This is a genomic window from Streptomyces sp. NPDC038135 (assembly GCF_055601245.1).
This window is the reverse complement of the sequence record NZ_JBVJXS010000001.1, coordinates 465,506-520,964: the sequence shown is the minus strand read 5'-3', so window position 1 is coordinate 520,964 and position 55,459 is coordinate 465,506. Positions and strand designations below refer to the sequence as shown.

The following is a 55,459-nucleotide window of genomic DNA, read 5'->3' as shown; positions in this document are numbered from 1 at the left end:
TCATCCCCGACACCATGCCCAACGGCAACAGCGCCTGGCAGTGGAACGTCCCGGACGAGCGGCTGCGCGCCGTCGACGTGCCGATCATGGTGTTCGCGGTCGGCTTCAACGCCTTCGACGGGCAGTCGTACCGCGCCCGGCGGTTCAACGAGAGCCTGCGGCTGCTGGTGGAGAAGTCCGCCTTCTTCGGGCTGCGCAACCACGGCTCCATCGCCAGGGTCCGCTCCCTGCTCCCGTCCGAGCTGCACGACCGCGTCGTCTTCCAGCCCTGCCCGACCACGGTCATGCGCCAGTTGGTGACCGGCTGGTCGGACCCGGCGTACCGCGAGGACACCGTCCTGCTGAACGCCGCCTACGACCGCGCGGGCCTGCGCTTCGGGCACGACTACGGGCACTTCCTCGCCGAGATGGCGAAGGCCGTGCGCGCGATCGGCGCCCACACCGAGGTCCGCTGCGTCGCCCACTCCCTGGACGACGAGCGGATCGCGTTCGACCTGCGCCGCGAACACGGGATCTCGCTTCCGGTGATCCCGATGTACGACTTCGACAACGACGCCATCCGCGAGACCTATGCCAAGACGAAGCTGGTCATCGGCATGCGCGGGCACGCCGGAATGATCCCCTTCGGGGTCGGCACGCCCATCGTCAGCCTGATCTCGCACCCGAAGATGGCGTACTTCCTCAGCGACATCGAGCGCCCCGAGTGGGGTGTCTCGGTGCACGAGCGGAACCTGGGCGAGGTGCTCACCGAGCGGGCCCTCGACATCCTCGACCACCACGACCGGACCGTCGCCGACGTGCACGACCGGCAGGAGACGCTCTGGAAGGTCACCCAGGAGAACGCGGCCCGGATCCGCACGATCCTCGGCCGCTGAAACGCCGCGAAGGGCGGGCCCGGCAAGGGCCCGCCCTGAGAGGGGAGGAGAGGGGATCAGCGCCGTACGACCCGGCGCAGCCCGCGCGCCTTGCGCGCCATCCGGCGGACCGTGGCGTTGCGCGGGATGAACGCGAGCTGGGACGGCACCCCGCCGGGCAGCGCCAGCGAGGTCAGCCGCTTGCGCTTGAAGTAGCGCAGGGTCCGCTCGTCCGGGCCGCCCGCGAGATACCGCTCGGTCTCGGCGCGCAGCCCGGGCAGGATCTTCGGCTGCATCGCGAAGCCCACCGCGCGGACCAGCGCGCCCAGCGCCGCCACGTCCATCCCGGGCCGCCGCCCGTCCACCGCGGCCCGGTCGCCCAGGTCCGGCAGCAGCGCGTCGGCCACGGTCACCGGGATCCGGTTGCTGTTCTCGAACGGCGTCAGCCGCTCCAGCAGCATCCCGGTGCCGACCCGGGCCACCGGCAGGCCGTACAGCGCGGACGCGGTGAGCAGGGCGGTGGAGAAGCAGCCCACGACCAGCGCCGGACGCATCCGCTGGTACAGCACCTCGGCGAGGACCGGGGCGTCCAGCACGGTGAGGTGCACCCCGAGCCGCTCCGCCTCCTCCTCCAGGGTGCGGGTGAAGCGCGCGGGCGCGGTGGGGTGCGGCTTGAACACCACCGTGTCGTGCCCGAGTTCACGAGCGCCCCTGAGCATCCGCACATGCAGGTCCTCCTCCTGCTCGGCGGTGAGGATGCCCAGCGCGGACAGGTACTGGCCGAGCAGCAGCGCGGGCTCCTCCACCTCCGGCAGATCACCGGCCTGCGGCGCGAGTTCGGCCAGGACCTTGGTGAAGGCGGGCGTCGGCACGATCTCCGCCGGGACGCCGAACTCGGTGAGCAGCAGCGGCTCCAGGCCCGGCACCAGGTCCAGGTGGAGCACCCGGTCCACGCGGGTGCCGACCAGCGGGTCGATCTTGTTCCGGGTGGGGCCGTAGCTCATCAGGCCGTCGGCGTAGACGGTGACGGGGGCGCCGGTGAACATCTGGGCGAGCGCGAGTGACGGATTGACCTGGATCGACTCCACGGCCAGCTCGACGGGCTCGTCGCCGAGCTGCCACGCCAGGCGCAGATACCGCTCCCAGAGCGGCAGGTCCTCCGGCCGGGGCGCCCAGCCGCCGGGATGGAAGGGGAAGAACGTCTCGTTGTACGACAGCACGTCGTCGAAGCGCTCGCGCAGCCGCTCGAAGCCGGGCATCTCCTGCGGTCCCGGCGTGGTCTCGGGCGTGGCCGCGTTGTTGCAGACCAGCAGGATCCGCCGGCCGGCGGGGCGGAAGCAGCCGGAGTCCAGGGCGGCGGCCAGCGTGGCCACGCCGTACAGCGAGGACGCCTGGAAGATCTGGGTGGTCACGCGGCGGCTCCCGCGGGGACGGGGCGGCGGCGCAGCCGGCGCAGCTTGGTGGCACGCCGCAGGTCCATGGAGTCCAGCGCGTCGTCCAGCACGTCCTGCGGCATACGCCGCAGCGCGGCGGAACTCAGGGATTTCAGTTTTCTCGCCACCGCCGGCTCGAACCTTTCGATGGATCCCAGGTGATGGGAAATGATGGCGCAATACGTACGGACGGCCTTCGGCAGCAGAGCGCCGGATTCCGGGTCCTCGGCGGTCTCCGCGACGACCTGGTCGAAAGCGCGAATGAAATCGAGCTGACGGACATCACCGATCTGGGTGAGCGAGGAGGCGACCCCGCGCCGGTAGAACACCCCGAGCAGTCCGACCGCGGCGAACGACTCCGCCTCCCGGTGCAGCTTCCAGATCCACGGCCGGTCCTCGGCCGTGCGCAGCCCGTCGGTGAAGTGCAGCAGCCCCCTGTCCACCAGCCGGCGGTGGTAGACGCCCGCCCAGGCGTAGGCGTAGTCCACGGAGGTCGACCGGTCGGCGGGCAGGATCGCCGCGCGCGGATCCAGCACCACGTTCCGCCGCCCGACCGGCACCCGGTGCACGGTGCGGGCCCGCGCCGTGCACTGCACATGGTCGGTGCGCAGGAAGTCGCAGCCCAGTTCCTCGATGGCGGCGACCAGCTTCGGGTAGTAGCCGGGGGCGAGCCAGTCGTCCCCGTCCAGGAAGGTCAGGTACTCGCCGCGCGCCCGGTCGATGCCGGTGTTGCGGGCGGTCGCGAGCCCTCCGTTCCGTTCGTGCCGGACGAGGACCGCGCCCGGCAGCTCGCGCTCCGCGCGCGCGAGGATCTCTGGTGTCCCGTCGCGGGAGCAGTCGTCGACGAGAATGAATTCGAAGTCCTCACGCGCGTTCGCACCGAGGCTCCTCAGGGTGTCGGGCGCGTATTGCTGCACGTTGTAGAACGGCACGATGACGGAGAGCTTGACCACGTCACGGACGTTAGGGCGCGGCCCGCCATTCGTCTTGACCGTCGGCTTGATACCGGGTGAACGACGCGTGGCGAAGCTGTGAACCGGGTCTTTTTCCGCGCCGCTCACGGGCCGATTCGCCATTCGGCGATGTGCTGTTAACCGTTTGTTGCATTCGGGTTGGGCGGAACAACGGAATGCCTTCCTAGCGTCTTCGACGTGCCAGCAAGTGCAACGAAGTCCCTGCGGATCGCCGTCCTGGCGGACTCCGACACCCGGTGGAAGTGGGGCGCGCTCACCGCGCGACGCCTCACCCCCACCGGTGCCGACGTCCGGCTCGACGGCTACCTCCTGCGCGGACGAGCCACCCCCACCGCCCGCCAGCTCCGGGAGGTCGGCGTCCGCGCCGACTCCCTCAGCGAGGTCACCGGCGTCCAGTTCCTGCGCGCGATGAGCGACAGCGCCGAGGAACCGTACGACATCCTCGTCCTCGCCCTGGTCGGCGGCGGTGTGCAGGCGATGCTGCACGGGCTGCGCAACGCCTGGGCCTCCGGCAGGCGCCCCGTCGTCGTCACCGGCTACGTGGGCGTCGTCTACGAGAAGCTCGCCGACGGCCTGCTGCTGCGCCACGGAGCCGATCTCGTCCTCGCCAACTCGGCGCACGACGCGGACCGCTTCCGGGCCGTCTACGAAGGGGTCGGCACCGACGCCTCCGCGGTCACCGAGGTCGCGCTGCCCTTCCTCGGCGGGGAGCCCTACGCCGGCGAACACGACCCGTACACCGTGGTGTTCGCGGCCCAGCCCTCCGTACCGGACAACCGCCGGGACCGCGCCTACCTGCTGAACCGGCTCATCGAGCACGCCCGCCGGCACCCCGGCCGCGAGGTACTGCTGAAGCTGCGCTCCAAGCCCGGCGAACACACCACCCACATCGAGGAACTGCCGTACCAGAAGCTGGTCCAGGGCATGGCGCCGCCCGCCAACTTCCGCCTGGTGTACGGCCACATGGGCGAGGTGCTGGACCGCACCGACCTGCTGGTCACGGTCAGCTCCACGGCCGCCCTCGAAGCCCTGCACCGGCGCATCCCCACGGCCGTCCTGACCGACCTGGGCGTGCGCGAGGTGCTCGGCAACCACCACTTCACCGGATCCGGCTGCCTCGCCTCCTGGGACCGGCTCGACGCCGGGCACCGCCCGGCCGCCGACCCGGAGTGGCTGACCCGGCAGGGCGTCTCGGCCGACGGCTCCTACGGAACCGCCTTCGACAGCGCCCGCGAACGCATCACCAAGCTGCTGGACCGGCCGGGCGGCCTGCCGCCCCTGAACCCCTACTACACACCCGAGACCGCGCCCGGTTACCTGCCCGGCATCCTCGCCCGCCACCACCTCGGCCCCGACGGCGCCCCGCTGCCCGGCGCGCCCGCCGCCGACAAGGAGCCCGGCCCCGTCCGCCAGATCGTGCGCCGGGCCGCACGCGGCGCCTACCGCCACGGCGTGCAGCGGGTGGCCCCCGTGATCCGGCGGATGGGGGAGCTGTGAGCGGCCGGATCCCACGTCAAGGAGAGAACCCCATGCCCCACACGGACGCGGAACCAGGGGCCTCGGTGCCCCGGGTGCTCGCGGTGATCCCCGCCCGCGGCGGCTCCAAGGGCGTGCCCGCGAAGAACCTCGCCCCGGTCGGCGGCGTCCCGCTCGTCACCCGCGCGGTGCGCGAGTGCCGGGCGACCCGGCTGGTCACCGACGTCGTGGTCTCCACGGACGACCCGGCCATCGCCGCAGAGGCCCGCCAGGCCGGCGCCGAGGTCGTGCTCCGCCCCGCCGCCATAGCCGGTGACACGGCGACCTCGGAGGCCGCCGTCCTGCACGCCATGGACGCGCACGAGGCCCTGCACGGCGCCCCCGTCGACGTCGTCCTGCTGGTGCAGTGCACCAGCCCGTTCCTGGTCCGCGAGGACGTGGACGCGGTCGCCGCCGCCGTCGTCGAGAACGGCGCCGACACCGCCGTGACCGTCGCCGCCTTCCACGGCTTCGTCTGGCGGGACGCGGCCGACGACCCGATGACGGCCGGCCCCGGCCCGGGCACGGCCGTCGGCGCCTCCCTGAGCGCCGTCGACACCACGACGGTCCCCGGCACCCGGACGGCCGGCGGCGGCTACGGCGTCAACCACGACAAGTCGTTCCGCCCCCGCCGCCAGGACCGCCCCCAGGACCTGCTGGAGACCGGCGCCGCCTACGCGATGGACGCGGCCGGCTTCCGCGAGCACGGGCACCGCTTCTTCGGCCACACCGAACTGGTCCGCACCGACCCGGCCCGGGTGCTGGAGATCGACGACCCGCACGACCTGGCCCGCGCCCGCGCCCTCGCCCCGCTCTTCGACGCGGACCGGCCGAGCGCCCTGCCCGCCTACGACGACATCGACGCCGTAGTCCTCGACTTCGACGGCACCCAGACCGACGACCGGGTGCTGATCGACTCCGACGGACGGGAGTTCGTCTCCGTGCACCGCGGCGACGGACTCGGCATCGCGGCCCTCCGCCGGAGCGGCCTGAAGATGCTGATCCTGTCCACGGAACAGAACCCGGTGGTCGCCGCCCGCGCCCGGAAGCTCAAGCTCCCGGTCCTGCACGGCATCGACCGCAAGGACCTCGCCCTCAAGCAGTGGTGCGAGGAGCAGGGCATCGCGCCGGAGCGCGTGCTCTACGTCGGCAACGACGTCAACGACCTCCCGTGCTTCGCCCTCGTCGGCTGGCCCGTGGCGGTCGCGAGCGCCCACGACGTCGTACGCGGCGCCGCACGCGCGGTCACCACCGTCCCCGGCGGTGACGGCGCGATCCGAGAGATCGCCAGCTGGATCCTCGGCCCCTCTCTCGATTCCCTCCCCAAGTAAGGACATCTCCTGCCATGAGCACCAACTCCCGCATCCGCACGTTCGGTACGCGCGAGGCCGGCCCGGGCCGCCCCGTCTACATCTGCGGTGAGATCGGCATCAACCACAACGGTGAGCTGGAGAACGCCTTCAAGCTCATCGACGTGGCCGCCGAGGCCGGCTGCGACGCCGTGAAGTTCCAGAAGCGCACCCCGGAGATCTGCACCCCGCGCGACCAGTGGGACATCGAGCGCGACACCCCCTGGGGCCGGATGACCTACATCGACTACCGCCACCGGGTCGAGTTCGGCGAGGACGAGTACCGCCAGATCGACGAGTACTGCAAGGAGAAGGGGATCGACTGGTTCGCCTCCCCGTGGGACACCGAGGCCGTCGCCTTCCTGGAGAAGTTCGACGTCCCCGCCCACAAGGTGGCCTCCGCCTCCCTCACCGACGACGAGCTGCTGCGCGCCCTGCGCGCCACCGGCCGCACGGTCATCCTGTCCTCCGGCATGTCGACCCCGAAGCAGATCCGCCACGCGGTCGAGGTCCTGGGCAGCGACAACATCCTGCTCTGCCACGCCACCTCGACCTACCCGGCCAAGGCCGAGGAGCTGAACCTCCGCGTCATCAACACCCTGCAGGACGAGTACCCGAACGTCCCGATCGGCTACTCCGGCCACGAGACCGGCCTGCAGACGACCCTGGCCGCCGTCGCCCTCGGCGCCACCTTCGTCGAGCGCCACATCACCCTCGACCGCGCCATGTGGGGCTCCGACCAGGCCGCCTCCGTCGAGCCGCAGGGCCTGCAGCGCCTCGTCCGCGACATCCGCACCATCGAGGCCTCCCTCGGCGACGGCGTCAAGAAGGTCTACGACTCCGAGATGGGCCCGATGAAGAAGCTGCGCCGCGTCCCCGGCGTCGTCGCCGAGGCGGAGATCGCGGCGGCCGCGGGCGAGCCGGTCGCGGTCTGACCACCCCGATCGCCCAACGGTTTCCCTGAGACGGGACGGTCGCACGCCGATGAGCCCCCGCGCCGGTCACCCCGGCCACCCTGCCCGCACGCTCGCCTTCGTGGAGAGCCCGGTACAGCTGCTGAACGTACTGGAGTGGGCGCACCTGCACGGCCTGCAGGGCGCGCGAACGGACGGCCTGCCGTCCGTGCCCGCGCAGATACGCCGGGCACCGGCCGGCGCTCCGGCGGCGGCCGACGCGGAGCTCACCCTCGTCGTGCTGTCCCCGACCGACCCCATGACCCGGGGCCAGCTCCGCCGCATGGCGGACCTGGCCCGGGACGAGGGGTACCGGGTGCGCTGGGAGGAGGCGCGGGGCGGCACGACCGCGCCCTTCCACACCATCGGCGGCCTGGCCGGCCCGCTGCGCCGCGCCGACCGCATCGTCATGGGAGACCCCTTCTCCCGCTACGTGCAACTGCTCCTGACCATCACCCGGGCCCGCGACCTGGTCGTCGTCGACGACGGCACCGCGACCATGGAGTTCGTCGCCCAGCTCGCCCGCGGCGAACGCCTGGTCCGCTGGCACCGCAAGGGCGGCCGGCCCGGCCCCCGCGACCTGCTCTTCGCCCCGGTCTCCTCCTCGGCCCGCCGCCGCCTCACCCCGAGCGAGCACCGCCGCGTCGAGGTCTTCTCCTCCATGCCGGTGACCGAGACCCCGGACGGCGTCACGGTCACCGTCAACGACTTCGCCTGGACCCGCGCCCGCTTCGGCCCGCCGCGCATCACCGCGAGCGCCGACATGGTCGGCACCTCCCTGGTGGAGACCGGCGTGGTCGACGGCGACCGCTACCTGGCCGCCGTCCAGTCCCTGGCCAGGGCCCACGGAGCCACCCGCTACTTCGCCCACCGCCGCGAGAGCACCGACAAGCTCCACCGCCTGGCCGCGGAGACGGGCCTGGAGATCGTCCGCCCCGACCTCCCCCTGGAACTCATCGCCCGCCGGGGCCCCATCGGCCGCACCATCCTGAGCTTCCCCTCCACCGTCGTCCACACCCTCCCCCTGGCCCTGGCCGGCACCGGCGTCCGCGTCGCGGTCTGCGACATCGACCCCACCTGGCTCACCGAGACGGCCTCGCCCCGCGCACAGGGCTTCCTGTCCGGGGTCACGGGCACGGCGCGGGACGTGCACCGGCTGGCGGCGGTGGGGCCGGCCTGACGGCGGGGCGTGCTCTCCCCGCCATCGGTCCCTGTCACCGATCGATCACGGCGGGGTGAACGCCGACCGATGCGGCACTAAAATCTTCCCGTTACAACTGGTTGCGGGGGGCAACCAGAGTGCCTTTCGGCTGCCGGCGTCCCGGGGAGGGTGTGCAGCGCATGAGTCGTCGCTCCACTGGTTTCGTCGGTGCCTGGGCCGAGATGCAACGGCAGCAGCAGCGCCAACTGGAAGCGGAAGCCCGACGGCGCAGACAGCAGGAGCAGCAGGCGCGGACCTACCAGCGGCGAGCCGCCCAGAGCCACCGCGAGTACCGGCAGGCGGAGGCCCTCCGGCGTACGGAGGAGCTGGACGCACAGGTCGCCTCGCTGCGGGGACTGCTCGCCGCGGGCTGCCGGGCACCGGCCTTCCGGGCCGCCTCGCTCATGCGGCCCGAGGAGGTCCAGCCCTTCTCGCCGGGCCCGCTGGCGCAGCCGGTGCCGATGCCGGACTTCAGCCGCTACGAGACGCAGAGCGGCTGGACGACGGGCCGCCGGGCCCAGGCGCAGGCCGAAGCCCGGGCCCGCTTCGAACGCGACTGGCACGCCGCCCAGGCGGCGGAGGCGCACCGGCAGCAGCAGCTGGCGGCGTACCAGCGGCAGTACCGGCAGTGGGCCGACGCCCGGCTCGAAGAGGTCCGGAGGCACAACGCCGGCGTCGCCGCGCTGACCGAGGGGGTGGGACGCCACGATCCCGATGCCGTGATCGAGTACTTCTCCGCCGCCCTCTACGCCTCCACGGCGTGGCCGGAGGATCTCCCGCGCCAGGTGGCGGCGGCCTACGACCCGGCGGCGCGGCAGCTCGTGCTGGACTGGGAACTGCCCGCCTACGGCATCGTGCCGGAGGTCAAGGCCGTTCGGTACGTGTCCGGGACCGACCAGGACAAGGAGACGCCCCGCCCCGTGGGCCAGCGCCGTGCCCTGTACCGGGAGGTGCTCGCCCAGTGCATGCTGCTCGTACTGCACGAGCTGTTCGCCGCCGACGAGTTGGGCGCGCTCGAATCGGTCGCCCTGAACGGCTTCGTCGACGGGCACGACCCCACCACGGGCAGGCCGGGCCAGATCTTCCTCGCGACGGTCATGGCCTCCCGCTCCTCGTTCCGCGATCTGCACCTGGCACAGGTGGACGCGTGCAGTTGCCTGGCCGACGCACTGCGCGGGCAGCTCTCGGCCCGGCCGGACCAGCTCACAGCGGTACGGCCGGGCAGGCGGCCGCAGGACGTCGGGAACCGCGTGGTCGCCCACGGCGGCGACGAGGAACCCGACCTGTTCGCCATGGACCCCATCGCCTTCGAGAACCTCGTCGCGGATCTCTTCCGGGCCATGGGGATGCAGGCGGTCACCACCCAGCGTTCCAACGACGGCGGCGTCGACGTCGACGCACTGGATCCGGCGCCGATCCGCGGCGGCAAGATCGTCGTTCAGGTGAAGCGCTACCGGAACACGGTGCCGCCCACCGCCGTGCGCGACCTGTACGGAACCGTGCAGGACGTCGGTGCCAACAAGGGCGTCCTCGTGACGACCTCGAAGTTCGGCCCCGGCTCGCACACCTTCGCCAACGGCAAGCCGCTGGAACTCGTCTCCGGCCCCGAACTCGTCGACCTGCTGCACCGCCACGGGCTGACCGGGCGGCTGGGCGACGGCGGCCGGCGGACCGCCGGACAGCCGGCGTCCGACGGGCCGGACACCCGGCTGCCCGACGACTACAACGTCCTGGGCATGTCGTGGACCGGGAACGTCGCCCTGGACGTGTGCGCTCTCGTCTGCCGGGGCGGCACCGTCCTCGGCGACGATCACTTCGTCTTCTACAACAATCCCCGGACGCCGGACGGCACGGTGCGCGCCCTTCCCGCCACCGCGCCCGACAAGGCCGCGATCTGCGTCTCCTTCGACGGACTGCCGCGCGAGGCCGACCGGCTCGTTCTCGTGGCCGCCGTCGATCCGGAGGTGAACCCGGCCGCCGACCTCTCCGGCTTCACGGACGCCCGGATCAGGCTCCTCGATCCGGGGATGGCCGAGCTGGGGTGCCTGGAGGTCTCGGACGGCCGGCCGTCCGAGACCGCCCTGGTCCTCGGCTCGTTCCGCCGCAGGTCCACCGGCGACTGGGACTTCGTCCTCGGCGGCAAGGGCTACACCGGCGGCCTGGAGGAGCTCCTGCGGGACTTCGGCATCGACGTGGAGTAGCCCGACGCCGGCCCCCGCGGGCGTCAGCTCCGGGTCACCGGCGCCTGGAGTTCCGTCACCCAGTCGTCGCGGTTCTCCGGGCACTCCAGATTGACCTCGCGGGGGTAGCCGGTCGACCGGTAGCCGTTGGCGTCGATCCAGCGGGCCAGGGTCTGGGCCGTGGGGAGGACGGTGTCCATCGAGCCGCGGTGCATGACGGTCGCCGCCGTGCCGACGGGCGGCAGGTCGACGATCCGCAGCGCGCCGTCCTGGAACGGTGCGGACACCTGCACGGCGGCGTGCACGGTGATCCTGCCCTCGCCCTCCGGCGCGTCCTCGTAGTAGGCGACCCCGGGCCCGGTCGGCTTGACGCCCGCCTCGTCCAGACGGCGGAACAGCTCGTCGTACAGCGGCCCGATGACCGGGCCGATGTCCTCGGGCTGGAAACTCGCCGCGACCGCGGTCAGCTCCGCGACCCGCACGGCCGGGAGGCTCTTGATGACGACGTCGTTCTCGGGCATGTGCCCCTCGCTCTCGATGGCCCGGAGCCTCGCCTCGACCTGGACCAGCCGGTCCGCCGCGGCCGTCATGGCGGCCTCCAGCTCCGCCCGCCGCAGCCGCAGCATGGCGCGCAGTTCCTCGCTGCTCACCTTCTCGTCGAGGATCTCCCCGACCTGCTTGAGGGTGAGCCCGAGGTCCTTGAGCGCGATCACGCGGTTGAGGCGCGCCAACTGGGCGGCGGTGTAGTAGCGGTAGCCGGACGCGGGGTCGACATGGGCCGGGCGCAGCAGTCCGGTCGCGTCGTAGTGACGCAGCATCCGGACCGAGACGCGGCCGTGCCGGGCGAAGTCTCCGATGGTGAACATGACGTCTCCGAGTCGACCGCCTGACACGGCGTGAGGGTCAAGAAGCGCCGGCGTGACGCTCCTTCAGACTCCGGACGAAGGCGGCGAAGGCGCCGGGCGCGAACCCGAGGACGCCGGCCGCCGGGTCCTTGGAGTCGCGGACGGATATGCGGGCGGGGGAGTCCGCGGCCCAGCGGGCGATGCGTGCCGAGGACGCGGCGGAGCTGTTCGAGGGGGAGTGAGCGAGGGGTGCCGGTGCGGGGCAGTATGGGTTCATGAGCGTAGTGAAGATCAACGTGCTGACCGTGCCGGCCGAGCAGCGGGAGACGCTGGAGAAGCGGTTCGCGTCGCGGGCCCACGCCGTGGAGAACTCCGACGGGTTCGAGTGGTTCGAGCTGCTGCGGCCGGTCGAGGGGACCGACCAGTACCTCGTCTACACCCGCTGGCGGGACGAGGCGTCGTTCCAGGCCTGGATGGAGGGGCCGATGAAGTCGGCCCACCAGGGCGGCGGCGAGGGCGGCGAGAAGCCGAGGCCCGCCGCCTCCGGCTCCACCCTGTGGTCCTTCGACGTGGTGCAGCAGGCCGCGCCGAAGAACGCCTGATCCTCGGAGCGGATCAGGTGTCGTCGCCCGGGGGCTCCTCCCGCGGCGGCGTGCCTCTGCCGATGGTCATCGACCAGCGCACGGACGGCGGGGCCTCGACGGAGGCGACGCCGCCGTCCTCCGCGCCGCCGGTGTTCACCTGGTTGTAGACGGTGCCCGTCCGGCCGGCGCGGCAGTCCAGCGGGAAGGACACGTGCACGGGGCGGACGGCGACCCTCATGCGTCCCGTGCCCTGGCAGCGCACCGCGAGGATCAGGGCGTCGCCCTTTCTGCCCTTGCCGAAGGCGATGCTCGCGTTCCCCGTCGTCACCGCGAGGCGGCCGGCCAGGGTTTCGCCCGCGTCCAGCTCAGGGGGCCTCTGGTGGGCGTGCGTCGGGGTGCTGTGCGGTGCCGGGGCCGGCGCCGCCGGCCGGCCCTGCCCGGACGGGCGGCCGTGGGCGGAGGCGCAGCCGGTGAGCGGGACGAGCAGCAGCGTGCACGCGAGGCTCGGGCCCGCGAGGGTCCGGATGGACATGTCGGCACTCCCGGTCTGACAGCGGCCGGGTATCGGCCGACGGCTGACCGGATCATGGCAGTGCCGGAGGGCGGACCGAGGGAGTCCGGGCGTTCTCTGAGCAAGATGTGAGCTTCACCGCGGCACCGGAGCACCGGTGCCGCCCGGCCCCGGTCAACCCGATCGGTCCAGCGGCGCCCGCTCCTGCCCCGTGCGTCGGGCAGGACGGCGCGCGGGCGCGGAAGCGCAGCTCCGGGTGGGTGTCGCGGGCCGGGGGGCCATCTCGGGGAGACGTCCGACGCCGGGCTCCGCCTGGCCCGCCACCGGCCGCGCGTGCGTCCGCTCGGCGGACTGGGGGAGCGTGGGGACGGTGATGCGTGGTATGCGTGGAGAGAGGAAACAGAGGTTTTACCCACCGAAGTCCGCCGCCATGCGTCCGCCGGTCCGATTTTCTTCCCCTAACGGGCTGAACTTTTGTTGATCCGGGGTCAGTTGGCCGGTCGGGCGTCCTACCCTTCAGAGGGTGAAGCAATTGATGTCCCGAGAGTCCGAGGCCCAAGTGCCCGGGGACGTGCTCCCCGGCGTGCTCAGCGAGTCCCTGCACGCCGAACTGGTCGCCTTCCGCCGTGACCTCCATATGCACCCCGAGCTGGGCAACCAGGAGTTCCGCACGACCGCCGCGATCAAGGAGCGGCTCGAGCAGGCCGGGCTCAAGCCCCGCGTCCTCGCCACCGGAACCGGACTGCTCTGTGACATCGGGATCGCCGAGGGGCAGGAGGCGGAACGGACCGCCGTGCCGATGCTCGCCCTGCGCGCCGACATCGACGCCCTGCCCATCCCCGACACCAAGGCCGACTGCCCGTACCGGTCCACCGTGCCCGACCGGGCCCACGCCTGCGGCCACGACGTGCACACCACCGTGGTGCTCGGCGCCGGTCTGGTCCTCGCCGACCTGGCGGCCAAGGGGCTGCTGTCCCGGGCGGTGCGGCTGATCTTCCAGCCCGCCGAGGAGGTGCTGCCCGGCGGCGCGCTCGTCGCGATCGGGGACGGGGCGCTCGACAACGTCGGCCGGATCCTCGCCGTGCACTGCGACCCCAAGGTCGAGGCCGGCCGGATCGGCCTGCGGCACGGGCCCATCACCAGCGCCTGCGACCGGCTGGAGGTCGCCCTGGACGGGCCCGGCGGGCACACCGCCCGGCCGCACCTGACCACCGACCTGGTCACGGCGGCCGCCCGCGTCGCGATCGACGTGCCCGCGCTGGTCGCCCGCCGCGTCGACACCCGCGCCGGCCTCGCCGTCACCTGGGGCCGGATCGAGTCGGGCCATGCCCCGAACGTCGTACCGCAGCACGCCGAGCTGTCCGGCACCGTGCGCTGCCTCGACCTGGACGCCTGGCGGGACGCACCGGACATCGTGCACGCGGCCATCGACGAGATCGCCACGCTGCACCGCGCCAAGTCGGAGATCAACTACGTGCGGGGCGTCCCGCCGGTGGTCAACGACCGGGAGTCCGCCGAGCTGCTGCGCCGGTCGATGGTGGCCCGGCGCGGGATGGACTCGGTCGAGAGCACCGAGCAGAGCCTCGGCGGCGAGGACTTCTCCTGGTACCTGGAGAACGTGCCCGGCGCCATGGCCCGCCTGGGCGTGCGCACCCCCGGCGACCGCATGGTCCGGGATCTGCACCAGGGCGACTTCGACGCCGACGAGCACGCCATCACGGTCGGCGTGGAGATGTTCACGGCCGCCGCGCTGCTCGACGACATGTAGCCGGCCCCACGGCCCGGGCGCGGCCCCGGGGGCCCGGGCCGCCGGGGGCAACACGGTCGTAAGCCAACCGTGCACTGTGCGCAACAGGCGTGTGAGAGGCCCGGTACGTCGAGTTCAGGCGGTGTTTGCCTCGAATAGATAACGGCTTCGTGAGGGGGTGTTTTGCGACATCTACGCGCGTTACGATGCCGCGAAGCCGACGCCGTCGGGGCGTCTCGGCTTGAGCACCGATCCGGTGCTCACATCAAGCGCCGACAGGCGCTCAGGTCAGGTGAAGGAGCCTTCCCGTGCGCCGGGTAGCCAAGATTTCCGCTGCGTGTGCCGCCACCGCAGCTCTCGCCCTCACTGCCACCGCGTGTGGCAGCACCTCCTCCGACAACGACAAGTCGTCGTCCTCCTCCGGTGACGGCAAGGGCGTCAAGATCGGTCTCGCCTTCGACGTCGGCGGCCGTGGTGACCGCTCCTTCAACGACTCCGCCGCGCGCGGTGCCGACAAGGCGAAGAAGGAGTTCGGCGGCGAGATCAAGGAGCTGACCGCGAAGACCTCGGACACCGAGGCCGACCGCGAGCAGCGCCTGTCGGACATGGCCGAGGCCGGGTACAGCCCGATCATCGGTGTCGGTTACGCGTACGCCGCCTCGATGACCAAGGTCGCGGCGAAGTACCCGAAGACCAGCTTCGGCATCGTCGACTCGGTGGTGGACGCGAAGAACGTCGACAGCATCACCTTCACCGAGGAGCAGGGCTCCTACCTGGCCGGTGTCGCCGCCGCGCTGAAGACGAAGAAGGACCACGTCGGCTTCATCGGCGGCGTCGACGTCCCGCTGATCAAGAAGTTCGAGGCGGGTTACGTCCAGGGCGTCAAGGACACCAACTCGAAGATCAAGGTCGACACCCAGTACCTGAGCCACGGCTCGGACACCTCCGGCTTCGCCAGCCCCGACAAGGGCAAGGAAGCCGCGCAGGGCATGCTGGACAACGGCGCCGACGTGATCTACTCGGCGGCCGGCTCCTCCGGCAACGGCGCGATCGAGGCCGTCAACGGCGTCAAGGGCGCCTGGGCGATCGGCGTGGACTCGGACCAGTACAGCATCCCGGGTCTGGCCAAGTACAAGAACTCGATCCTGACCTCGATGGTCAAGAACGTCGACCTCGGTGTCTACGACTTCGTCAAGTCCGTGCACGGCGGCAAGCCGCTGACCGGCACCAACACCTACTCGCTGAGCAAGGACGGCGTCTCGCTGTCCACCAGCGGCGGCTTCATCGACGACATCCAGGCCAAGCTGGACGCGGCGAAGAAGAAGATCGTCGACGGCTCCGTCAAGGTCAAGACCACCCCGTGACCTGACGGGTCCCGTGGGACCCGGGCTCGGCGCGGGGGCGGCTTCCGCAGCCCCCCGCCGAGCCATAACAATGTGTCAACTCTACGCGTGTAGCATCGAGTTGCCGCGCTAGCGTCGCCGACGCCTGCCCTCCCCCCGCAGCCCCTTTCCCCGAGGAGAGTGCGCCATCAACGCGTCCAGCCCTCCCGCTGCCGTCGAACTGCGCGGCATCACCAAGCGTTTCCCCGGCGTCGTCGCCAACCGCGACATCGACATCACGGTCCGCACGGGCACCGTACACGCCCTCTGCGGTGAGAACGGCGCCGGCAAGTCGACCCTGATGAAGATCCTCTACGGCATGCAGCAGCCGGACGAGGGCACCATCGCGGTCAACGGTGAACTCGTCACCTTCAGCAACCCCGGCGACGCCATCGCCCGCGGCATCGGCATGGTGCACCAGCACTTCATGCTCGCCGACAACCTCACCGTCCTCGAGAACGTCGTCCTCGGCGCGGAGAAGCTGTACGGCATCGGCGGCAAGGCGCGCGCGAAGATCAAGGAGATCTCCGACGCGTACGGCCTGGGCGTCCGGCCCGACGTCCTGGTCGAGGCGCTCGGCGTCGCCGACCGCCAGCGCGTGGAGATCCTCAAGGTCCTCTACCGCGGCGCCCGGACCCTCATCCTGGACGAGCCGACGGCCGTGCTCGTGCCGCAGGAGGTCGACGCCCTGTTCGACAACCTCCGCGAGCTCAAGGCCGAGGGCCTCACCGTCATCTTCATCTCCCACAAGCTGGGCGAGGTGCTCTCCGTCGCCGACGAGATCACCGTCATCCGGCGCGGCACCACGGTCGGCACGGCCGAGCCGCGCAGCACCACCTCCAAGCAGCTCGCCGAGATGATGGTCGGCAGCGAGCTGCCCACGCCGGAGACGGAGGAGTCCACCGTCACGGACGTCCCCATGCTCACGGTGGACAAGGTGCACCTGTCCCAGACCGACCTGGACGGCGTCGAGCGGATCATCCTCGACGAGATCTCCTTCACCATCCACAAGGGCGAGGTCCTCGGCATCGCCGGTGTGGAGGGCAACGGCCAGTCCGAGCTGGTCGAGGCGATCATGGGCATGCGGAACCCGGACGCCGGCGTCGTCACGCTGGACGGCGAGGACATCTCCCACACCCCCACCCGCCGCCGCCGCGAGGCCGGCGTGGGCTACATCCCCGAGGACCGCCACCGCCACGGCCTCCTCCTCGAGGCGCCGCTGTGGGAGAACCGCATCCTCGGCCACGTCACGGAGAAGCCCAACTCGCGCGGCGGACTGCTCGACATCAAGGCGGCCCGCACCGACACCGAGCGCATCGTCCGCGACTACGACGTCCGCACGCCCGGCATCGAGGTGACCGCCGCCTCGCTGTCCGGCGGCAACCAGCAGAAGCTGATCGTCGGCCGCGAGATGAGCCACGCCCCCAAGCTGCTCATCGCCGCCCACCCCACCCGCGGTGTGGACGTCGGCGCGCAGGCGGCCATCTGGGACCACATCCGGCAGGCCCGGCGCGAGGGCCTGGCCGTGCTGCTGATCTCCGCCGACCTGGACGAGCTCATCGGGCTCTCCGACACCCTGCGGGTGATGTACCGGGGCCGTCTGGTCGCCGACGCCGACCCCGCGACCATCACCCCCGAGGAGCTGGGCTCCGCCATGACGGGTGCTGCCTCCGGCCACCTGGAGCACGCAGAGGACGACGCGCGATGAACAAGCTGACCTCACGGATCGACAAGGAGCGGCTGCTCCTCGGGATCGCGGCGCCGCTGCTGGCGATCGTCGCCGCGCTCGTCGTCACCACCCTGGTGATCCTCGCCACCGGCAAGAACCCGGGCGACGCCTTCAGCGACATGGTGACCTACGGCTTCGCCAGCGACAGCCAGGTCTACATCCTGAACAAGGCGACGACCTACTACCTCGCGGGTGTCGCGGTGGCCATCGGCTTCCGCATGAACCTGTTCAACATCGGCGTGGACGGACAGTACCGGCTCGCCGCGTTCATCGCGGCCGTCCTCGGCGGCGCGCTGACCGTGCCGGGCTGGATCGCCATCCCCCTGATCATCGTCTGCGCGATGGCGACCGGCGCCCTGTGGGCGGCCATCGCCGGCGTGCTGAAGGTGACCCGCGGCGTCAGCGAGGTCATCTCGACGATCATGCTGAACTCGATCGCCACCGCGATCATCGCCTACCTGCTGCAGCCCGGGAAGCTCGGCCAGCTCGACCAGGCGGGCACCCTCGTCTCCACCAAGCCGCTGCCGTCGTCCTCGTACTTCTTCAGCATCGACACCGGCCCGGCCGGCGTCCTGTGGGGCTTCATCGTCGTCGCCGTGGTCGTCGGCATCGGCTACTGGTTCGTGCTCGGCCGCACCCGGTTCGGCTTCGACCTGCGCACCGTCGGCCAGTCCGACACCGCCGCCGCCGCGAGCGGCGTCGGGGTGAAGAAGATGGTCGCCACCAGCATGATCATCTCGGGTGCGGTGGCCGGTCTGATCGGCATGCCGACCCTGCTCAACGACAGCCACCAGTTCAGCAACGACTTCCCGGCGGGCATCGGTTTCACCGGCATCGCCATCGCGCTGCTCGGCCGCAACAGCCCGATCGGCATCGCGCTCGGCGCCCTCCTGTGGGGCTTCCTGGAGCGCACCACCAACCACCTGGAGTTCCAGGGCTACGACAAGGAGATCCTCGGCGTGATCCAGGGCGTCATCGTCCTGTGCGTCGTGATCGCCTACGAGGTCGTCCGCCGCTACGGCCTCAAGCGCCAGCAGCAGCGGGTCGGCGCCGAACTCGCCGCCCAGGCCGCCGCCCCGACGATGAAGCAGGAGGTGGCGTGATGACTGCCACGATGACCGACGCGCCGCCGCCCGCGGCGCCCAAGGCGGAGAGCGCGGCCGGCAAGCGCTCGGGCCGGTCGCTCGGCCAGATCCTCATGATCGTCGCGGGTGCGCTGCTCCTCGTGGCCGCGGTCCGCGTCATCACCGGCGCCGACCAGCTCACCTCCGAAGGACAGGTCGGCGCCGCCCTCGGCCTCGCCGTGCCCATCGGCCTCGCCGGTCTGGCCGGTCTGTGGTCCGAGCGGGCCGGTGTGGTCAACATCGGCCTCGAGGGCATGATGATCCTCGGCACCTTCGGCGCCGGCTGGGTCGGCTGGCAGACCAACCCCTGGCTGGGCCTGCTGTGCGGCATCGGCTTCGGCGTCCTGGGCGGCCTGGTGCACGCCGTCGCCACCATCACCTTCGGCGTCGACCACATCGTCTCCGGTGTCGCGGTCAACCTGCTGGCGCTCGGCGCCACCCAGTACCTCGCCAAGCTGTTCTTCGCCGAGGGCAAGCCGGCGGAGGCGGGCGGCAACCCCAAGCAGTCGCCGCCCGTGGACTCGCTGCCGCACGTCACCGTGCCGGGCCTGTCCGACGGCCTGCAGACGGTCCAGAACCACCACTGGTTCCTGGTCTCCGACCTCGCGGGCATCATCGGCGGTCTGATCACCGACCTGTCGGTGGTGACGATCCTGGCCGTGCTGCTGTTCGTCGGCAGCTGGTGGCTGCTGTGGCGCACCTCGTTCGGCCTGCGGCTGCGCTCCTGCGGCGAGAACCCGGTCGCCGCCGAGTCGCTCGGCGTCAACGTCTACCAGTACAAGTACGTGGCCGTGGCCGTCTCCGGCGGTCTCGCCGGCCTCGGCGGCGCGTTCCTCGCCCTGGTCACCTCCCACACCTACTTGGAGGGCCAGACCGGCGGGCGCGGCTACATCGGCCTCGCGGCGATGATCTTCGGCAACTGGCGGCCGGGCGGTCTGGCCATGGGCGCGGGCCTGTTCGGCTACTCCGACGCGCTGCAGCTGCGCAACGGCGGCACGACCGTGCACGCCCTGCTGCTCCTGCTGGTCGTCCTGCTCGTGGTCCTGGCCGGCTGGAAGCTGTACCGCTCGGCCGTCTGGCAGGGCGCCGTCAGCCTCGTCGTCGGCGGGCTCGTCCTGGCCTGGTACCTGCTCACCGACGAGGTCCCGAGCGACTTCGTGGGCGCCACGCCGTACGTCGTGACGCTGCTGGTGCTCTCGCTCTCCGCCCAGCGGCTGCGCATGCCCAAGGCGGACGGCATGCGGTACCGGAAGGGGCAGGGCAAGTGACGGCCGCGCCGGACGCCGGCTTCGACTGGGAGCCGCTGCGCGCCGAGGCGCGGGAGGCCATGACCCACGCCTACGTCCCCTACTCGGGCTACCCGGTCGGCGTGGCCGCCCTGGTCGACGACGGGCGCACGGTCTCCGGCTGCAACGTCGAGAACGCCTCCTACGGGCTCGGCCTGTGCGCCGAGTGCGGGCTCGTCTCGCAGCTCCAGCGCACGGGCGGCGGCCGCCTCACGCACTTCACCTGCGTGGACGGCGAGGGCGCCCTGCTGGTGCCGTGCGGCCGCTGCCGCCAGCTCCTTTACGAGTTCGGCGGCCCCGGCCTGCTGCTGGACACTCCCGAGGGCGTCCTCCCGCTCTCCGAGATGCTGCCCCAGGCCTTCGGCCCGGGCCATCTCTCCAAGTAACTCCCCGTACGGCCCCCCTGAACCGAATCAGGGGGGCCGTGCACTTCGCACCTCCCGGAAGGAAGCCAGCCATGGCCATGGACGCCATCTCCGTCATCCGCACCAAGCGGGACCGCGGTGAGCTGACCGACGAGCAGATCGACTGGGTCATCGACGCGTACACCCGCGGCGAGGTCGCCGACGAGCAGATGTCGTCGCTCGCGATGGCGATCCTGCTCAACGGGATGAACCGCCGGGAGATCGCCCGCTGGACCGCGGCCATGATCGCGTCAGGCGAGCGCATGGACTTCTCCTCCCTGTCCCGTCCGACGGCCGACAAGCACTCCACCGGCGGCGTCGGCGACAAGATCACGCTCCCGCTGGCCCCGCTCGTCGCGGCCTGCGGCGCGGCCGTCCCGCAGCTCTCCGGCCGGGGCCTCGGCCACACCGGCGGCACCCTGGACAAGCTGGAGTCCGTCCCCGGCTGGCGCGCGCTGCTGTCCAACGAGGAGATGCTGAACGTCCTCGACACCACCGGCGCGGTCATCTGCGCGGCCGGCGACGGCCTGGCCCCCGCCGACAAGAAGCTCTACGCCCTGCGCGACGTGACCGGCACGGTCGAGGCGATCCCGCTGATCGCGTCCTCGATCATGTCCAAGAAGATCGCCGAGGGCACCGGCTCCCTGGTCCTGGACGTGAAGGTGGGCTCCGGCGCCTTCATGAAGACGATCGAGGACGCCCGCGAGCTGGCCTCCACGATGGTCGGCCTCGGCACGGACCACGGCGTGAGGACGGTCGCGCTGCTGACCGACATGTCCACCCCGCTCGGCCTCACCGCCGGCAACGCGCTCGAGGTCCGCGAGTCGGTCGAGGTCCTGGCCGGCGGCGGCCCGGCGGACGTGGTCGAGCTGACGGTCGCCCTGGCCCGCGAGATGCTCGACGCGGCCGGCATCAAGGACGCCGACCCGGCGAAGGCACTGGCCGACGGCTCGGCGATGGACGTGTGGCGCCGGATGATCACGGCCCAGGGCGGCGACCCGGACGCCGCGCTGCCCACGTCGAAGGAGCAGCACGTCGTCAGGGCGTCCGCGTCCGGCGTCCTGACCCGGCTGGACGCGTACGGCGTCGGCGTCGCCGCCTGGCGCCTCGGCGCGGGCCGCGCCCGCAAGGAGGACCCGGTGCAGGCGGCGGCGGGCGTGGAGATGCACGCCAAGCCGGGCGACACGGTGACCGAGGGCCAGCCGCTGCTGACCCTGCACACGGACACCCCCGAGCGCTTCGAGTACGCGCTCCAGGCGGTCGAGGGCACTTACGACATCGCGGCCCCGGGCACGGCCTTCACGGCGTCGCCGGTGGTGCTGGAGCGCATCGCCTGATCAGGGCCCGTGGCCGGAGGCCGCGGAGGCCGTGGCCCTTTCGGGCGAACGGGACCGGTGGATTGCCGCCGGTCCCGTTCGGCATGCTGGGATCGGTGACGCACCGATAGGAGACCGCCGTGAGCGCACTCACCGTCAGCCAGGACCCCGACCAGAACTGGGACGACCTCGTCCGGTACTGGGAGGAGATGGAATGGCCCGAGGGCAGCAAGGTGGAGATCATCGAGGGGATCATCACCGTGTCACCTGCTCCCGCACCCCGGCACAACGTCATCGCGGACCGGACCTTGTGGTCGCCCCGTTGCCTGAGTGCATGGAATTGGACACCCACGTCCCGGCCGCTCTGGCGGAACTGGTCGTGGAAGTGACCTCCAAGTCCAATGCGCGTCACGACCGCATCAGCAAGCCCGCGGCATACGCGTCCGCAGGCATCCCGCTGTATCTGCTCGTCGACCGCTGGGCACCCGGCGGCCCGACGGCGACGCTCTACGGAGAACCCAAGGGCGAGGTCTACCGAGTTCTCGGAGCAGTGAAGTTCGGCGATCCCATCAAGCTGCCGGAACCGTTCGGCATCACCATCGACACCGGAGAGTTCCCCGTCGACTGACACGCCCTCAGCCCAGCACCGTCGCCACCCCCACCAGCACCGGCACCGAGACCACCGTCGACAGCAGCACCGACTCGCGGGCCAGGGTCTCGGCGACCCGGTAGCGGCTGGCGTAGGTGAACAGGTTCTGGGCGGCCGGCAGGGCCGAGGTGACGACCACGTCCAGCAGGGGCGCGCCGTGCAGGCCGAAGACCCCGCGGGCCAGGGCCCAGGCCACCAGCGGCTGGCCCAGTGACTTCAGCGCCACCGACAGCAGGACCGGATGGCGGTCGAGTCCCCGGCCGGGAGCCGCGCTGCCGCGCAGGGACATGCCGAAGACCAGCAGGGCCGCCGGGACCGACATGTCGCCGATCATGCCGAGCGGCTCCATGACCGGGCCCGGGACCCGCCAGCCGGCCGCCGACACCGCCACACCGGAGAGCGACCCCACCGCGATCGGATTGCGCAGCGGCGTCAGCAGCCGCTGCCACACCGGGGCCTTCCCGCCGTTACGGCCGGTCCCGTCGTCCGTGCCGGTCAGATCCAGGACGGTCAGGGCGACGGGCGTGACGATGACGACCTGGAACAGCAGGACCGGGGCCACCAGGGACGCGTCGCCCAGCACGTAGGCGGCGATCGGGATGCCGAGGTTGCCCGAGTTGACGTACCCCGCGCACAGGGCGCCGATCGTCGTCCGGCCCACGCCCCAGTGCCGCAGCGCGCCCACCGCCACGAAGGCCGCCGACACCGCGGCCGTGCTCAGGGCCGTCACCAGCAGGCGGCTGGAGAACAGCACGGAGAGGTCGGCCCGGGCCAGCGTGTGGAACAGCAGGGCCGGTCCGGCCACCGAGAAGGCGAGCCGGGTCAGCACCTCACGGCCCGGCTCACCGAGGGTGCCGCGCCACCCGAGCACATAGCCCACCCCGATGACGACCGCGATCACCGCGAACCCGCTCAGCACCCCCGTCACGGCCCCAACCCTCCGCCGGAGCACCGCAGCGGGTCAATGTGATCTCCGTCCGGGCGTGCCCGGCGGGCGGTCCGCGATGAGTTGTGCCGCGGCCGCCGGTCTACCGCACGTGGATGCCGACACACCCGCCGTACTCGTACTGCCCGGATCCGTCACCCGTGCCGAGGTGGCCGGGCTCTGCGCCGATGTGCGGACACTGCTGGACGGCGGCGGAGCCGCGGTCGTGGTGTGCGACGTGGCCGGACTCGGACCGCCGGGGCTGCGGACCGTGGACCTGCTGGCCCGGCTGGAGCTCGCCGCCCGCCGGGCCGGCGGGCGGATACGCCTGCGCGGCCCCGACCCCGCGCTACGCGCCCTCCTCGACCTGGTCGGACTCCGCTTCCAGGTGGAGGGGCAGGCCGAAGAGCGGGAACCAGCGCGCGGTGTCGAGGAAGCAGTGGAAACCGGTGATCCGGCCGCCTGACACCTCCAGCACCTGCACCGCCCAGGGGGTGAAGCCGCCCTTCTCCTCGTCCGGCTTGTAGTGCGCGAACCCCGGCAGGCCGTTCGCCCGCACCGGCAGCAGCCGGGAGCCCGCGCAGGACGCGCCCAGGGTGGTCATGAAGCCGGTGATGTCCTGCGGGCCGCGCAGCCACAGGTCGAACGGCGGCATCGTCATGACGGCGTCCTCGTGCAGCAGCGCGGTGAGCGCCGTCATGTCGTACCCCTCGAAGGCCTTCACATAGCGTTCGAGCAGTCTCTGCTGCTCCTCGTCCAGCGGGTCGGACACCGCCCCCGCCGCGGCCTCAGTGTCCCGCTCGGCGAGCGTGGCCCGGGCCCGCTGCAGGGCGCTGTTGACGGAGGCGACCGTGGTGCCCAGCAGCTCGGCGACCTCGCTCGCCCGCCAGGCCAGCACCTCGCGCAGGATCAGCACCGCCCGCTGCTTGGGCGGAAGCTGCTGCAGGGCCGCCATGAACGCCAGCCGCACCGACTCCTTGGCGATGGCGGCCTCCGCCGGGTCCTCCACCGCAGGCAGCACGCGCGCGTCCGGCATCGGCTCCAGCCAGGTGCTGTCCGGACGGGGGGAGAGCGCCGCCCGGGCGAGCGGCGTCGAGTCGGTCAGGTCCATCGGCCGGGCCCGCTTGTTGCCCGCCGTCAGCATGTCCAGGCACACGTTCGTCGCGATCCGGTACAGCCACGAGCGCAGGGACGAGCGGCCCTCGAACTTGTCGTAGCTCCGCCAGGCCCGCACCAGCGTGTCCTGCACCGCGTCCTCGGCCTCGAAGGAGGAGCCGAGCATGCGGTAGCAGTACCCGGTCAGCTCGGTCCGGTGCTTCTCCAGTGCCGTGTCGAGGTCCGTCGTCGCCGTTCCGCTGCCCATCGTGTCCACCCCTGTGGCCGTCCCCGTGCGCACCTTCGCGCCCCAGCACTCCGGAAGCTACCGCAGCCCACTGACAATGGCGCCCGGAGCGCGGAAAAGCCCGGCCCGGTTTTTCACACAACCGGGCGGGCACCGCGGCCGGTGCCCGCCCAGTCGTACGCGCGTCGTCTCAGTGTGCCGGGACCGGCTCCCGCCGGGCCGCCACCCGGGCCGCGCGGGACCCGAGGACGGTGATGGCCACGACGCCGAGGACCGCGAGGACGCCGACGCCGACCGTGCCCGCCCAGCCGCCGGCGTGGAACGCCGTCGCGCCCACCGTGCTGCCGGCGCTGGAGCCGATGTAGTACGCGGACTGGTACAGCGCCGAGGCCTGGGCGCGGCCGTGCTGGGCCGTCCGGCTGACCGCCGAGGAGGCGACCGCGTGGCCCGCGAAGAAGCCCGCCGTGATGAGCACCAGACCCAGCAGGACCAGCGGCAGGGAGGGCACCAGCGACAGCAGCAGACCGGCCGCCGTCGTACCGCCCGCCAGGTACAGCGCGCCCCGGCGGCCGAGCCGGCCCACCAGGCGCCCGGCCGTCGACGCCGACACCGTGCCGACCAGGTACACCAGGAAGATCGAGCCGACGATGCCCTGCGGCAGGGAGAACGGCGCCTCCGTCAGCCGGTAGCCGATCACCGTGTACACGCCGCCGAAGACCGTCATGAACAACGCGCCGATCGCGTACAGCCGGCGCAGCAGCGGGTCGGCGAGGTGGCCGCGCACCGTGTCCAGCAGCACCCGGGGGCGCAGCGAGCCCGCCGAGAAGTGCCGCGGGGCGGGCAGCAGCAGCCGGAACGCCACCGCGCAGGCCACCGCGACCGCGCCGATCACTCCGACGGCGACCCGCCAGCCCCACTCCTGCGCGACCCAGCCGGTGATCACCCGGCCGCTCATCCCGCCGACGCTGTTGCCCGCGACGAACAGCCCGATCGCCGTGACCAGGGCCTTCGGCCGGACCTCCTCGGCCAGGTACGCCGTCGCCGAGGCCGGCAGACCGGCCAGCGCCGCGCCCTGCACCGCCCGCAGCACCACCAGCGTGCCGATCGACGGCGCGAAGGGCACCAGCAGGCCCACGCCCACCGCGACCGCCAGCGAGGCCGTCATCACCGTACGGCGGCCGAAGCGTTCGGAGAGGGCGCTCATCGGCAGCACGAACAGCGCCAGTCCGCCGGTCGCGGCCGCCACCGTCCAGCTCGCCTCGCTCGCCGCCACCCCGAACTCGCCGGAGATGAGCGGCAGCAGGGCCTGGGTGGAGTACAGCAGGGCGAAGGTCGCGACCCCGGCGAGGAAGAGGGCGAAGCTCATCCGGCGGTAGCCGGGGCCGCCCGGCGCCATCCGGGAGTCGGGGGCGGAGTCGGAGGAGGGGGCGGGCGTGACGGCGTCCACGGTGGCGGACGCCCCGGTACTGGCGGGAGACATGCTTCGACGCTATGCACCGCCCACTGATCCGTCCAATGCATGGAATCGCCATAATCGTTCCCGTGAAGCATGAGCAGAGGTCACAGGGTCAGCCGTCATCGTTCAGTGACATGGAAGACATGGCGCTGTTGCTCGCGCCGCGCCTCGCGTACTTCGCCGGGGTCGCCCGCACCGAGCACGTCACCCGGGCCGCGCAGGAGATGAACGTGCCTCAGTCCACGCTCTCCCGGGCCATGGTCCGGCTGGAGCAGGACCTCGGTGTCGGCCTGTTCGCCCGCCACGGCCGCACGGTTGCCCTCACCACCGCGGGCCGCACCTTCCTCGCCTCCGTGGAGCGCGCCCTCGCCGAGGTCGAGCGTGCCGCCGAGGAGGTCCGCGCCGACGCCGACCCGGCCACCGGCAAGGTCGCCTTCGGCTTCCTGCACACCATGGGCGCCGAGACCGTGCCCGGTCTGCTGCACGCCTTCCGCGCCGACCATCCGCGCGTCCGCTTCAGCCTCTTCCAGAACTACGGGGAGGCGATGCTGGAGCGGCTGCGCGCGGGCGGACTGGACCTCTGCCTGACCTCCCCGGTGCCGGACGCCCCCGACCTGGTCGCCCGCCGCCTGGACGAGCAGAAGCTGCGCCTGGTCGTACCGGCCGACCACCGCCTGGCCGGCCGGCGCCGCATCCGGCTGGCCGAGGCGGCCGAGGAGACCTTCGTCACCCTGGAGCCGGGCTACGGCCTGCGCCGCATCACCGACGACCTGTGCCGCGAGGCCGGCTTCAAGCCCCGCATCGCCTTCGAGGGCGAGGAGGCGGAGACCCTGCGGGGCCTGGTGGCGGCCGGCCTCGGGGTCGCCCTGCTGCCGCCCCCGACGGTGCCCCGCCCGGGAGTGGTGGAACTGACGGTCACGGCGCCGCGGGCGGTCCGCGAGATCGGCGTCGCCTGGCTGGCCGACCGCCCGGACACCCCACCGGTCGCGGCCTTCAAGAAGTTCCTGCTCTCCAGAAGGGGGAGCCTGCTGCCCTAGGCCGTGTCCGCGAAGTCGCGTCTGCGTCGCGACGCCCGGCACGCACTCTCGCTGCACCGGCCGAAAGCCCGAGTACACCCAGTACGAGGGCATCCGGCCGGCACCCCGAGAGCACGCACCGGACGCCGCGACGCCCGCCCTGCGGGCGAACGACGCGACTTCGCGGACACGACCTAGGGCGTGTCCGGGGATCTGCGGGGCGTCCGGTGACCTCCGGGGCCTCCGGCTTCACCGCCGCAGCGACTTGCCGAACCCCGCCGCCAGGGGCATGCGCAGTCCGATCGGCGGCGGTGCGGCCAGTGCGTCCTCCACCGGGCGGGACACCGGGTGGCCGAACAGCGCGCCCATGACGAAGTCCACGGCGAGGGAGCGCACTTCGTCGCGGTACTGGTGCAACGTGTGGCCGTCGGTGTGCACCTCGAACCGGCACACGTCCCGGTTGGCCTTCTTCGCCCGCTCCGCCAGGCGGAACGACAGCTCCGGGTCGGTGCGTTCGTCGTTCGTGCCGTGCACGATCAGCACCCGGCGCCCCACGAGCTGCTTCACCGGCTCCGCGGGCGCGGCCACGTCCTCCTCGGGCAGCCAGGGAGCGAGCGCGACGACGGAGTTCACCGCCTCGTGGCCGCCCGCCCGCAGCGCGGCCCGGCCGCCCATGTCCAGGCCCACCAGACACACCGGCACGTCCCCGTACCGGCGCACGACCTCGTCGGCGGCCCACTCGGCGTCCGCCGCCAGATGCGCCTCGGCGCCGTTCCAGCCGCGGTACCGGTAGTGCACGGCGTGCACGGCCAGCCCCTCCTCCCGGCCCGCCCGGGCGAACCGGCGGCCCAGGGAGCGGACGAAGGCCGTCGCCCATACGGGGGACGGCCTGCGGTCGGAGATCTCCTCCCCGCCGGGGAGCAGCAGCACCGCTCCGCTCACCGCCGTCGGCTCCGGCCCGACCGCCTTTCCCAGTCCGGCCGTTCGGACCGGCGTCGCTTGCTGTCCCATGACAGAACAGTGTCAGAAGCGGTGGTGTACGAAACCCGTCCGGGCGGTCACCGTTGCGTATCGGCGGAAAACCTGCTGTGTCTCCTCGCGTACCGGGGGCGCTCTACGCGCGTAGGAGTTAGAGTGCGGAAATGACGAGCCAGACTGCACCGACTGGGACCGTCCCGGCCCACGTTCCGACGCCGGACCAGATCCGACGGGCGCCCAAGGTTCTGCTGCACGACCATCTCGACGGCGGGCTGCGCCCCGGCACCGTCGTCGAACTCGCCCAGGAGACCGGGTACTCCCAACTGCCCGAGACCGACCCCGACAAGCTGGGCCTCTGGTTCCGCGAGGCCGCCGACTCCGGTTCGCTGGAGCGGTACCTGGAGACCTTCTCGCACACCGTCGGCGTGATGCAGACCCGGGACGCGCTGGTCCGGGTCGCCCGGGAGTGCGCGGAGGACCTGGCCGAGGACGGGGTCGTCTACGCCGAGGTGCGCTACGCGCCCGAGCAGCACCTCGCGGCCGGGCTGAGCCTCGAAGAGGTCGTCGAGGCGGTCAACGAGGGCTTCCGGCAGGGGGAGCGGCTGGCCAGGGAGGATGGCCACCGCATCCGGGTCGGCGCCCTGCTGACCGCCATGCGGCACGCCGCCCGTGCCCTGGAGATCGCCGAACTCGCCAACCGCTACCGCGACATGGGCGTCGTCGGCTTCGACATCGCGGGCGCGGAGGCCGGCTACCCGCCCACCCGGCACCTCGACGCCTTCGAGTACCTGAAGCGGGAGAACAACCACTTCACCATCCACGCCGGCGAGGCCTTCGGACTGCCCTCCATCTGGCAGGCGCTGCAGTGGTGCGGCGCCGACCGGCTCGGGCACGGGGTGCGGATCATCGACGACATCGAGGTCCTGGCGGACGGCTCGGTGCGGCTCGGCCGGCTGGCCTCCTACGTCCGTGACAAGCGCATCCCGCTGGAACTGTGCCCCAGCTCCAACCTGCAGACCGGGGCCGCGTCCTCCTACGCCGAGCACCCGATCGGGCTGCTGCGGCGGCTGCACTTCAGGGCGACGGTGAACACGGACAACCGGCTGATGTCGCACACCAGCATGAGCCGGGAATTCGAGCACCTCGTCGAGGCGTTCGGCTACACGCTCGACGACCTCCAGTGGTTCTCCGTCAATGCGATGAAATCAGCGTTCATTCCTTTCGATGAACGACTGGCGATGATCAATGACGTGATCAAGCCCGGATATGCAGAGCTGAAGTCCGAATGGCTGTTCCAGCAGACCGCCTCCACCAGTGCTTCTTCCGGTTCGGAAGGCTGACGGCGGGCAAATCGGCCGCCGAAATGCGAACGGCTCTTCACAAGCCGTACGCATTTCGGTGTTTGCGGCGGGCTGCGCGTGCTGTCTACGGTCGTGGGACCGCTCAGATCATTTGCGATCACCCGTCTCCGTATTCAAGGACGCACTTAACATGAAGCAGTCTGCTGCCAAGACCCTCGGTGTCGCCGCCCTCGGCGCCGCTTTCGCGGCCGTCGGTGCGGGCGCCGCCGAGGCGGCCCCGGCCGCTCCGGTCGCCCCGCAGGCCCTGGACTCCGTCGCCACCGCGCTGCCGGCCCAGAACGTCGGCCAGGCGCTCGCCCAGGAGCAGGGCGCTCTCGGCGCCGGGGGCACCACCGCGCAGCCGGTCGTCGGGAACGTCGTCGCCGGCGGGCCGACCGCGCCGCTCGCCGGGCTGCTCGGCGGACTGCCGCTCCAGAGCATGCCCACGCAGGGCGTCGCGGTGAACGGCCTGCCGCTCGGCTGACACCCGCCGTACGACGGCGTCGGCGCGCCCCTGAACCTTCCCGGGGCGCGCCGACGGCGTTCGCGTGCGCGGGCGGTCCCGCACAGGGGGCTCACCAGGCGGCGGTGCGGGCCTTGTCCTCGGCCGGGAGCAGGATCCACAGCGCGATGTAGAGCAGGAACTGCGGGCCGGGCAGCAGGCAGGACACCAGGAAGACGACCCGCATCGTCGTCGCCGAGGTGCCGAAGCGCCGGGCCAGCGCGGCGCACACTCCGCCGATCACGCGGCCGTGGGTGGGGCGGGCGAGGCTGGACATCTGCGGCTCCTTCATGGACGTCGGACGAGGCGATCCGGTCGGCTGCCTCAACGATGTCAACGGTACGGAGACGAAGGGGGCGAAGCGTCGCTCTACGGGGCGATCCCGACCCTGGGAATCGTCGGGGTACGACCCTGAGCCACGTCCTCCTGGACGGTGACCTGCCCACTCGCGCCGGTCGCCCGCCCGGCCCGGCGGCGCAGCAGGGCCCGGCCGGCCGGGACCACGGCCAGGTGGGCCAGGGCCACGCCCACGGTGTTCAGCAGCAGCGAGTCGACGTCCACGACCCGGCCGGGCACGCCGGTCTGCAGCAGGGCGATGCCGGTCGAGACCAGGGCGCCCGCGGCGGTCGTACGGACCAGGGAGGCGAGCGGCGACACGGCGAGCCTGCCGTGGGCCGCGGGCAGCAGCACACCCAGCGGGGCGAGCAGGGCCAGGCCCTCGGCGAGGCGTCCGGCCGCCCGCGTCCCGCCCAGCGCTAGATCCGCCCGGATGCCGGCCAGCGGACGCAGATTGGCGGGCATCACCCAGGGCACGTCCAGCGGCCGCAGCATCAGCCAGGCGACGAGCCCGAGATGGGCGGCGAGGAGGACACCCCCCGCCACACGGATTCGGATCGCGGCGCTGCCGCCGATGGAGCCTTGACGCTGCACGCCCCCCAAGACGCACCCCTGTGCACAATCGGTTCCGCAGCGGTCACGCGGACGTGCCTGAGGCGTCCGCACACCCGGGGGCCGCCCGCGTCTCAGCCCGCGGTGACCTCGCTTGACGGCGGGTCCGCGCTGCCCGGGCGGGTGCGGACGGTGTCGGTGCACTCGTAGCGGCGCAGCGGGGCCGGGGCCGGGCCGCCCAGGATCACCGAGCCGTCGCCCTCCGTCGCCGCCGAGTCGGACAGCGTGCACACGATCTGGGCGAGGGCGAAGGAGGTGAGCCGGGCCGGGGTGGCGCTCAGCCTGAGCGTGTCCTCCGGGTCCTTGCGCCCGTTCCCGGCGACGCCCAGGCCGCCCGGCACGTACGTGGTGTAGCCCGCCGCCTTCTCCGCGGCCGAGGGCGACGCGGCGAGCTGGTCCAGCAGGCCCTGGGCCACGATGACCCGGCGCTTCGCGTCCGGGGTGCCCTCGGGCACGCGCACGGTGCGGTCGACGGCGACCAGAGAGGACCCGCAGAGCAGGAACACCTGCACCGGAACGCCGTGCGCGGACTGGGTCGTCGCGTCGGGCGCGGACAGCGAGCACGGCACCCGGGAGGGCGCCGCGCCGAAGTCCGTCGGCACCTCGGTGGGCCGGATCCCGCACCCGGCGAGCACCGTGGTCAGGAGGGAGGCCGCGAGCAGACGCCGTACGGTCCGGGCCGTCGACGCGGTCCGTGCGGTCCGTGCGGTCATGATCCCTCCTTCCCGGTGCTGTTCCCGGCCTTGTCGTCCTCGGTGCTGTCGTCGTCCTCCGCCGTCAGGCGGGAGGCGTCCCGTGGCAGCCGCAGTGTGAACACCGCGCCGCCCTCCGGCGAGTTGGCGGCGGTGATGCCGCCGCCGTGGATGTGGGCGTTCTCCATGGCGATGGACAGGCCCAGGCCGCTGCCCTCGGAGCGCGGCCGGGAGGCGCTGGCCTTGTAGAAGCGGTCGAAGACGTGCGGCAGGACGTCCTCGGGGATGCCCGGCCCGTGGTCGCGCACCGCGATGACGAGGTCGTCGCCGTCGATCCGCACCGACACCCGGACCGGCGAGCCGCCGTGCTTGAGGGCGTTGCCGATCAGGTTGGCCAGTATGACGTCCAGGCGGCGCGGGTCCAGCCGGGCGTGGCGTCCGCGCTCGGCGTCCAGCTCGACCGCGTCCAGCCAGGCGCGGGCGTCGATGCAGGCGGTGATCTGGTCGGCGATGTCCACGTCGTCCAGGACCAGCCGGGCGGTGCCCGCGTCGAAGCGGGTCACCTCCATCAGGTTCTCGACCAGGTCGTTCAGCCGCCGGGTCTCGCTGACCACCAGCCGCACCGCGGGCTCGATCATCGGGTCGATGCTCCCGGCGTCCGCGTCCAGCTCCTCCTCCAGCACCTCCGTCACGGCGGTGATGGCGGTCAGCGGGGTCCGCAGCTCATGGCTCATGTCCGCCACGAAGCGGCGCGAGGCCTCGTCCCGGGCGGCCATGTCGGCGACCCGTTTCTCCAGCGCTTCGGCCGCGTTGTTGAAGGTCCGCGACAGGTCGGCCAGTTCGTCGGTGCCGGACACGCTGAGCCGGGTGTCCAGCCGGCCCTCGCCGAGCCGCCGGGCGGCCACCCCGAGCCGGTGCACCGGCTTGAGCACGGTCGTGGCGGCGGCCTGCGCGAGCAGCGCGGAGCCGATCAGGGCCAGGCCGGTCGCGATCCCCAGCGACCAGGCCAGCGAGTTCAGGTCCTTGGCCTCCGGCTCCAGCGACTTGGCCAGGTAGCCCGTCGGCCCGCCGCCGGCCAGCCGTGCCCCGGCCACCAGGTACGGCGTGCCGTGGTCGTCGACCCGCTGCCAGTACAGGTGGTACGGCGCCTTGTTGCCGTCGGCCACCTTCTGCCGCTTGTTCACCGCCTTGCGCAGTGACGCCGGCACGTCCTCCAGCGAGAAGCCGTTGATCCCGCCCGAGGTGCCGTACACCGTCTTGCCGCGCGCGTCCTCGGCGACCAGCAGCACGCTGAAGCGCTGGCTGCTGTTGGCCATCTGGCCCGCCGCGCGCTGCAGTTCGTCCTGCGTGGGGCGCGCGGGCAGCGCGCCCGCCCGGTTCTGCATCTCCTGCTGGAAGTCGCGCAGCACCGCGTCCTGCGCGCGCGTCAGCACGGCCTCCCGGTTCAGCCAGTACGCGATGCCCGAAGCCGACACCGCGGCGGTGAGCGCGACCAGCGCGAAGACCACGACCAGCCGCAGCCTGAGGCTGGTGAACCGCAGCCGCGACACACTTCCCCTGCGCCCCGCGGCCCAGCCGCGCGGCCCCCCTTGCGTGTCGGTCACTGAGGAGTGTCCAGGCGGTAGCCGACACCACGGACGGTGCGGATCAGGGTCGGGGAGGACGGCACGTCCTCCACCTTGGCGCGCAGCCGCTGCACACACGCGTCCACCAGACGCGAGTCGCCCAGGTAGTCGTGCTCCCAGACCAGCCGCAGCAACTGCTGCCGGGAGAGCGCCTGGCCGGGCCGCCGGCTCAGCTCCAGCAGCAGCCGCAGCTCGGTCGGCGTGAGCTGCAGGTCCTCGCCGTTCTTGGTCACGGTCATCGCGGAGCGGTCGATGACGAGGCTGCCGAAGGTCGCCGAGTCGCTCGACTCGCGCTCCCCGCGCCGCAGCACGGCCCGGATCCGGGCGTCCAGCACCCGGCCCTGGACGGGCTTCACCACGTAGTCGTCGGCGCCGGACTCCAGTCCGACCACCACGTCGATGTCATCGCTGCGGGCGGTCAGCAGGATGATCGGAAGCTGGTCGGTGCGCCGGATGCGCCGGCACACCTCGAACCCGTCGATGCCGGGCAGCATCACGTCCAGCACGATCAGATCCGGCCGCTGCTCGCGCAGCAGCTTCAGACCGTCCTCACCGCTGGCAGCGGTCGCCACCCGGTGTCCCTGGCGCGTCAGGGAGAGCTCCAGGGCCGTGCGGATGGCGTCGTCGTCCTCGATCAGCAACAGGGAAGGCACGGGCTCATTCTGGCCCATGGACGGGGTGCGGATCGACCGGTGGGACGGAGATCGCGGTGCGCGGTGCCCCGCGGACCGTTCCGGCGTGCCCGGCGGGACCGTACCGCTCCCTCCCGCGCGGCCCCGCTGACACGCCCCGGCCAGACCCCTGTGACAGGTCTGTGACAGTCGGCGGACACGGCCATGAAGGTCACTCGGCAAGCTACTCGGCACAGGCAAGGAAGCAGGACCGAGCAGGCCGGGGCACCGGAAGTCCACGACGGGGAGCGCGAGATGAACACGCTGCACAGCATCAGCACCAGCGCAGTGGTCACGCGTCTGCACGACGTGCACCGGGGTTCCGAGAAGGCCGGTGCCGACGGGGGCCCCTCCCGCGCGAGCGGATTCGAGCGTGGGGGAGGACGGGGGTGCGCTCGCGGCACCGGGCGTCAGCACACCGGTTACATGACGGTGGTCGACGCCCGCACGGGGGAGACGCACGGGGGACCGGCGTACGGGGAGGAACCGGGGGAGCGTCGCTCGCTGACCGAGGCGGAGTTCACCGCCTACGTCCAGGAGCGCCGCGCCTCCCTGTACGCCACCGCCTACCACCTGACCGGCGACCGCTTCGAGGCCGAGGACCTGCTGCAGAGCGCGCTGTTCTCGACGTACCGGGCGTGGGAGCGGATCAGCGACAAGGCGGCGGTCGGCGGCTACCTGCGCCGCACGATGACCAACCTGCACATCAGCGCCTGGCGGCGCCGCAAGCTCAACGAGTACCCGACCGAGGAACTGCCGGAGACGCCCGGCGACACGGACGCGATGCGCGGCACCGAACTGCGCGCGGTCCTGTGGCAGGCGCTGGCCCGGCTACCCGAACTCCAGCGCACCATGCTGGTCCTGCGCTACTACGAGGGCCGCACGGACCCGGAGATCGCGGAGATCCTCGGCATCAGCGTCGGCACGGTGAAGTCCAGCATCTGGCGCTCCCTGCGCCGGCTGCGCGAGGACGAGGTCCTCAGCTTCGGCCGTGACGAGGAGAACGCCTTCGGCGAGCTGGTCGCCTGAGGTCAGGGGGGAGCAACGGGGGAACGGGGGACCACTGGGGGGTGGAACCCACGGGGGAGCACGGGGGAGCGAAAAGGAGCGGGACTGGCGGGCCTCGGCCCGTCCAGTCCCGCCTCGCGTTGTGCGCGCCGCGCGTCCCCGGCTACGCCGGCGTCCGTTACGCCACCGTCCGCTGCGGCGCCGGCCGGCCGGCCGCCGCCATCCGGTCCAGCGCCTCGTCCCGGTCGCAGGGGTGGGCGCCCAGGGAGACCTGCCGGGCCACGATCGACCGCTCGGTGCGCATCAGCCGCCAGCCCCGCCGCAGCAGGAACGGCACCGACTTGCGGCTCTCCCTGAGGTCCCGCAGGAAGCGCCGGCGGAAGGTGGTGACCGAACCCCGGCTCAGGCACAGCGCGTCTGCCAGCACGCCCTGCTCCCGGCAGCGCCGCACGATCTCGGCGGCGAAGATGCCCTCCGCGATGAACAGCGGCGCGGACCCGATGCTCAGCGTCTGCTCGCCGGTACGGGCGCTCAGCGAGATGTCGTACACCGGCACCGGCGTCGCTCCCGTGGCGCACAGCCGGGCGATGGCCTCGACCGCGGCGTCCGCGTCCCACGACCTGGGGTGGTCCCAGTCGACGTCCGAACTCCCGTCCACCAGCGGCAGGGTCGGGTCGCCCGCCTCCTTGTAGAAGTCGTCGAGGCGCAGCACGGGGAGCCCGGAACGGGCGGCGACGAGGGACTTGCCCGAACCCGAGGGGCCGCAGAGCAGCACGACGCGGGCGGGGGACGGCGGATGAAGGCTCACAGAACACCAGTTTGACGCATGGCGGCGCTCCTGCCGACCCCGCGGGTCGGCTTTGGAGCGCGCGTCACATCTCAACTACCCTACGTGCTGATCTGTTTACCCTGCGCACCAGAAGGCGGCATCGGCGATGGCCCGACACACTTCCTCCCAGCACCCCACCGTGCAGCGCGCCCTGATCGCCCTCGCGGCCGCCGGAGCGGCGCTGGGAGCGGGCGCGGCGTCCGCGCACGCGGACGGCGGGGCCCGGACCGCCGACGCGCCCGCCGCGCTCGGGGACCTCGACCCGGCCGCGGGTCTGACGTCCCTCACCGGCACGGTCGGCTACGCCACCGGCCCCGTCTCCGGCCTCAAGCCCAACCCGCTCGCGGGCACCGGCGTCGACCCGCTGGACAACGGCGTCGGCACCCAGATCGCCGACTTCAAGCCGGTCAGCTCCCGCGACCTGACCCATCCGGTCGCCGAGGCGGACTCGTTCGGCAGCCTGCCGGTGGTGGGGCAGGTCATGAACCCGCAAGCCTGACCGGCGCCGGCCGGCCCGAGCCCCGGTCACGACGAAGAGCCGCGCCACCCCCGGACGGAGGGGTGACGCGGCTCGCTCGTGCGGGCGCGGGACGGCTCAGTACGCCGAGCCGGACGCGCCCAGGGAGCCCGTCGGGTGCCAGACCGTCTTGGTCTCCAGGAACGCCGTCATACGGTCGGTGCCCGGCGTCGCGAAGTAATCCACAGCCTGTGGACGCAGGACGCGCTTCAGGTTGTCCGCCGCCGCGATCTCCAGCTCCTTCGCCAGCGCCTCGTCGGCGCCCGCGAGGTCGATCGCGTTGACGTCCTGGTGCGCGGCGAGCGGCGCGGCGATCTCCGCCGTACGGCCCGACAGGATGTTGACGACACCGCCGGGGACGTCGGAGGTGGCCAGCACCTCGCCCAGGGACAGGGCGGGCAGCGGGGCCTTCTCGGAGGCGATCACGACCGCCGTGTTGCCGGTGGCGATCACCGGGGCCACGACCGAGACCAGCCCGAGGAACGACGACTCCTGCGGGGCCAGGACGGCGACCACGCCGGTCGGCTCCGGGGAGGAGAGGTTGAAGAACGGGCCCGCGACCGGGTTGGCGCCGCCCACCACCTGGGCGATCTTGTCGGTCCAGCCGGCGTACCAGACCCAGCGGTCGATCGCGGCGTCCACGACCGCGGCCGCCTTGGACTTCGACAGGCCCTCGGCGTCCGCGACCTCCCGGACGAACTGCTCCCGGCGGCCCTCCAGCATCTCCGCGACGCGGTAGAGGACCTGGCCGCGGTTGTAGGCGGTCGCGGCGGCCCAGCCGCCGAACGCCTTGCGCGCGGCGACCACCGCGTCACGGGCGTCCTTGCGGGAGGACTGCGGAGCGTTGGCCGACCAGTTGCCCTTCGAGTCCGTCACCTCGTACACCCGGCCGCTCTCGGAACGCGGGAACTTCCCGCCGACGTACAGCTTGTAGGTCTTGAAGACGCTCAGACGGTTCTGCTCAGACATCGAGGTACGCCTCCAGGCCGTGGCGGCCGCCCTCGCGGCCGAAGCCCGACTCCTTGAAGCCGCCGAACGGCGAGGTCGGGTCGAACTTGTTGAACGTGTTGGACCAGACGACACCGGCGCGCAGCTTGCCCGCCACGGCCAGGATCCGGGAGCCCTTCTCGGTCCAGATGCCCGCCGACAGGCCGTACGCGGTGTTGTTGGCCTTGGCGACGGCCTCGTCGGGCGTGCGGAAGGTGAGCACCGACAGCACCGGGCCGAAGATCTCGTCGCGGGCGATGGTGTGCGCCTGGGTGACGTTCGTGAAGAGCGTCGGTGCGAACCAGTAGCCGGAGCCGGGCAGTTCGCAGGCCGGGGACCAGCGCTCGGCGCCCTCCGCCTCGCCCTGCTCGGCGAGCGCGGTGATCCGGGCGAGCTGCTCGGCGGAGTTGATCGCGCCGATGTCGGTGTTCTTGTCGAGCGGGTCGCCGAGCCGCAGGGTGGACAGCCGGCGCTTGAGGGAGTCGAGCAGCTCGTCGTGGATCGACTCCTGGACCAGCAGCCGGGAGCCCGCGCAGCAGACCTGGCCCTGGTTGAAGAAGATGCCGTTCACGATGCCCTCGACGGCCTGGTCGATCGGCGCGTCGTCGAAGACGATGTTGGCGCCCTTGCCGCCCAGTTCCAGGGTGAGCTTCTTGCGGGTGCCGGCGACGGTCCGGGCGATCTCCTTGCCGACGTTCGTCGACCCGGTGAACGCGACCTTGTTCACGTCCGGGTGCGCGACCAGCGCGGCGCCCGTGTCGCCGTAGCCCGGGAGGATGTTGACGACGCCCTTGGGCAGGCCCGCCTGGCGGCAGATGTCCGCGAAGAACAGGGCCGACAGCGGGGTGGTCTCGGCCGGCTTCAGCACGACCGTGTTGCCGGTCGCCAGCGCCGGGGCGATCTTCCACGCCAGCATCAGCAGCGGGAAGTTCCACGGGATCACCTGGCCGGCGACGCCGAGGGGCTTCGGGTCCGTGCCGAACCCGGCGTGGCCAAGCTTGTCGGCCCAGCCCGCGTAGTAGAAGAAGTGGGCCGCGACCAGCGGGAGGTCCGCGTCCCGGGTCTCCTTGATCGGCTTGCCGTTGTCCAGCGTCTCCAGGACCGCGAGCTCGCGGCTGCGCTCCTGGATGATGCGCGCGATGCGGAACAGGTACTTGGCGCGCTCGGAGCCGGGCAGCGCCGACCACTTCTCGAAGGCCTTGCGGGCGGCCTTCACGGCGCGGTCGACGTCCTCGGCGCCGGCCTGCGCGACCTCGGAGAGCACCTCCTCCGTCGACGGCGAGACCGTCTTGAAGACCTTGCCGGCGGCGGCCTCGGTGAACTCGCCGTCGATGAACAGGCCGTAGGAGGGGGCGATGTCGACGACCGCGCGGGACTCGGGCGCCGGTGCGTACTCGAATGCGGATGCCATGGTGATCAGTCCACCGTCACGTAGTCGGGGCCGGAGTAGCGGCCGGTGGCCAGCTTCTGACGCTGCATCAGCAGGTCGTTCAGGAGCGAGGAGGCGCCGAAGCGGAACCAGTGGTTGTCCAGCCAGTCCTCGCCCGCGGTCTCGTTGACCAGGACCAGGAACTTGATGGCGTCCTTGGTGGTGCGGATGCCGCCGGCCGGCTTCACGCCGACCTGGACCCCGGTCTGGGCGCGGAAGTCGCGGACGGCCTCCAGCATGAGCAGGGTGTTGGCGGGCGTGGCGTTCACCGCCACCTTGCCGGTCGACGTCTTGATGAAGTCGGCGCCCGCCATCATGCCCAGCCAGCTCGCCCGGCGGATGTTGTCGTACGTCGACAGCTCGCCGGTCTCGAAGATGACCTTGAGCCGGGCGCTCGTGCCGCAGGCCTCCTTCACGGCGACGATCTCGTCGTGCACCTTGAGGTAGTCGCCCGCGAGGAAGGCGCCGCGGTCGATGACCATGTCGATCTCGTCGGCGCCCGCGGCGACGGCGTCCCGGACGTCGGCCAGCTTCACCCCGAGGGCGGCCCGGCCGGCCGGGAAGGCGGTGGCGACCGAGGCGACCTTCACGCCGGAGCCGGCGACGGCCTCCTTGGCGGTGGCCACCATGTCGGGGTAGACGCAGACGGCCGCGGTCGCGGGCGTGGTGCGGTCCGTCGGGTCGGGACGGACCGCCTTGGCGCCGAGCGCCCGGACCTTGCCCGGGGTGTCCGCGCCTTCCAGCGTCGTCAGGTCGACCATCGAGATGGCGAGGTCGATGGCGTACGCCTTCGCGGTGGTCTTGATGGAACGGGTGCCGAGAGACGCGGCGCGCGCCTCCAGGCCGACCGCGTCGACGCCGGGCAGCCCGTGGAGGAAGCGGCGCAGCGTGCTGTCGGACGCGGTGACGTCAGCGAAAGGCTGTGCGGGGGATGCAGTGGTGGGCATGGTCACCAGACGAGCATATCTACGCGCGTAGCGGATGTATAGCCCCGTGACGCTCGCCACCTGCCCGGCGCTCACGGACGAGCGCTCGGGCCGGGGCGCGGGGGAGCGCCTCCCCGGCGTCGGGCAGAATCGGCACCATGACGACCCCGGACCACCAGTCTCCCGAGCCACGGCCCACCGCCAAGGACGTGATCTACCGCTCGCCCATGGCGCTCGTGGCCGGTGTGCTGCTGCTGGTGCTCGCCGGCTGGCTGGGCTTCGACGCGCTGGTCCGCGGGCACGGGCGCACCCCCTGGCTGGCGCTCGCCGCCCTGATCCTCGCCGTTCCGTTGGTGATCGCCTTCACGCTGCGCCCGGCGGTGTTCTCGGGCGAGGACCGGCTCCGGGTCCGCAACCCCTTCCGGTCGGTCACCCTGCCCTGGGGCGAGGTCGCCTCACTGCGCTCCGGCTACACCAACGAGGTCATCGCCAACTCCGGCGACAAGTACCAGCTCTGGGCCATCCCGGTCTCGCTGCGCGCCCGCAAGAAGGCCGCGCGCCGCCAGGCACGCGCGGAGGCGGCGGCCCGGGGCGGCCGCTCGGGCGGGCTGGGCGGGCTCGGCCTCGGCGGCGTGCTCGGCGGCACCGGCGACCAGGACGGCCCGACCCGGGCGGAGTCCGACCAGATCATCGCCGACCTGCGGGCCACCGCAGAGCGCCGGGGCCCGGCCGGCACGGCCCAGGGCGAGGTGACGGTCCGCTGGGCCTACGAGGTGATCGCCCCCGCGGTCGCCGGCGCCGTACTGCTCGCGGTACTGCTGGCGGTGGGCTGAGGCCTGCGGGCGGCCGCCGTCAGGCACCGCCCCGCCGTACCGCGGGCCCACCCCCGTGGGGCGGGTCCGCGGTGCCGCGCTCAGAGGCCCGCCGCCGCCGACAGGTCGCGCTTCAGGGCCTCCAGGAGCTCGGCCGCCCTGGTGCGGGCCGCCGGGAGGGCGGCGTGGCCGGGGGCCGGGACGACGACCTCCAGGTAGCACTTCAGCTTGGGCTCGGTGCCGCTGGGGCGGACGACGACCCGGGCGCCGTCGAGCGTGTAGCGCAGGCCGTCGGTGGGCGGCAGCCGGTCCGTGCCCCGGGTCAGGTCCTCGGCGCGGGTGATGGCCAGGCCCGCCAGCTCGGTCGGGGGCCGCTCGCGCAGCCGGCGCATCGCGTCGGAGATGACGGAGAGGTCCTGGACGCGGACCGAGAGCTGGTCGGTCGCGTGCAGCCCGTGCTCCACGGCCAGGTCGTCGAGCAGGTCGAGCAGGGTGCGGCCCTGCTCCTTGAGCACCGAGGCCAGCTCGGTGATCAGCAGCGCGGCGGTGATGCCGTCCTTGTCCCGCACGCCCTCCGGGTCGACGCAGTAGCCCAGCGCCTCCTCGTAGCCGTAGCGCAGGCCGTCCACGCGGGCGATCCACTTGAAGCCGGTCAGGGTCTCCTCGTACGGCAGTTTCGCGCTCTCGGCGATCCGGCCGAGCAGGGAGGAGGACACGATCGACTCGGCGAAGGTGCCGGTGACGCCGCGCCCGACCAGGTGGGCGGCGAGCAGCGAACCCACCTCGTCGCCGCGCAGCATCCGCCAGTCGGCGCCGTCCTTGACGGCCACGGCGCAGCGGTCGGCGTCCGGGTCGTTGGCGATGACCAGGTCCGGGTCCGTGGCGCGGGCCCGCGCGAACGCCAGGTCCATGGCGCCCGGCTCCTCCGGGTTGGGGAAGGCCACCGTCGGGAAGTCCGGGTCCGGGTCGGCCTGCTCGGCGACCAGCACCGGCTCCGGGAAGCCGGCGCGGGCGAACGCGGCCAGCAGGACGTCCCGGCCGACGCCGTGCATCGCCGTGTAGACCGTGCGGGCGGTGCGCGGGGAGCCGGCGGCCAGGACGGCGTCCGTACGGGCCAGATAGGCGTCCAGGACCGAGTCGTCCAGCGTCTCCCAGCCGGACTCCGGGCGGGGGACGTCGCTCAGCGAGGCGATCGCGTCGATCTCGGCGGCGATCTCCGCGTCGGCGGGCGGGACGATCTGGGAGCCGTCGCCGAGGTACACCTTGTAGCCGTTGTCCCGGGGCGGGTTGTGGCTGGCGGTGACCTCCACGCCCGCGACCGCGCCCAGGTGCCGGATGGCGAACGCCAGGACCGGGGTGGGCAGGGGGCGCGGCAGTACGGCGGCCCGCAGGCCGGCGCCGGTCACCACGGCGGCGGTGTCCCGGGCGAAGTCGGCGGACATGTGGCGGGCGTCGTAGCCGATGACGACCAGCCCGGCGTCCGCGCCGCCGTGGGCGGCCCCGTGCTTCCTCAGGTACGCGGCGAGGCCGGCCGCGGCACGGATGACGACCGCGCGGTTCATGCGCATCGGCCCGGCGCCCAGCTCGCCGCGCAGGCCCGCGGTGCCGAACTGGAGGGTGCCGGAGAACCGGTCCGCCAGCGCCGGCACGTCACCGGCGTCGATCAGCCCGGCCAGCTCCTCACGGGTGCGCGGGTCGGGGTCCTCGGCGAGCCATGCCTTGGCCTTGGCGATGAGTTCGTCGTGCACCTTGGGATCAACCTCTCCTCAGTTCCTGCCGGAGGCCTCGCCCCCGGACCCCCGTACCGCACCGCCCGGCCGGCCGGGCCGGCGGGCGTGCGGTCTCTCAGATCCTGCCCAGTACCTGCGTCAGCAGCTGGCCCATGCGCGCCGCCGAGTCGCGGCCCGCCTGGAGGACCTCCTCGTGGTTCAGCGGCTCGCCGGTCATGCCCGCGGCGAGGTTGGTGACCAGGGAGATGCCCAGCACCTCGGCGCCGGCCTCACGGGCGGCGATCGCCTCGAGCACCGTGGACATGCCGACCAGGTCCGCGCCGATGACGCGGGCCATGCGGATCTCCGCCGGGGTCTCGTAGTGCGGGCCGGGGAACTGCGCGTAGACGCCCTCCTCCAGGCTGGAGTCGATCTCCTTGCACAGGGCGCGCAGGCGCGGGGAGTAGAGGTCGGTGAGGTCGACGAAGTTCGCGCCGACGATCGGCGAGGTCGCCGTCAGGTTGATGTGATCGCTGATCAGCACCGGCTGGCCGGGGCGCATGCCCTCGCGCAGGCCGCCGCAGCCGTTGGTGAGGACCACGGTCTTGCAGCCGGCGGCGACGGCCGTGCGGACGCCGTGCGCGACGGCGGCGACCCCGCGGCCCTCGTAGTAGTGCGTGCGGCCCAGGAACACCAGGGCGCGCTTGTCACCGGAGGAGTACGAGCGGACCTTGCCGCCGTGCCCCTCGACGGCCGGCGGCGGGAAGCCGGGCAGCTCGGTGACCTGGAACTCGGCGTCGGGGGCGCCCAGGGCGTCGACGGCCGGAGCCCAGCCGGAGCCCATCACGAGGGCGACGTCGTGGGTCTCGGCGCCGGTCAGTTCGCGCAGGCGCGCGGCGGCGGCGTCGGCGGCGGCGTAGGGATCGCCCTGGATGTCGTCCGGAAGAAGAGATGCGTTCACACGACGAGCCTAGCCGGTTCTCGCCTACGCGCGTAGATGACGGAGCCGACGGGATGGTGATCGTTGTCTTGTCGTTTCCAACGAGACACGGCACCGTCTCCGGCCGGACGCGGCCGGCGCGGGGGCGCCTGGTGCGGTCTCCGCGTCTAACACGGCCGCTTCCGCAGCTCCATCACGTAGTCGTGCGGCGCTCCCGCCGATTCCGCCGCGTCCGCGATCTCGCCCAGGTAGCGGGCCGAGGGCAGTCCGCCCTCGTAGCCGTTGAGGGCGTACACCCAGGCCGGCTCCTCGCCCTCCAGGGTGTGCACGCGGAGCCGGACGCGGCGGTAGATCCCCAGGCCCACGCCCTCCCACCGGTCGAGGGACTCCTCGTCCATCGGCGCGATGTCGTACAGGCCGACGAAGACCTGGGCCCCGGGCTCCTCGACGATCGTCGCCAGCGCCCCCTCCCAGCCGAGCTGCTCGCCGCCGAAGGTGAGCCGCCAGCCGTTCAGCCAGCCCACGGCGCGCTGCGGGGAGTGCGGGGCGCGGCGGGACATCAGCCGGGCGTCGAGGTTGCCGGCGTACGCGGCATAGAGCGACATGCACGAAGGGTACGGCAGGCGAAACCGCCGCCCCGCACGTGCCGGAGGCGGCGGCCGACGCCCCGGGGCAGTCGCACCTTGAAGCGTGCGGGACAATGGGGTACGTGACTCGGATCGTGATCATCGGTGGCGGACCCGGCGGATATGAAGCGGCCCTGGTGGCCGCCCAGCTCGGCGCGGAGGTGACCGTCGTCGACTGCGACGGTCTGGGCGGAGCGTCGGTGCTGACCGACTGCGTGCCGTCGAAGACCCTTATCGCTACGGCCGAGGTGATGACCACCTTCGACTCCTCCTACGAGGAGCTGGGCATCATCGTCGCCGACGACACCCCGCCGCTGGAGCAGGCGGCCCGGGTGGTCGGCGTGGACCTCGGCAAGGTCAACCGCCGGGTGAAGCGCCTCGCGCTCGCCCAGTCCCACGACATCACCGCGTCCGTGACCCGGGCCGGCGCCCGGGTGATGCGCGGCCGGGGCCGGCTCGACGGCATGCAGTCCCTGGACGGTTCCCGCAAGGTCGTCGTCACCGCCGCCGACGGCACCGAGGAGACCCTCACCGCCGACGCCGTCCTCATCGCCACCGGCGGCCACCCGCGCGAGCTGCCCGACGCCCAGCCCGACGGCGAGCGCATCCTCAACTGGACGCAGGTCTACGACCTCACCGAGCTGCCGGACGAACTGATCGTGGTCGGCTCCGGCGTCACCGGCGCCGAGTTCGCCGGCGCCTACCAGGCGCTGGGGTCCAAGGTCACCCTGGTCTCCTCCCGCGACCGGGTGCTGCCCGGCGAGGACCCGGACGCCGCCGCGGTCCTCGAGGACGTCTTCCGCCGCCGCGGCATGAACGTCATGGCCCGCTCCCGCGCGCAGTCCGCCAAGCGCGTCGGCGACCGGGTCGAGGTGACGCTGGCCGACGGCCGGGTCATCACCGGCTCGCACTGCCTCATGGCCGTGGGCGCCATCCCCAACAGCGCGGGCCTGGGTCTGGAGGAGGCCGGCGTCAGGCTGCGCGACTCCGGGCACATCTGGACCGACAAGGTGTCCCGCACCACCGCTCCGGGCGTCTACGCGGCCGGTGACGTCACGGGCGTCTTCGCCCTCGCGTCGGTCGCGGCGATGCAGGGGCGCATCGCGATGTACCACTTCCTCGGCGACGCGGTGGCCCCGCTGAACCTGAAGACGGTCTCCTCCAACGTCTTCACCGACCCCGAGATCGCCACCGTCGGCTACAGCCAGGCGGACGTGGACGCGGGCAAGATCGACGCCCGGGTGGTGAAGCTGCCGCTGCTGCGCAACCCGCGCGCGAAGATGCAGGGCATCCGGGACGGCTTCGTCAAGATCTTCTGCCGGCCGGGCACGGGCATCGTGGTCGGCGGTGTCGTCGTCGCGCCGCGCGCCTCGGAACTGATCCACCCCATCTCGATCGCCGTCGACAACAATCTGACGGTCGAGCAGATCGCGAAGGCCTTCACGGTGTACCCCTCGCTTTCGGGGTCGATCGCGGAGGTGGCGCGGCAGTTGCACACGCGCAAGGCGGGCATCGAGGCCTGACCGGCGCCGGCCGACTTCCCGCTGGTCACGGGGAGTTGTCGAGCATGCGTGCGGCATAGGCGGGCGGACTAGGTCCTATACCACCTCCCGCCCTGCCGTGCGAACAACTTCTGTTATTCGGCGCAAACTGCTGAAACCAGACGGTCGTTGGGGTTACTGTCAGTTTCGTGTTCGCTGCAGAACGTCGCCAATTGATTCTCGAAATGGTGCGAGCGAACGGAGCCGTATCGCTCCGTGAACTCGCCCGCGTCGTCCAGACCTCCGAAGTGACCGTACGGCGGGACGTGCGCGCACTGGAGGCAGAAGGACTCCTCGACCGCCGGCACGGCGGTGCGGTACTGCCGGGCGGGTTCACGCGGGAGTCCGGCTTTCCGCAGAAGTCCCATCTCGCGACCGCCGAGAAGACGGCCATCGCCGACCTCGCCGCAGGCCTCGTCGAAGAGGGCGAGGCCATCGTGGTCGGGGCGGGCACCACCACGCAGGAGCTGGCCCGCCGGCTCGCGCGGGTGCCCGGGCTGACCGTCGTCACCAACTCCCTGCTGGTGGCCCAGGCGCTGGCCCATGCCAACCGGGTGGAGGTCGTGATGACCGGCGGCACCCTGCGCGGCTCCAACTACGCCCTCGTCGGTTCCGGCGCCGAGCAGTCCCTCCAGGGGCTCAGGGTCTCCAAGGCCTTCCTGTCCGGGAGCGGGCTCACCGCGGAGCGCGGGCTGTCCACGTCCAACATGCTCTCGGCGTCCGTCGACCGGGCGCTGGTGCAGGCCGCCGCGGAGGTCGTGGTCCTCGCCGACCACACCAAGCTGGGCACCGACACGATGTTCCAGACGGTGCCGACGGACCTCGTCACCCGGCTGGTGACCGACGAGCCGCCCGCCCACGACGACCGCGCCGGCACCGAGCTGCAGGCCCTCGCCGACCAGGGCGTGCAGATCACCGTGGCGGGGGCGGGGGGAAACCCGGTGGGTGAACCCATGCCCGCGGCCCGGCAGCAGAGGTCCTCCTCGCTGCCGGGCCCCCGCCGGGGGCAGGTCGCCGGAGGCGCACTGCGAGGCATGCTCGGCGACCAGCCGTCAGGAGCCGAACGGGGCCGCGTCGCCGACCTGCGCAGGCGCTGACACCCGACCCGGGCCGCTGCCGGCCCGGGCGCAGCACAGGGTGCTCTGCGGACGCCGAGCGGAGTCTTCATGGGCCGGTGAGCCCAGCGGGCCTGAGACTTGAGCCCCTTCGTGGGCGGGGACCCTTGTGGACGCGCTGCCGGATGTCTTCGCGGGCGCTGAGGACACCGCGTGCGGAGCCGGGCTGCCGCTTCCGCCGGGGGACTGGGCGGCTTGCGCCGCTCGTGGCGCGACTGACGCGCAGGGACTTCGGCAGCCCGGGCACCGAGCGCGGATGGGCGTACCGACGCCGCAGGACCCGCGGGCGCGGCCGCGGCCCGGAGGATCCGTCGCCGCGTCTCGGCGGTGAGGCCGCCCGACGGGCGCGGCGGGCCCGGGGTGCGGGCCGGTGTCCCGGCCCACGACAGTGGCCGCGTGGTCGAGGGCGGCGGTGGAGTCGCCGGGCCGCGGCCCCCTGTCCGGGTCGGCGCCCGAGTCGGGCCCCGGGCGGTGAACGCGCCGGGGTGGTCGTCTTCGTGACCCGGGCGCGCGGCGGAGCCGGAGGGTGGGGCTGCGGGGGCGGGCCGGAGAAGCCGGACGCCCGGCGGCCCTGATGGGCGGCGCCGGGCGTCGGTGTTTCGGGGTGTCTGGCGTCAGTCCTTGATCTCGCAGATCGCGGCGCCGGACGTGACCGAGGCGCCCACCTCGAAGTTCAGGCCCTTGATGGTGCCGGACCGGTGGGCGTTGAGCGGCTGCTCCATCTTCATGGCCTCCAGGACGACGACCAGGTCGCCCTCCTTGACCTCCTGGCCCTCCTCCACGGCGACCTTCACGATGGTGCCCTGCATCGGGGAGGCGAGGGTGTCGCCGGAGGCCACCGGGCCGGACTTCTTGGCCGCGCGCCGCTTCGGCTTGGCGCCGGCGGCGAGGCCGGTGCGGGCCAGCGACATGCCCAGGGAGGACGGCAGGGAGACCTCGAGGCGCTTGCCGCCGACCTCGACGACGACGGTCTCGCGGCCCGTCTCCTCATCGCCCTCGACGTCGGCCGGAGCCGAGAAGGGCTTGATCTCGTTGACGAACTCCGTCTCGATCCAGCGGGTGTGGACCGTGAACGCGTCGTCCGAGCCGGTCAGCTCGGGGGCGAACGCCGGGTCCCTGACCACCACGCGGTGGAACGGGATGGCCGTGGCCATGCCCTCGACCTGGAACTCGTCCAGCGCCCGGGCGGCCCGCTCCAGGGCCTCCTTGCGGGTGCGGCCGGTGACGACCAGCTTGGCCAGCAGGGAGTCCCAGGCCGGGCCGATCACACTGCCGGCCTCCACGCCCGCGTCCAGCCGGACACCGGGACCGGCCGGCGCCTCGAAGCGGGTGACCGTGCCGGGGGCGGGCAGGAAGTTGCGGCCCGGGTCCTCGCCGTTGATCCGGAACTCGAACGAGTGTCCGCGCAGCGCCGGGTCGTCGTAACCCAGCTCCTCGCCGTCGGCGATGCGGAACATCTCGCGGACCAGGTCGATGCCGGCGACCTCCTCGGTCACCGGGTGCTCCACCTGGAGGCGGGTGTTGACCTCGAGGAAGGAGATCGTGCCGTCCTGGCCGACCAGGAACTCACAGGTGCCGGCGCCCTCGTAACCGGCCTCCTTCAGGATGGCCTTCGAGGCGCGGTACAGCTCGGCGACCTGCTCCTCGGAGAGGAACGGCGCCGGGGCCTCCTCGACCAGCTTCTGGTGCCGGCGCTGCAGCGAGCAGTCACGGGTCGAGACGACGACCACGTTGCCGTGCTTGTCGGCCAGGCACTGGGTCTCCACGTGGCGCGGCCGGTCGAGGTACCGCTCGACGAAGCACTCGCCGCGGCCGAAGGCGGCGACCGCCTCGCGCACCGCGGAGTCGTACAGCTCCGGGACCTCCTCGAGGGTCCTGGCCACCTTCAGACCGCGGCCACCGCCGCCGAAGGCCGCCTTGATGGCGATCGGCAGGCCGTGCTCCTCGGCGAAGGCGACGACCTCGTCCGCGCCGGAGACGGGGTCGGACGTGCCGGCGACCAGCGGGGCGCCGGCGCGCTGGGCGATGTGCCGGGCGGCGACCTTGTCGCCCAGGTCGCGGATCGCCTGCGGCGGCGGGCCGATCCAGATCAGGCCGGCGTCCAGCACGGCCTGCGCGAACTCCGCGTTCTCCGAGAGGAAGCCGTAGCCCGGATGGATGGCGTCGGCCCCGGACTCCCGGGCGGCGTTGAGCACCTTCTGGATGTCCAGATAGCTGGTGGCCGGAGTGTCACCGCCCAGAGCGAACGCCTCATCCGCCGCGCGGACATGCAGAGCGTCCCGGTCCGGGTCGGCGTAGACGGCCACGCTCGCGATCCCGGCGTCCCGGCAGGCCCGGGCCACGCGGACAGCGATTTCGCCACGGTTGGCGATGAGCACCTTGCGCACGATTGAGGCTCCCTCCTTGAAACAAGCCGAGTTTAGGGACTGCCGACACGGCTCATCGACCCGTTCCCAATGGTGAGCTTGCCCACACGGAGCGTGATCCGAGGCCCGCTCGACCCGCGAAAGTCCATGTCGCACCTGGGGTGTGGCAGGACTCCTCCGGGCAACCCTAGCCCCGACGTGTGGTCAAGGTCTCTGTGAGAGGGTGCCGCGCCCCACTCCGTTTCTTTGTCGAGTCCCTACGAATGGCCCAATGATTCTTTGCCGGTGGCCGAACCCTTGTCCCAGGGTTTACCCGTTAGTAGCGTTCGCGGCGACGCGAACGTACCCGGGGTAACCGGGTTTTGGGTGGAAAGTGGGTGGGAGCCGGTGGTGCGCAGACCGGTGGCATGGGTCGTAGCGATCGTCCTTCTGGGCGAGGCGTTCGGCCTCGGGGCGCTGAACTGGTTCCTCGGGGTGGTCGTGGAGCGCCAGAAGATGTCGCTGGCCGGACTCGACCCGGACGTCATGTCGACGTCCTCGAAGATCGGCGGCGTGGTCTTCGGCCTCTACTTCGCCCTGTGCGCCCTGGTGGCCCTGCTGGTGGCGCTGCGCGACCGCGCCCCCGCCGGCTTCGGCCGGGTGCTGCTGGTCAGCGTGGCGGTCGTGCACGGCCTGCTGGGGGCCTTCACGCTGAGCCTGGTGGGCTGGCCGGCCTTCGTGTTCATGGTGGTGATGCTCGCCCTGATCGTCCTGCTCCTGGTGACCTACGACCGGGACGCCGGCCCGGAGCGGAGCGTGTCCGGCGGCGCCCCCGGGGCGGGCGGCGACCCGAGGGCCGAGGACGAGCCGGCCGCCGGGTCTCCGGAGGCCGCGGGCGCCGCGCACGGCGGTGCGGGCGAGCGGCGGGACGGCGAGGAGGGGCCGCGGGAGTCCGTGCCCGCCCAGGTCACTCAGCCGGCGCCCACAACTCCGTGATGCCGACGCCCAGTTCGGCCAGCAACCGGCGAACGAGGGGCAGGCTGATGCCGATCACGTTGCCGTGGTCGCCGTCGATGCCCTCGATGAACGGCGCCGAACGGCCGTCCAGGGTGAACGCCCCGGCGACGTAGAGGGGTTCGCCGGAGGCGACGTACGCGGCGATCTCCTCGTCCGAGGGATCGCCGAAGCGCACGACGGTGGACGCGGTCGCGGAGACGTACCGCTTGGCCGTCGTGTCCCACACGCAGTGCCCGGTCTGCAGGGTGCCGGCCCGCCCGCGCATCGCCTTCCAGCGGGCGGTGGCCTCCTCGGGGTCGGCGGGCTTGCCGAGCGCCTGCCCGTCCAGCTCCAGCACCGAGTCGCAGCCGATCACCAGGGCGCCCAGCACGTCCGGCCTGGCCGCCACCACCGAGGCCTTGGCCTCGGCCAGGGCGAGCGCGAGCTCCGCCGGGGTGGGGGCGCTGACGGCGTCCTCGTCGACCCCGCTCACGATCACCTCGGGAGCGAGGCCGGCCTGGCGCAGCAGACCGAGCCGGGCGGGGGACTGGGAGGCGAGCACGAGCCGCCTGCGTGGCTTGGCAGTCATGCGGCCAGGTTAGGCCCTCCCGCGCGGATCGGGCGCCGCGCTACCGCAGACCGATCACGATCATGCCGAGCACCATCGCCAGGGCCAGGACGAGTCCGAGCCGCCGCAGCATCTCCTGCGTGTCGCGCAGTTCTTCGGGCGGCTCGTTCTCGGGGTCTGACCACAGCATTCCCCCAGCCTGCGGCCGGCTCCGGGCCGGGCGCCTGAGTACCCGTACTCAAGTCGGCACCCGGCGCGGGACTCAGCTCGGCCAGTAGGTGCGGGTCCAGGACGCCGGGCCCGGCTGGGGCAGGCGCGCGGACGCGATGCGGGCCGGGTCCGACCACGAATCCCTGGTCCCGGGCGCGCCGGGCGGCGCCGCGGCGGCCGCCACGGCGCGGGCCCTGACCACCGCCAGGGCGGCGGCCAGCTCCTCGGGGGTCGGATTGCCTCGTACGACCTTGATGTTCATGACCGCTCCAGGGGTCCGCGGGGCGGGGGCCCGTCCGCCGTGGTCCGCCGGACGGGCCCCACAGGTCCTACAGGGGGATGTTGCCGTGCTTCTTCGGAGGCAGGGATTCCCGCTTCGTGCGCAGTTGACGCAGGCCGCGGACGATGTGGGAGCGGGTGTCGGACGGCATGATCACCGCGTCGACGTAACCCCGCTCGGCCGCGACGTAGGGGTTGAGGAGGGTGTCCTCGTACTCCTGGATCAGCCGGGCCCGGGTGGCCTCGCCGTCTCCCTGGCCCTCCGCCTCGGCGATGGTGCGGCGGTGCAGGATGTTGACGGCGCCCTGGGCGCCCATGACGGCGATCTGGGCGGTCGGCCAGGCCAGGTTGAGGTCGGCGCCCAGGTGCTTGGAGCCCATGACGTCGTAGGCGCCGCCGAAGGCCTTGCGGGTGATGACGGTGATCAGCGGGACCGTCGCCTCGGCGTAGGCGAAGATCAGCTTGGCGCCGCGCCGGATGATGCCGGTGTGCTCCTGGTCGACGCCCGGCAGGAAGCCCGGCACGTCGACGAAGGTGAGCACCGGGACGTTGAAGGCGTCGCAGGTCCGTACGAAGCGGGCGGCCTTCTCTGAGGCGTCGATGTCCAGGCAGCCGGCGAACTGCATCGGCTGGTTGGCGACGACGCCCACCGGGTGGCCCTCGACCCGTCCGAAGCCGGTGACGATGTTCGGCGCGAACAGCGCCTGCGTCTCGAAGAACTCGGCGTCGTCCAGCACGTGTTCGATCACCGTGCGGATGTCGTACGGCTGGTTCGCGCTGTCCGGGACCAGGGTGTCCAGCTCCAGGTCCTCGGCGTTGACCGTGAGGTCCGCCTCCTCGGCGAAGACCGGGGCCTCGCTGAGGTTGTTGGACGGCAGGTACGACAGCAGCTGCTTGACGTACTCGATGGCGTCCTTCTCGTCCCCGGCCATGTGGTGGGCCACACCGGAGGCGGAGTTGTGGGTGCGGGCGCCGCCCAGCTCCTCGAAGCCGACGTCCTCGCCGGTGACCGTCTTGATGACGTCCGGGCCGGTGATGAACATGTGCGAGGTCTGGTCGACCATGACCGTGAAGTCGGTGATCGCCGGCGAGTACACCGCGCCGCCCGCGCACGGGCCGACCACCAGGCTGATCTGCGGGATCACCCCGGACGCGTGGGTGTTGCGGCGGAAGATCTCGCCGTACGCGCCGAGGGAGGCCACGCCTTCCTGGATGCGCGCGCCGCCGGAGTCGTTGATGCCGATGACCGGGCAGCCGGTCTTCAGCGCGAAGTCCATCACCTTGACGATCTTCTGGCCGTAGACCTCGCCGAGGGCTCCGCCGAAGACGGTGAAGTCCTGGGAGAACACCGCGACCGGGCGGCCGTCGACCGTGCCGTAGCCGGTCACGACGCCGTCGCCGTACGGGCGGTTCTGCTCCAGGCCGAAGTTGGTGGAACGGTGACGGGCGAACTCGTCGAGTTCGACGAAGGAACCCTCGTCGAGGAGGAGTTCGATGCGCTCACGCGCCGTCAGCTTGCCCTTTGCGTGCTGCTTCTCGACGGCGCGCTCCGAGCCGGCATGCGTCGCCTCGTGGATACGGCGCTGCAGATCCGCGAGCTTGCCCGCGGTCGTGTGGATGTCGATCTCTTGGCGCTCTTCCGGCTCGGACATCGGGATCGCGGCTCCCTGCCTGCTCAAAAGGGGGGACGGTTACTCATCCGTAGCGTAGTGGTGCCGCTGCGCATCAGCAGTGCGGCGTTTCCCACACCTAGGGTGACTTGCATGACGCCGCACAATGCATCAGACGACAACCGCTGGTCCGATCTCGACCGACCGCCTCTGAACGCCGCGGCGCTGCGGCGCGGGCTGATCCGGGAGGGCGGCCTTTGGTCGGAGCTGGAGCTGGTCCGGCGGACCGGGTCCACCAACTCCGACCTGGTGGCCAGTGCCGCCGCCGGCCGGGCGGACGAGGGCGCGGTGCTGGTCGCCGAGGAGCAGACGGCCGGGCGGGGCCGGCTGGACCGGCAGTGGACCGCGCCGCCGCGGTCCGGTCTGTTCTTCTCGGTGCTGCTCAAGCCGGCCGAGGTGCCGGTGGCCCGCTGGGGCTGGCTGCCGCTGCTCACCGGGGTCGCGGTGGCGACGGGGCTGTCCCGCGCGGCCGGCGTGGACACGGCACTCAAGTGGCCCAACGACCTGCTGGTGACCGTCGGCGGCGAGGAGCGCAAGACCGGCGGCATCCTCGCGGAACGGGCCGGGGACGACGGGGTCGTCATCGGTGTGGGCATCAACGTCAGCCTGCGCGCCCAGGAGCTGCCGGTGCCGCAGGCGGGGTCGCTGGCGCTGGCCGGCGCGGTGAGCACCGACCGCGACCCGCTGCTGCGCGGCGTGCTGCGCTCGCTGGAGGACTGGTACGGACGCTGGCGCTCCGCGGGCGGCGACCCCGCCGTCAGCGGACTCCAGGAGACCTACGCGGCGGGCTGCGCCACCCTGGGCCGCACGGTCCGCGCCGAACTCCCCGGAAACCGCTCCGTCGTCGGCGAGGCCATCGCGGTGGACGGCGACGGCCGCCTGGTCATCGCCACGGAATCAGGAGTCCGGGAACCGGTAGGCGCAGGCGACATCGTCCACCTGCGCCCCGCATAGCCAGCGGCCTCGCTCACCGGCTGGGGGTCCCCCTGAAGGGGCGCGGGGAACTGCGCGACCGACCCCCACGGGCCCGCGGCCGGGGACGACGGGTTGGCGCCCTCTGTCGAGCCGCGTCGGAGTGGCCTCGCTCACCGGCTGGGGGTGCGCCTGAAGGGGCGCGGGGAACTGCGCGACCGACCCCCACGGACCTGCGGCCGGGAACGCCGGGTTGGCGCCCGCTGCCGAGCAGCGTCGGAGTGGCCTCGCTCACCGGCTGGGGGTGCCCCTGAAGGGGCGCGGGGAACTGCGCGCCCGACCCCCACGGACCCGCGGCCGGGGACGACGGGATGACGCCCGCTGCCGAGCCGCGACGACACGGCTCCGCCTTGCCGACCGGGCGCGCCCGAGAAGGGGCGCGGGGAACTGCGCGACCAGCCCCCACGGCCCGCGGCCGAGCAGGGCAGGGGCCGCCCCGGGACGGACCCCGCCGCGGGGCGGCCGGGGGTGCCGGACCCCGGCAGACGCCCCCGCTGACCGGCACCGCAAGCGGACCCCAGCCCAACCCAACGGAGTGAGCTGGCGCACATCTGCCGTAGAGTTGAGGCCGGTCGTACCTGACCGCGGCAGATCGGAAGGGCAGCAGGCGTGACCGTCGACGACACGGGCTCCGGCGCGGACGCGCGGGTGGACCCCCACGCCGCCGACCCCGGCGAGGATCCGCTCGCCCTGCGCCTCGAGCAGCTCATTCTCGGCGCCGAGCGGCGCTACACCCCGTTCCAGGCGGCCCGCAGCGCGGGCGTCTCCATGGAGCTGGCGTCCCGCTTCTGGCGGGCCATGGGCTTCGCCGACATCGGGCAGGCCAAGGCCCTCACCGAGGCCGACGTGCTGGCCCTGCGGCGGCTCGCCGGTCTGGTCGAGGCGGGCCTGCTGAGCGAGGCCATGGCGGTGCAGGTGGCCCGGTCCACGGGACAGACCACCGCCCGGTTGGCCGAATGGCAGATCGATTCCTTCCTGGAGGGCCTGACCGAGCCGCCCGAGCCGGGCATGACCCGCACCGAGGTCACCTATCCGATCGTCGAGCTGCTGCTGCCGGAGCTCGAGGAGTTCCTGGTCTACGTGTGGCGGCGGCAGCTCGCCGCCTCCGCCGGCCGGGTCGTGCAGACCGCCGACGACGAGGAGATGGTCGACCGGCGGCTCGCCGTCGGCTTCGCCGACCTGGTCGGGTTCACCCGGCTGACCCGCCGCATGGAGGAGGAGGAGCTCGGCGAGCTGGTCGAGGCCTTCGAGACCACCGCCGCCGACCTGGTCGCGGCGCGCGGCGGGCGGCTCATCAAGACGCTCGGCGACGAGGTGCTCTTCGTCGCCGACGACGGCGGCACGGCCGCGGACATCGCGCTGCGGCTGGTCGAGACGATGGCCAACGACGAGACGATGCCGGAGCTGCGCGTCGGCATGGCGTTCGGCACGGTCACCACGCGCATGGGCGACGTCTTCGGCACGACCGTCAACCTCGCCTCCCGGCTGACCTCCATAGCCCCGCGCGACGCCGTGCTGGTGGACAGCGCCTTCGCCGAGGAGCTGATCCGCACCAAGGAGGCGCCCGCGTCCGAGGCGGAGGCCGCCGAGGCCGCGGCCGCCGCGGAGAAGGAGGGCGAGGAGCCGCCCTCGTACCGCTTCGCGCTCCAGCCGATGTGGCAGCGCCCGGTGCGCGGGCTCGGCGTGGTCGAGCCGTGGCTGCTCGGCCGCCGCGACGGTCAGTCCTGACCGCCGCCCAGCACGTCCACGCAGAGGCCGATCACCGGTAGGCACAGTCCGTCGTCCCGGGTGGGCGGGGTCGTCGTGCCCCGGCCCGGGGTGGGCGCGGGCGGCGGTGCGGGTGCGGACGACCGGGTCGGCGCGGGCGCCGTGGGCGAGGCGTGCGGTGCGCTCGGGGCCGGCTCGGTGCGCCGTGGGGCGGTGGTCGGGGCGCCGGTGCCGCTCGGGTGCGGCGCCCGGGTGGCCGAGGGGCCGGGGACGGCCTCGTCCGTCTCCGCCGGGTCCGTCGGGGCCGCGCTCACCCCGCCCATGGCCGAGGTGGCGGAGGGCCGGGTCGTGCGGGCGGCGCCGACGGCCACGGCCGTGTCCGTGGAGCGGGCGGTGGTCCCGCCGCCCGGGTCGACGCGGGGCTCGGCCTGCGCCGTGTCCGGGGCCCCGACACCGGACTCCGGTGCGGCCCGGACGAGGCTGAGGACGCCGGCGGCCAGCGCCAGTCCGCCGGCGGCGAGCAGCACCTTGCGGGGGCGGGGCTTGCGGTGCCGGCCGCGGCGCGCGAAGAGCGCGGCGCTCTGCGCGGCGTCGCTCCGCTGATTCGTTTCCCCGGCACCGGACTGGGCGCGTATCGGTCTCATGAGGTCCCCTCCCCACCGTGGCGCGGAGCGCACGTTATGCGCTCCCCTGGGCGGTGTGTGGCAAGACGGCCGGGATGTCACTCGAACGGGTGTAGGGC

At 72.6% G+C, this 55,459-nt stretch carries 53 protein-coding genes and 1 pseudogene (1 of these 54 only partly in view); 27 read left to right on the top strand and 27 right to left on the bottom strand.

The window, feature by feature from the left end; genetic code table 11:
• On the top strand, positions 1-875 hold the 3' portion of the coding sequence (locus tag ACZ7JA_RS02450) for a glycosyltransferase (RefSeq protein WP_470806889.1). Its footprint begins 1,441 nt before the window's first position; only the last 875 of its 2,316 coding nucleotides appear in the window; its start codon lies off the left edge, out of view; the stop codon is at positions 873-875.
• A gap of 56 nt (positions 876-931) precedes the next feature.
• On the opposite strand, the gene ACZ7JA_RS02445 is transcribed toward ACZ7JA_RS02450, so the two are convergent.
• Positions 932-2,266 carry an alpha-2,8-polysialyltransferase family protein gene (locus tag ACZ7JA_RS02445; RefSeq protein ID WP_389303822.1) on the bottom strand — a complete coding sequence of 445 codons (1,335 nt, stop codon included), beginning with the start codon at positions 2,264-2,266 and terminating at the stop codon, positions 932-934.
• Positions 2,263-3,240: a glycosyltransferase family 2 protein gene (locus ACZ7JA_RS02440; RefSeq protein ID WP_389446048.1), complete on the bottom strand. Its 978-nt coding sequence runs from the start codon at positions 3,238-3,240 to the stop codon at positions 2,263-2,265. The genes ACZ7JA_RS02445 and ACZ7JA_RS02440 overlap by 4 nt, the downstream gene beginning before the upstream one ends.
• Before the next feature lie 198 nt (positions 3,241-3,438).
• On the opposite strand from ACZ7JA_RS02440, the gene ACZ7JA_RS02435 reads away from it, so the two are divergent.
• The 5 genes from ACZ7JA_RS02435 to ACZ7JA_RS02415 all read left to right on the top strand — a co-directional run bounded on the left by ACZ7JA_RS02435 (position 3,439) and on the right by ACZ7JA_RS02415 (position 10,480).
• Positions 3,439-4,758, top strand: coding sequence for a DUF6716 putative glycosyltransferase (locus ACZ7JA_RS02435; RefSeq protein WP_470806887.1), 1,320 nt, complete (start codon positions 3,439-3,441; stop codon positions 4,756-4,758).
• A 32-nt stretch (positions 4,759-4,790) separates the two neighbouring features.
• Positions 4,791-6,107: a cytidylyltransferase domain-containing protein gene (locus ACZ7JA_RS02430; RefSeq protein WP_470806886.1), complete on the top strand. Its 1,317-nt coding sequence runs from the start codon at positions 4,791-4,793 to the stop codon at positions 6,105-6,107.
• Positions 6,108-6,121: 14 nt separating this feature from the next.
• Complete coding sequence (locus ACZ7JA_RS02425; RefSeq protein WP_351670102.1) at positions 6,122-7,060, top strand: N-acetylneuraminate synthase family protein; 939 nt, start codon at positions 6,122-6,124, stop codon at positions 7,058-7,060.
• A 49-nt stretch (positions 7,061-7,109) separates the two neighbouring features.
• Positions 7,110-8,258, top strand: a complete 1,149-nt coding sequence (locus ACZ7JA_RS02420) for a hypothetical protein (RefSeq protein ID WP_389303829.1) — start codon at positions 7,110-7,112, stop codon at positions 8,256-8,258.
• A 161-nt stretch (positions 8,259-8,419) separates the two neighbouring features.
• Positions 8,420-10,480: a restriction endonuclease gene (locus ACZ7JA_RS02415; protein WP_470806884.1), complete on the top strand. Its 2,061-nt coding sequence runs from the start codon at positions 8,420-8,422 to the stop codon at positions 10,478-10,480.
• Between the two features lie 23 nt (positions 10,481-10,503).
• Here ACZ7JA_RS02415 and ACZ7JA_RS02410 read toward each other — a convergent pair whose 3' ends face one another.
• Together ACZ7JA_RS02410 and ACZ7JA_RS02405 are read right to left on the bottom strand one after the other, a co-directional pair.
• Positions 10,504-11,325, bottom strand: a complete 822-nt coding sequence (locus tag ACZ7JA_RS02410) for a MerR family transcriptional regulator (RefSeq protein ID WP_470806882.1) — start codon at positions 11,323-11,325, stop codon at positions 10,504-10,506.
• Positions 11,326-11,362: 37 nt separating this feature from the next.
• Complete coding sequence (locus tag ACZ7JA_RS02405) at positions 11,363-11,581, bottom strand: DUF397 domain-containing protein (protein ID WP_389446055.1); 219 nt, start codon at positions 11,579-11,581, stop codon at positions 11,363-11,365.
• On the opposite strand from ACZ7JA_RS02405, the gene ACZ7JA_RS02400 reads away from it, so the two are divergent.
• On the top strand, positions 11,580-11,906 hold the full coding sequence (locus ACZ7JA_RS02400) for an antibiotic biosynthesis monooxygenase family protein (protein WP_403674639.1): 327 nt from the start codon (positions 11,580-11,582) through the stop codon (positions 11,904-11,906). The genes ACZ7JA_RS02405 and ACZ7JA_RS02400 overlap by 2 nt on opposite strands.
• A gap of 13 nt (positions 11,907-11,919) precedes the next feature.
• Here the strand turns inward: ACZ7JA_RS02400 and ACZ7JA_RS02395 are convergent, their stop codons facing one another.
• Positions 11,920-12,420, bottom strand: a complete 501-nt coding sequence (locus ACZ7JA_RS02395; RefSeq protein ID WP_470806880.1) for a hypothetical protein — start codon at positions 12,418-12,420, stop codon at positions 11,920-11,922.
• 514 nt (positions 12,421-12,934) lie between these two features.
• Here ACZ7JA_RS02395 and ACZ7JA_RS02390 point away from each other — a divergent pair.
• From ACZ7JA_RS02390 to ACZ7JA_RS02355, 8 genes and pseudogenes are all read left to right on the top strand, one after another.
• The gene (locus ACZ7JA_RS02390; protein WP_351670082.1) at positions 12,935-14,167 is read left to right on the top strand and encodes an amidohydrolase; all 1,233 of its coding nucleotides are present in this window, start codon (positions 12,935-12,937) and stop codon (positions 14,165-14,167) included.
• 287 nt (positions 14,168-14,454) lie between these two features.
• Positions 14,455-15,510: a BMP family lipoprotein gene (locus ACZ7JA_RS02385; protein ID WP_351670079.1), complete on the top strand. Its 1,056-nt coding sequence runs from the start codon at positions 14,455-14,457 to the stop codon at positions 15,508-15,510.
• Between the two features lie 199 nt (positions 15,511-15,709).
• The gene (locus ACZ7JA_RS02380) at positions 15,710-17,236 is read left to right on the top strand and encodes an ABC transporter ATP-binding protein (protein ID WP_351670336.1); all 1,527 of its coding nucleotides are present in this window, start codon (positions 15,710-15,712) and stop codon (positions 17,234-17,236) included.
• Positions 17,233-18,360, top strand: a complete 1,128-nt coding sequence (locus tag ACZ7JA_RS02375; protein WP_351670076.1) for an ABC transporter permease — start codon at positions 17,233-17,235, stop codon at positions 18,358-18,360. The genes ACZ7JA_RS02380 and ACZ7JA_RS02375 overlap by 4 nt, the downstream gene beginning before the upstream one ends.
• Positions 18,360-19,649, top strand: a complete 1,290-nt coding sequence (locus tag ACZ7JA_RS02370; RefSeq protein ID WP_351670073.1) for an ABC transporter permease — start codon at positions 18,360-18,362, stop codon at positions 19,647-19,649. Before ACZ7JA_RS02375 ends, ACZ7JA_RS02370 begins: the two co-directional genes overlap by 1 nt.
• Positions 19,646-20,053: a cytidine deaminase gene (locus tag ACZ7JA_RS02365; protein ID WP_351670070.1), complete on the top strand. Its 408-nt coding sequence runs from the start codon at positions 19,646-19,648 to the stop codon at positions 20,051-20,053. Before ACZ7JA_RS02370 ends, ACZ7JA_RS02365 begins: the two co-directional genes overlap by 4 nt.
• A 77-nt stretch (positions 20,054-20,130) precedes the next feature.
• On the top strand, positions 20,131-21,408 hold the full coding sequence (locus tag ACZ7JA_RS02360) for a thymidine phosphorylase (protein WP_450745738.1): 1,278 nt from the start codon (positions 20,131-20,133) through the stop codon (positions 21,406-21,408).
• A gap of 119 nt (positions 21,409-21,527) precedes the next feature.
• Positions 21,528-22,015, top strand: a pseudogene (locus tag ACZ7JA_RS02355) (Uma2 family endonuclease).
• A gap of 7 nt (positions 22,016-22,022) precedes the next feature.
• On the opposite strand, the gene ACZ7JA_RS02350 reads toward ACZ7JA_RS02355, so the two are convergent.
• Positions 22,023-22,964 carry an AEC family transporter gene (locus tag ACZ7JA_RS02350; RefSeq protein ID WP_389303840.1) on the bottom strand — a complete coding sequence of 314 codons (942 nt, stop codon included), beginning with the start codon at positions 22,962-22,964 and terminating at the stop codon, positions 22,023-22,025.
• Between the two features lie 76 nt (positions 22,965-23,040).
• Between ACZ7JA_RS02350 and ACZ7JA_RS02345 the strand changes: the two genes are divergently transcribed.
• Entirely contained in the window at positions 23,041-23,427 is a 387-nt protein-coding gene (locus ACZ7JA_RS02345; protein WP_351670061.1) for an STAS domain-containing protein, read from the top strand.
• On the opposite strand, the gene ACZ7JA_RS02340 is transcribed toward ACZ7JA_RS02345, so the two are convergent.
• Positions 23,311-24,324, bottom strand: a complete 1,014-nt coding sequence (locus tag ACZ7JA_RS02340; protein WP_470806877.1) for a sigma-70 family RNA polymerase sigma factor — start codon at positions 24,322-24,324, stop codon at positions 23,311-23,313. The two genes, ACZ7JA_RS02345 and ACZ7JA_RS02340, sit on opposite strands and share 117 nt — an antisense overlap.
• Before the next feature lie 169 nt (positions 24,325-24,493).
• Positions 24,494-25,783, bottom strand: a complete 1,290-nt coding sequence (locus tag ACZ7JA_RS02335) for an MFS transporter (protein WP_351670055.1) — start codon at positions 25,781-25,783, stop codon at positions 24,494-24,496.
• A 119-nt stretch (positions 25,784-25,902) separates the two neighbouring features.
• Between ACZ7JA_RS02335 and ACZ7JA_RS02330 the strand changes: the two genes are divergently transcribed.
• Entirely contained in the window at positions 25,903-26,796 is an 894-nt protein-coding gene (locus ACZ7JA_RS02330) for a LysR family transcriptional regulator (RefSeq protein ID WP_351670330.1), read from the top strand.
• Positions 26,797-27,024: 228 nt separating this feature from the next.
• Here the strand turns inward: ACZ7JA_RS02330 and ACZ7JA_RS02325 are convergent, their stop codons facing one another.
• Positions 27,025-27,786: an alpha/beta hydrolase gene (locus ACZ7JA_RS02325; RefSeq protein WP_351671431.1), complete on the bottom strand. Its 762-nt coding sequence runs from the start codon at positions 27,784-27,786 to the stop codon at positions 27,025-27,027.
• A 131-nt stretch (positions 27,787-27,917) separates the two neighbouring features.
• Here ACZ7JA_RS02325 and ACZ7JA_RS02320 point away from each other — a divergent pair, with 131 nt between their 5' ends.
• Both ACZ7JA_RS02320 and ACZ7JA_RS02315 read left to right on the top strand, forming a co-directional pair.
• Positions 27,918-29,093, top strand: coding sequence for an adenosine deaminase (locus ACZ7JA_RS02320; protein ID WP_470806876.1), 1,176 nt, complete (start codon positions 27,918-27,920; stop codon positions 29,091-29,093).
• 151 nt (positions 29,094-29,244) lie between these two features.
• The gene (locus tag ACZ7JA_RS02315) at positions 29,245-29,577 is read left to right on the top strand and encodes an ATP-binding protein (protein WP_351671437.1); all 333 of its coding nucleotides are present in this window, start codon (positions 29,245-29,247) and stop codon (positions 29,575-29,577) included.
• Between the two features lie 91 nt (positions 29,578-29,668).
• Here the strand turns inward: ACZ7JA_RS02315 and ACZ7JA_RS02310 are convergent, their stop codons facing one another.
• The 5 genes from ACZ7JA_RS02310 to afsQ1 form a co-directional block, all read right to left on the bottom strand.
• Positions 29,669-29,872 carry a PspC domain-containing protein gene (locus ACZ7JA_RS02310; protein WP_351671440.1) on the bottom strand — a complete coding sequence of 68 codons (204 nt, stop codon included), beginning with the start codon at positions 29,870-29,872 and terminating at the stop codon, positions 29,669-29,671.
• A 92-nt stretch (positions 29,873-29,964) separates the two neighbouring features.
• Positions 29,965-30,525, bottom strand: coding sequence for a VanZ family protein (locus ACZ7JA_RS02305; RefSeq protein ID WP_351671443.1), 561 nt, complete (start codon positions 30,523-30,525; stop codon positions 29,965-29,967).
• 92 nt (positions 30,526-30,617) lie between these two features.
• Positions 30,618-31,256: a hypothetical protein gene (locus tag ACZ7JA_RS02300; protein ID WP_351671446.1), complete on the bottom strand. Its 639-nt coding sequence runs from the start codon at positions 31,254-31,256 to the stop codon at positions 30,618-30,620.
• Positions 31,253-32,839, bottom strand: a complete 1,587-nt coding sequence (locus ACZ7JA_RS02295) for a HAMP domain-containing sensor histidine kinase (protein WP_351671448.1) — start codon at positions 32,837-32,839, stop codon at positions 31,253-31,255. The genes ACZ7JA_RS02300 and ACZ7JA_RS02295 overlap by 4 nt, the downstream gene beginning before the upstream one ends.
• Entirely contained in the window at positions 32,836-33,513 is a 678-nt protein-coding gene (gene afsQ1, locus ACZ7JA_RS02290) for a two-component system response regulator AfsQ1 (RefSeq protein WP_190012869.1), read from the bottom strand. The genes ACZ7JA_RS02295 and afsQ1 overlap by 4 nt, the downstream gene beginning before the upstream one ends.
• Positions 33,514-33,786: 273 nt before the next feature.
• Between afsQ1 and ACZ7JA_RS02285 the strand changes: the two genes are divergently transcribed.
• Positions 33,787-34,560 carry a SigE family RNA polymerase sigma factor gene (locus ACZ7JA_RS02285; protein WP_351671451.1) on the top strand — a complete coding sequence of 258 codons (774 nt, stop codon included), beginning with the start codon at positions 33,787-33,789 and terminating at the stop codon, positions 34,558-34,560.
• 157 nt (positions 34,561-34,717) lie between these two features.
• Here ACZ7JA_RS02285 and ACZ7JA_RS02280 read toward each other — a convergent pair whose 3' ends face one another.
• The gene (locus ACZ7JA_RS02280; protein ID WP_389304119.1) at positions 34,718-35,314 is read right to left on the bottom strand and encodes a uridine kinase family protein; all 597 of its coding nucleotides are present in this window, start codon (positions 35,312-35,314) and stop codon (positions 34,718-34,720) included.
• 160 nt (positions 35,315-35,474) lie between these two features.
• On the opposite strand from ACZ7JA_RS02280, the gene ACZ7JA_RS02275 reads away from it, so the two are divergent.
• Positions 35,475-35,867, top strand: a complete 393-nt coding sequence (locus ACZ7JA_RS02275; RefSeq protein WP_351671457.1) for a hypothetical protein — start codon at positions 35,475-35,477, stop codon at positions 35,865-35,867.
• Positions 35,868-35,963: 96 nt separating this feature from the next.
• Here the strand turns inward: ACZ7JA_RS02275 and ACZ7JA_RS02270 are convergent, their stop codons facing one another.
• From ACZ7JA_RS02270 to deoC, 3 genes are read right to left on the bottom strand one after another with little or no spacing between them, the layout of a single operon-like run.
• The gene (locus ACZ7JA_RS02270; RefSeq protein ID WP_470806874.1) at positions 35,964-36,854 is read right to left on the bottom strand and encodes an aldehyde dehydrogenase family protein; all 891 of its coding nucleotides are present in this window, start codon (positions 36,852-36,854) and stop codon (positions 35,964-35,966) included.
• A complete protein-coding gene (locus tag ACZ7JA_RS02265; protein WP_351671463.1) occupies positions 36,847-38,283 on the bottom strand; it encodes an aldehyde dehydrogenase family protein in 1,437 nt (478 codons plus the stop codon). The genes ACZ7JA_RS02270 and ACZ7JA_RS02265 overlap by 8 nt, the downstream gene beginning before the upstream one ends.
• A 5-nt stretch (positions 38,284-38,288) precedes the next feature.
• A complete protein-coding gene (deoC, locus tag ACZ7JA_RS02260; RefSeq protein WP_351671466.1) occupies positions 38,289-39,248 on the bottom strand; it encodes a deoxyribose-phosphate aldolase in 960 nt (319 codons plus the stop codon).
• Positions 39,249-39,385: 137 nt separating this feature from the next.
• Between deoC and ACZ7JA_RS02255 the strand changes: the two genes are divergently transcribed.
• Positions 39,386-40,060, top strand: coding sequence for a PH domain-containing protein (locus ACZ7JA_RS02255; RefSeq protein ID WP_470806872.1), 675 nt, complete (start codon positions 39,386-39,388; stop codon positions 40,058-40,060).
• Positions 40,061-40,140: 80 nt separating this feature from the next.
• Here ACZ7JA_RS02255 and ACZ7JA_RS02250 read toward each other — a convergent pair whose 3' ends face one another.
• The 3 genes from ACZ7JA_RS02250 to ACZ7JA_RS02240 form a co-directional block, all read right to left on the bottom strand.
• On the bottom strand, positions 40,141-41,787 hold the full coding sequence (locus ACZ7JA_RS02250) for a phospho-sugar mutase (protein WP_389446073.1): 1,647 nt from the start codon (positions 41,785-41,787) through the stop codon (positions 40,141-40,143).
• Between the two features lie 97 nt (positions 41,788-41,884).
• Positions 41,885-42,709, bottom strand: a complete 825-nt coding sequence (locus tag ACZ7JA_RS02245; protein WP_351671478.1) for a purine-nucleoside phosphorylase — start codon at positions 42,707-42,709, stop codon at positions 41,885-41,887.
• A gap of 146 nt (positions 42,710-42,855) precedes the next feature.
• Positions 42,856-43,293, bottom strand: coding sequence for a gamma-glutamylcyclotransferase family protein (locus tag ACZ7JA_RS02240; RefSeq protein ID WP_351671481.1), 438 nt, complete (start codon positions 43,291-43,293; stop codon positions 42,856-42,858).
• A gap of 95 nt (positions 43,294-43,388) precedes the next feature.
• Here ACZ7JA_RS02240 and ACZ7JA_RS02235 point away from each other — a divergent pair, with 95 nt between their 5' ends.
• Both ACZ7JA_RS02235 and ACZ7JA_RS02230 read left to right on the top strand, forming a co-directional pair.
• Positions 43,389-44,837, top strand: a complete 1,449-nt coding sequence (locus ACZ7JA_RS02235; protein WP_351671484.1) for an NAD(P)H-quinone dehydrogenase — start codon at positions 43,389-43,391, stop codon at positions 44,835-44,837.
• A gap of 167 nt (positions 44,838-45,004) precedes the next feature.
• Entirely contained in the window at positions 45,005-45,952 is a 948-nt protein-coding gene (locus ACZ7JA_RS02230) for a DeoR/GlpR family DNA-binding transcription regulator (RefSeq protein ID WP_351671487.1), read from the top strand.
• Between the two features lie 632 nt (positions 45,953-46,584).
• On the opposite strand, the gene ACZ7JA_RS02225 is transcribed toward ACZ7JA_RS02230, so the two are convergent.
• Positions 46,585-48,357: an acetyl/propionyl/methylcrotonyl-CoA carboxylase subunit alpha gene (locus ACZ7JA_RS02225; protein ID WP_351671490.1), complete on the bottom strand. Its 1,773-nt coding sequence runs from the start codon at positions 48,355-48,357 to the stop codon at positions 46,585-46,587.
• A gap of 381 nt (positions 48,358-48,738) precedes the next feature.
• On the opposite strand from ACZ7JA_RS02225, the gene ACZ7JA_RS02220 reads away from it, so the two are divergent.
• Positions 48,739-49,311 (top strand): hypothetical protein, encoded by a 573-nt coding sequence (locus ACZ7JA_RS02220; RefSeq protein WP_470806869.1) that lies wholly within the window; start codon positions 48,739-48,741, stop codon positions 49,309-49,311.
• On the opposite strand, the gene ACZ7JA_RS02215 is transcribed toward ACZ7JA_RS02220, so the two are convergent.
• The 4 genes from ACZ7JA_RS02215 to ACZ7JA_RS02200 form a co-directional block, all read right to left on the bottom strand.
• Positions 49,283-49,900 (bottom strand): Maf family protein, encoded by a 618-nt coding sequence (locus tag ACZ7JA_RS02215; protein WP_351671496.1) that lies wholly within the window; start codon positions 49,898-49,900, stop codon positions 49,283-49,285. The two genes, ACZ7JA_RS02220 and ACZ7JA_RS02215, sit on opposite strands and share 29 nt — an antisense overlap.
• 40 nt (positions 49,901-49,940) lie before the next feature.
• A complete protein-coding gene (gene mmpB, locus ACZ7JA_RS02210) occupies positions 49,941-50,069 on the bottom strand; it encodes a morphogenic membrane protein MmpB (RefSeq protein ID WP_268894155.1) in 129 nt (42 codons plus the stop codon).
• A 72-nt stretch (positions 50,070-50,141) separates the two neighbouring features.
• A complete protein-coding gene (locus tag ACZ7JA_RS02205) occupies positions 50,142-50,351 on the bottom strand; it encodes an acyl-CoA carboxylase epsilon subunit (RefSeq protein WP_250402483.1) in 210 nt (69 codons plus the stop codon).
• A gap of 67 nt (positions 50,352-50,418) precedes the next feature.
• On the bottom strand, positions 50,419-52,020 hold the full coding sequence (locus tag ACZ7JA_RS02200; RefSeq protein ID WP_351671501.1) for an acyl-CoA carboxylase subunit beta: 1,602 nt from the start codon (positions 52,018-52,020) through the stop codon (positions 50,419-50,421).
• Between the two features lie 111 nt (positions 52,021-52,131).
• Between ACZ7JA_RS02200 and ACZ7JA_RS02195 the strand changes: the two genes are divergently transcribed.
• Positions 52,132-52,992: a biotin--[acetyl-CoA-carboxylase] ligase gene (locus tag ACZ7JA_RS02195; protein ID WP_401131922.1), complete on the top strand. Its 861-nt coding sequence runs from the start codon at positions 52,132-52,134 to the stop codon at positions 52,990-52,992.
• 627 nt (positions 52,993-53,619) lie between these two features.
• Positions 53,620-54,738: an adenylate/guanylate cyclase domain-containing protein gene (locus ACZ7JA_RS02190; protein WP_199211737.1), complete on the top strand. Its 1,119-nt coding sequence runs from the start codon at positions 53,620-53,622 to the stop codon at positions 54,736-54,738.
• Here ACZ7JA_RS02190 and ACZ7JA_RS02185 read toward each other — a convergent pair.
• Positions 54,729-55,361, bottom strand: coding sequence for a hypothetical protein (locus tag ACZ7JA_RS02185; RefSeq protein WP_389303863.1), 633 nt, complete (start codon positions 55,359-55,361; stop codon positions 54,729-54,731). The genes ACZ7JA_RS02190 and ACZ7JA_RS02185 overlap by 10 nt on opposite strands.
• Positions 55,362-55,459 lie beyond the last annotated feature (98 nt).

What these genes read in the sequence shown, in the direction of transcription:
- ACZ7JA_RS02430 (WP_470806886.1), top strand. Translation starts at nt 4,791, where the DNA reads ATGCCCCACACGGACGCGGAACCAGGGGCCTCGGTGCCCCGGGTGCTC.
- ACZ7JA_RS02425 (WP_351670102.1), top strand. Translation starts at nt 6,122, where the DNA reads ATGAGCACCAACTCCCGCATCCGCACGTTCGGTACGCGCGAGGCCGGC.
- ACZ7JA_RS02420 (WP_389303829.1), top strand. Translation starts at nt 7,110, where the DNA reads ATGAGCCCCCGCGCCGGTCACCCCGGCCACCCTGCCCGCACGCTCGCC.
- ACZ7JA_RS02415 (WP_470806884.1), top strand. Translation starts at nt 8,420, where the DNA reads ATGAGTCGTCGCTCCACTGGTTTCGTCGGTGCCTGGGCCGAGATGCAA.
- ACZ7JA_RS02410 (WP_470806882.1), bottom strand. Translation starts at nt 11,325, where the DNA reads ATGTTCACCATCGGAGACTTCGCCCGGCACGGCCGCGTCTCGGTCCGG.
- ACZ7JA_RS02400 (WP_403674639.1), top strand. Translation starts at nt 11,580, where the DNA reads ATGAGCGTAGTGAAGATCAACGTGCTGACCGTGCCGGCCGAGCAGCGG.
- ACZ7JA_RS02405 (WP_389446055.1), bottom strand. Translation starts at nt 11,581, where the DNA reads ATGAACCCATACTGCCCCGCACCGGCACCCCTCGCTCACTCCCCCTCG.
- ACZ7JA_RS02395 (WP_470806880.1), bottom strand. Translation starts at nt 12,420, where the DNA reads ATGTCCATCCGGACCCTCGCGGGCCCGAGCCTCGCGTGCACGCTGCTG.
- ACZ7JA_RS02390 (WP_351670082.1), top strand. Translation starts at nt 12,935, where the DNA reads ATGTCCCGAGAGTCCGAGGCCCAAGTGCCCGGGGACGTGCTCCCCGGC.
- ACZ7JA_RS02375 (WP_351670076.1), top strand. Translation starts at nt 17,233, where the DNA reads ATGAACAAGCTGACCTCACGGATCGACAAGGAGCGGCTGCTCCTCGGG.
- ACZ7JA_RS02370 (WP_351670073.1), top strand. Translation starts at nt 18,360, where the DNA reads ATGACTGCCACGATGACCGACGCGCCGCCGCCCGCGGCGCCCAAGGCG.
- ACZ7JA_RS02360 (WP_450745738.1), top strand. Translation starts at nt 20,131, where the DNA reads ATGGACGCCATCTCCGTCATCCGCACCAAGCGGGACCGCGGTGAGCTG.
- ACZ7JA_RS02345 (WP_351670061.1), top strand. Translation starts at nt 23,041, where the DNA reads ATGAGTTGTGCCGCGGCCGCCGGTCTACCGCACGTGGATGCCGACACA.
- ACZ7JA_RS02340 (WP_470806877.1), bottom strand. Translation starts at nt 24,324, where the DNA reads ATGGGCAGCGGAACGGCGACGACGGACCTCGACACGGCACTGGAGAAG.
- ACZ7JA_RS02335 (WP_351670055.1), bottom strand. Translation starts at nt 25,783, where the DNA reads ATGTCTCCCGCCAGTACCGGGGCGTCCGCCACCGTGGACGCCGTCACG.
- ACZ7JA_RS02330 (WP_351670330.1), top strand. Translation starts at nt 25,903, where the DNA reads ATGGCGCTGTTGCTCGCGCCGCGCCTCGCGTACTTCGCCGGGGTCGCC.
- ACZ7JA_RS02325 (WP_351671431.1), bottom strand. Translation starts at nt 27,786, where the DNA reads ATGGGACAGCAAGCGACGCCGGTCCGAACGGCCGGACTGGGAAAGGCG.
- ACZ7JA_RS02320 (WP_470806876.1), top strand. Translation starts at nt 27,918, where the DNA reads ATGACGAGCCAGACTGCACCGACTGGGACCGTCCCGGCCCACGTTCCG.
- ACZ7JA_RS02315 (WP_351671437.1), top strand. Translation starts at nt 29,245, where the DNA reads ATGAAGCAGTCTGCTGCCAAGACCCTCGGTGTCGCCGCCCTCGGCGCC.
- ACZ7JA_RS02310 (WP_351671440.1), bottom strand. Translation starts at nt 29,872, where the DNA reads ATGTCCAGCCTCGCCCGCCCCACCCACGGCCGCGTGATCGGCGGAGTG.
- ACZ7JA_RS02300 (WP_351671446.1), bottom strand. Translation starts at nt 31,256, where the DNA reads ATGACCGCACGGACCGCACGGACCGCGTCGACGGCCCGGACCGTACGG.
- ACZ7JA_RS02285 (WP_351671451.1), top strand. Translation starts at nt 33,787, where the DNA reads ATGAACACGCTGCACAGCATCAGCACCAGCGCAGTGGTCACGCGTCTG.
- ACZ7JA_RS02275 (WP_351671457.1), top strand. Translation starts at nt 35,475, where the DNA reads ATGGCCCGACACACTTCCTCCCAGCACCCCACCGTGCAGCGCGCCCTG.
- ACZ7JA_RS02270 (WP_470806874.1), bottom strand. Translation starts at nt 36,854, where the DNA reads ATGTCTGAGCAGAACCGTCTGAGCGTCTTCAAGACCTACAAGCTGTAC.
- ACZ7JA_RS02265 (WP_351671463.1), bottom strand. Translation starts at nt 38,283, where the DNA reads ATGGCATCCGCATTCGAGTACGCACCGGCGCCCGAGTCCCGCGCGGTC.
- deoC (WP_351671466.1), bottom strand. Translation starts at nt 39,248, where the DNA reads ATGCCCACCACTGCATCCCCCGCACAGCCTTTCGCTGACGTCACCGCG.
- ACZ7JA_RS02255 (WP_470806872.1), top strand. Translation starts at nt 39,386, where the DNA reads ATGACGACCCCGGACCACCAGTCTCCCGAGCCACGGCCCACCGCCAAG.
- ACZ7JA_RS02240 (WP_351671481.1), bottom strand. Translation starts at nt 43,293, where the DNA reads ATGTCGCTCTATGCCGCGTACGCCGGCAACCTCGACGCCCGGCTGATG.
- ACZ7JA_RS02235 (WP_351671484.1), top strand. Translation starts at nt 43,389, where the DNA reads ATGGGGTACGTGACTCGGATCGTGATCATCGGTGGCGGACCCGGCGGA.
- ACZ7JA_RS02215 (WP_351671496.1), bottom strand. Translation starts at nt 49,900, where the DNA reads ATGACTGCCAAGCCACGCAGGCGGCTCGTGCTCGCCTCCCAGTCCCCC.
- mmpB (WP_268894155.1), bottom strand. Translation starts at nt 50,069, where the DNA reads ATGCTGTGGTCAGACCCCGAGAACGAGCCGCCCGAAGAACTGCGCGAC.
- ACZ7JA_RS02205 (WP_250402483.1), bottom strand. Translation starts at nt 50,351, where the DNA reads ATGAACATCAAGGTCGTACGAGGCAATCCGACCCCCGAGGAGCTGGCC.
- ACZ7JA_RS02200 (WP_351671501.1), bottom strand. Translation starts at nt 52,020, where the DNA reads ATGTCCGAGCCGGAAGAGCGCCAAGAGATCGACATCCACACGACCGCG.
- ACZ7JA_RS02195 (WP_401131922.1), top strand. Translation starts at nt 52,132, where the DNA reads ATGACGCCGCACAATGCATCAGACGACAACCGCTGGTCCGATCTCGAC.
- ACZ7JA_RS02185 (WP_389303863.1), bottom strand. Translation starts at nt 55,361, where the DNA reads ATGAGACCGATACGCGCCCAGTCCGGTGCCGGGGAAACGAATCAGCGG.